Source organism: Gordonia sp. PvP123 (genome assembly GCF_040547295.1).
Lineage (GTDB): Bacteria > Actinomycetota > Actinomycetes > Mycobacteriales > Mycobacteriaceae > Gordonia > Gordonia terrae.
The window spans coordinates 288,358-345,676 of the sequence record NZ_JBEPPN010000006.1; the positions used below are offsets into that span (position 1 = coordinate 288,358).

53 protein-coding genes (1 of these 53 cut by a window edge) are annotated in these 57,319 nt (G+C 68.1%); 18 read left to right on the forward strand and 35 right to left on the reverse strand.

The window, feature by feature from the left end; translation table 11 throughout:
* Positions 1 to 606 precede the first annotated feature (606 nt).
* Positions 607 to 1,683, forward strand: coding sequence for a sigma-70 family RNA polymerase sigma factor (locus ABIC25_RS13835; RefSeq protein ID WP_354561896.1), 1,077 nt, complete (start codon positions 607 to 609; stop codon positions 1,681 to 1,683).
* A gap of 22 nt (positions 1,684 to 1,705) precedes the next feature.
* Here ABIC25_RS13835 and ABIC25_RS13840 read toward each other — a convergent pair whose 3' ends face one another.
* The gene (locus ABIC25_RS13840) at positions 1,706 to 2,122 is read right to left on the reverse strand and encodes a VOC family protein (protein WP_064570487.1); all 417 of its coding nucleotides are present in this window, start codon (positions 2,120 to 2,122) and stop codon (positions 1,706 to 1,708) included.
* Positions 2,123 to 2,207: 85 nt separating this feature from the next.
* On the opposite strand from ABIC25_RS13840, the gene ABIC25_RS13845 reads away from it, so the two are divergent.
* Complete coding sequence (locus ABIC25_RS13845) at positions 2,208 to 2,918, forward strand: histidine phosphatase family protein (protein WP_354561898.1); 711 nt, start codon at positions 2,208 to 2,210, stop codon at positions 2,916 to 2,918.
* 190 nt (positions 2,919 to 3,108) lie between these two features.
* On the opposite strand, the gene ABIC25_RS13850 is transcribed toward ABIC25_RS13845, so the two are convergent.
* From ABIC25_RS13850 to ABIC25_RS13870, 5 genes are all read right to left on the reverse strand, one after another.
* Positions 3,109 to 3,855, reverse strand: a complete 747-nt coding sequence (locus ABIC25_RS13850) for an SDR family NAD(P)-dependent oxidoreductase (protein ID WP_354561900.1) — start codon at positions 3,853 to 3,855, stop codon at positions 3,109 to 3,111.
* A gap of 60 nt (positions 3,856 to 3,915) precedes the next feature.
* Positions 3,916 to 4,932: a phosphotransferase family protein gene (locus ABIC25_RS13855; protein WP_239402339.1), complete on the reverse strand. Its 1,017-nt coding sequence runs from the start codon at positions 4,930 to 4,932 to the stop codon at positions 3,916 to 3,918.
* The gene (locus tag ABIC25_RS13860) at positions 4,929 to 6,161 is read right to left on the reverse strand and encodes an acyl-CoA dehydrogenase family protein (protein WP_354561902.1); all 1,233 of its coding nucleotides are present in this window, start codon (positions 6,159 to 6,161) and stop codon (positions 4,929 to 4,931) included. Before ABIC25_RS13860 ends, ABIC25_RS13855 begins: the two co-directional genes overlap by 4 nt.
* Positions 6,162 to 6,291: 130 nt before the next feature.
* The gene (locus ABIC25_RS13865) at positions 6,292 to 6,939 is read right to left on the reverse strand and encodes a TetR/AcrR family transcriptional regulator (RefSeq protein WP_004018986.1); all 648 of its coding nucleotides are present in this window, start codon (positions 6,937 to 6,939) and stop codon (positions 6,292 to 6,294) included.
* A 28-nt stretch (positions 6,940 to 6,967) separates the two neighbouring features.
* Complete coding sequence (locus tag ABIC25_RS13870; RefSeq protein ID WP_004018987.1) at positions 6,968 to 7,669, reverse strand: TetR/AcrR family transcriptional regulator; 702 nt, start codon at positions 7,667 to 7,669, stop codon at positions 6,968 to 6,970.
* Positions 7,670 to 7,755: 86 nt separating this feature from the next.
* Here ABIC25_RS13870 and ABIC25_RS13875 point away from each other — a divergent pair, with 86 nt between their 5' ends.
* Positions 7,756 to 8,709 carry an oxygenase MpaB family protein gene (locus ABIC25_RS13875; protein ID WP_248643936.1) on the forward strand — a complete coding sequence of 318 codons (954 nt, stop codon included), beginning with the start codon at positions 7,756 to 7,758 and terminating at the stop codon, positions 8,707 to 8,709.
* A gap of 169 nt (positions 8,710 to 8,878) precedes the next feature.
* On the opposite strand, the gene ABIC25_RS13880 is transcribed toward ABIC25_RS13875, so the two are convergent.
* Both ABIC25_RS13880 and ABIC25_RS13885 read right to left on the reverse strand, forming a co-directional pair.
* Positions 8,879 to 10,165, reverse strand: coding sequence for an alpha-hydroxy-acid oxidizing protein (locus ABIC25_RS13880; RefSeq protein WP_354561903.1), 1,287 nt, complete (start codon positions 10,163 to 10,165; stop codon positions 8,879 to 8,881).
* Between the two features lie 58 nt (positions 10,166 to 10,223).
* Positions 10,224 to 10,517, reverse strand: coding sequence for a hypothetical protein (locus ABIC25_RS13885; protein ID WP_180819344.1), 294 nt, complete (start codon positions 10,515 to 10,517; stop codon positions 10,224 to 10,226).
* Positions 10,518 to 10,746: 229 nt separating this feature from the next.
* Between ABIC25_RS13885 and ABIC25_RS13890 the strand changes: the two genes are divergently transcribed.
* From ABIC25_RS13890 to ABIC25_RS13915, 6 genes are all read left to right on the forward strand, one after another.
* Positions 10,747 to 12,765: an ArnT family glycosyltransferase gene (locus ABIC25_RS13890; protein WP_354561904.1), complete on the forward strand. Its 2,019-nt coding sequence runs from the start codon at positions 10,747 to 10,749 to the stop codon at positions 12,763 to 12,765.
* Positions 12,766 to 12,984: 219 nt separating this feature from the next.
* Entirely contained in the window at positions 12,985 to 14,127 is a 1,143-nt protein-coding gene (locus ABIC25_RS13895; protein WP_354561905.1) for a polyprenyl synthetase family protein, read from the forward strand.
* On the forward strand, positions 14,124 to 14,837 hold the full coding sequence (locus ABIC25_RS13900) for a monooxygenase (RefSeq protein ID WP_239402344.1): 714 nt from the start codon (positions 14,124 to 14,126) through the stop codon (positions 14,835 to 14,837). Before ABIC25_RS13895 ends, ABIC25_RS13900 begins: the two co-directional genes overlap by 4 nt.
* A complete protein-coding gene (locus ABIC25_RS13905; RefSeq protein ID WP_354561906.1) occupies positions 14,834 to 15,715 on the forward strand; it encodes a carotenoid biosynthesis protein in 882 nt (293 codons plus the stop codon). The genes ABIC25_RS13900 and ABIC25_RS13905 overlap by 4 nt, the downstream gene beginning before the upstream one ends.
* Positions 15,702 to 16,835, forward strand: a complete 1,134-nt coding sequence (locus ABIC25_RS13910; RefSeq protein ID WP_354561907.1) for a glycosyltransferase family 2 protein — start codon at positions 15,702 to 15,704, stop codon at positions 16,833 to 16,835. Before ABIC25_RS13905 ends, ABIC25_RS13910 begins: the two co-directional genes overlap by 14 nt.
* Positions 16,832 to 18,331, forward strand: a complete 1,500-nt coding sequence (locus tag ABIC25_RS13915; RefSeq protein ID WP_354561908.1) for a phytoene desaturase family protein — start codon at positions 16,832 to 16,834, stop codon at positions 18,329 to 18,331. Before ABIC25_RS13910 ends, ABIC25_RS13915 begins: the two co-directional genes overlap by 4 nt.
* Before the next feature lie 26 nt (positions 18,332 to 18,357).
* On the opposite strand, the gene ABIC25_RS13920 is transcribed toward ABIC25_RS13915, so the two are convergent.
* From ABIC25_RS13920 to ABIC25_RS13955, 8 genes are all read right to left on the reverse strand, one after another.
* Positions 18,358 to 18,810: a nitroreductase/quinone reductase family protein gene (locus ABIC25_RS13920; protein ID WP_354561909.1), complete on the reverse strand. Its 453-nt coding sequence runs from the start codon at positions 18,808 to 18,810 to the stop codon at positions 18,358 to 18,360.
* Positions 18,811 to 19,172: 362 nt separating this feature from the next.
* A complete protein-coding gene (crtI, locus tag ABIC25_RS13925; protein ID WP_354561911.1) occupies positions 19,173 to 20,780 on the reverse strand; it encodes a phytoene desaturase family protein in 1,608 nt (535 codons plus the stop codon).
* Positions 20,777 to 21,715: a phytoene/squalene synthase family protein gene (locus tag ABIC25_RS13930; protein WP_354561913.1), complete on the reverse strand. Its 939-nt coding sequence runs from the start codon at positions 21,713 to 21,715 to the stop codon at positions 20,777 to 20,779. The genes crtI and ABIC25_RS13930 overlap by 4 nt, the downstream gene beginning before the upstream one ends.
* Before the next feature lie 43 nt (positions 21,716 to 21,758).
* On the reverse strand, positions 21,759 to 22,328 hold the full coding sequence (gene idi / locus ABIC25_RS13935) for an isopentenyl-diphosphate Delta-isomerase (protein WP_354561914.1): 570 nt from the start codon (positions 22,326 to 22,328) through the stop codon (positions 21,759 to 21,761).
* A gap of 103 nt (positions 22,329 to 22,431) precedes the next feature.
* Positions 22,432 to 23,178, reverse strand: coding sequence for a CDP-alcohol phosphatidyltransferase family protein (locus ABIC25_RS13940; protein ID WP_004020353.1), 747 nt, complete (start codon positions 23,176 to 23,178; stop codon positions 22,432 to 22,434).
* Positions 23,162 to 24,025 (reverse strand): YhjD/YihY/BrkB family envelope integrity protein, encoded by an 864-nt coding sequence (locus tag ABIC25_RS13945; protein WP_354561916.1) that lies wholly within the window; start codon positions 24,023 to 24,025, stop codon positions 23,162 to 23,164. The genes ABIC25_RS13940 and ABIC25_RS13945 overlap by 17 nt, the downstream gene beginning before the upstream one ends.
* Positions 24,026 to 24,141: 116 nt before the next feature.
* A complete protein-coding gene (locus tag ABIC25_RS13950; RefSeq protein WP_354561918.1) occupies positions 24,142 to 24,777 on the reverse strand; it encodes a LysE/ArgO family amino acid transporter in 636 nt (211 codons plus the stop codon).
* Positions 24,778 to 24,834: 57 nt separating this feature from the next.
* The gene (locus tag ABIC25_RS13955; RefSeq protein ID WP_354561919.1) at positions 24,835 to 25,467 is read right to left on the reverse strand and encodes a TetR/AcrR family transcriptional regulator; all 633 of its coding nucleotides are present in this window, start codon (positions 25,465 to 25,467) and stop codon (positions 24,835 to 24,837) included.
* Between the two features lie 94 nt (positions 25,468 to 25,561).
* On the opposite strand from ABIC25_RS13955, the gene ABIC25_RS13960 reads away from it, so the two are divergent.
* From ABIC25_RS13960 to ABIC25_RS13970, 3 genes are all read left to right on the forward strand, one after another.
* The gene (locus tag ABIC25_RS13960; RefSeq protein WP_354561921.1) at positions 25,562 to 26,608 is read left to right on the forward strand and encodes an ABC transporter permease; all 1,047 of its coding nucleotides are present in this window, start codon (positions 25,562 to 25,564) and stop codon (positions 26,606 to 26,608) included.
* Positions 26,609 to 26,666: 58 nt separating this feature from the next.
* Positions 26,667 to 27,569: a LysR family transcriptional regulator ArgP gene (locus tag ABIC25_RS13965; protein WP_354561923.1), complete on the forward strand. Its 903-nt coding sequence runs from the start codon at positions 26,667 to 26,669 to the stop codon at positions 27,567 to 27,569.
* A 105-nt stretch (positions 27,570 to 27,674) separates the two neighbouring features.
* Positions 27,675 to 28,214: a DoxX family protein gene (locus tag ABIC25_RS13970; protein WP_101820030.1), complete on the forward strand. Its 540-nt coding sequence runs from the start codon at positions 27,675 to 27,677 to the stop codon at positions 28,212 to 28,214.
* A gap of 33 nt (positions 28,215 to 28,247) precedes the next feature.
* On the opposite strand, the gene ABIC25_RS13975 is transcribed toward ABIC25_RS13970, so the two are convergent.
* Both ABIC25_RS13975 and ku read right to left on the reverse strand, forming a co-directional pair.
* Positions 28,248 to 29,579 carry an MFS transporter gene (locus tag ABIC25_RS13975; protein ID WP_239402356.1) on the reverse strand — a complete coding sequence of 444 codons (1,332 nt, stop codon included), beginning with the start codon at positions 29,577 to 29,579 and terminating at the stop codon, positions 28,248 to 28,250.
* A 58-nt stretch (positions 29,580 to 29,637) separates the two neighbouring features.
* Positions 29,638 to 30,585, reverse strand: coding sequence for a non-homologous end joining protein Ku (gene ku, locus ABIC25_RS13980; protein WP_494337975.1), 948 nt, complete (start codon positions 30,583 to 30,585; stop codon positions 29,638 to 29,640).
* A gap of 82 nt (positions 30,586 to 30,667) precedes the next feature.
* On the opposite strand from ku, the gene ABIC25_RS13985 reads away from it, so the two are divergent.
* From ABIC25_RS13985 to ABIC25_RS13995, 3 genes are all read left to right on the forward strand, one after another.
* Entirely contained in the window at positions 30,668 to 33,049 is a 2,382-nt protein-coding gene (locus ABIC25_RS13985) for an ATP-dependent DNA ligase (protein ID WP_354561925.1), read from the forward strand.
* A gap of 46 nt (positions 33,050 to 33,095) precedes the next feature.
* Positions 33,096 to 33,860 carry a dienelactone hydrolase family protein gene (locus tag ABIC25_RS13990; protein WP_354561926.1) on the forward strand — a complete coding sequence of 255 codons (765 nt, stop codon included), beginning with the start codon at positions 33,096 to 33,098 and terminating at the stop codon, positions 33,858 to 33,860.
* 143 nt (positions 33,861 to 34,003) lie between these two features.
* Complete coding sequence (locus ABIC25_RS13995; RefSeq protein ID WP_248643950.1) at positions 34,004 to 34,696, forward strand: hemerythrin domain-containing protein; 693 nt, start codon at positions 34,004 to 34,006, stop codon at positions 34,694 to 34,696.
* Here ABIC25_RS13995 and ABIC25_RS14000 read toward each other — a convergent pair.
* From ABIC25_RS14000 to ABIC25_RS14015, 4 genes are all read right to left on the reverse strand, one after another.
* A complete protein-coding gene (locus ABIC25_RS14000) occupies positions 34,674 to 37,988 on the reverse strand; it encodes an ATP-binding protein (RefSeq protein WP_354561927.1) in 3,315 nt (1,104 codons plus the stop codon). The two genes, ABIC25_RS13995 and ABIC25_RS14000, sit on opposite strands and share 23 nt — an antisense overlap.
* A gap of 62 nt (positions 37,989 to 38,050) precedes the next feature.
* Positions 38,051 to 38,788, reverse strand: coding sequence for a DUF998 domain-containing protein (locus tag ABIC25_RS14005; RefSeq protein ID WP_354561929.1), 738 nt, complete (start codon positions 38,786 to 38,788; stop codon positions 38,051 to 38,053).
* Positions 38,785 to 40,503 carry an MDR family MFS transporter gene (locus ABIC25_RS14010; RefSeq protein ID WP_354561931.1) on the reverse strand — a complete coding sequence of 573 codons (1,719 nt, stop codon included), beginning with the start codon at positions 40,501 to 40,503 and terminating at the stop codon, positions 38,785 to 38,787. The genes ABIC25_RS14005 and ABIC25_RS14010 overlap by 4 nt, the downstream gene beginning before the upstream one ends.
* A 19-nt stretch (positions 40,504 to 40,522) precedes the next feature.
* A complete protein-coding gene (locus ABIC25_RS14015; protein WP_004020370.1) occupies positions 40,523 to 41,008 on the reverse strand; it encodes a MarR family winged helix-turn-helix transcriptional regulator in 486 nt (161 codons plus the stop codon).
* Positions 41,009 to 41,416: 408 nt separating this feature from the next.
* Between ABIC25_RS14015 and ABIC25_RS14020 the strand changes: the two genes are divergently transcribed.
* Positions 41,417 to 42,169 (forward strand): metallophosphoesterase, encoded by a 753-nt coding sequence (locus ABIC25_RS14020; RefSeq protein ID WP_004020371.1) that lies wholly within the window; start codon positions 41,417 to 41,419, stop codon positions 42,167 to 42,169.
* A gap of 31 nt (positions 42,170 to 42,200) precedes the next feature.
* Here the strand turns inward: ABIC25_RS14020 and ABIC25_RS14025 are convergent, their stop codons facing one another.
* Positions 42,201 to 43,025, reverse strand: a complete 825-nt coding sequence (locus ABIC25_RS14025) for an alpha/beta fold hydrolase (RefSeq protein WP_354561933.1) — start codon at positions 43,023 to 43,025, stop codon at positions 42,201 to 42,203.
* A 77-nt stretch (positions 43,026 to 43,102) separates the two neighbouring features.
* On the opposite strand from ABIC25_RS14025, the gene ABIC25_RS14030 reads away from it, so the two are divergent.
* Positions 43,103 to 43,684, forward strand: coding sequence for a TetR/AcrR family transcriptional regulator (locus ABIC25_RS14030; protein WP_354561934.1), 582 nt, complete (start codon positions 43,103 to 43,105; stop codon positions 43,682 to 43,684).
* Positions 43,685 to 43,703: 19 nt separating this feature from the next.
* Here ABIC25_RS14030 and ABIC25_RS14035 read toward each other — a convergent pair whose 3' ends face one another.
* The 8 genes from ABIC25_RS14035 to ABIC25_RS14070 form a co-directional block, all read right to left on the reverse strand.
* Entirely contained in the window at positions 43,704 to 44,747 is a 1,044-nt protein-coding gene (locus ABIC25_RS14035) for a YdcF family protein (protein WP_248645679.1), read from the reverse strand.
* A gap of 101 nt (positions 44,748 to 44,848) precedes the next feature.
* Entirely contained in the window at positions 44,849 to 45,307 is a 459-nt protein-coding gene (locus ABIC25_RS14040) for a DoxX family protein (protein ID WP_239402365.1), read from the reverse strand.
* A gap of 128 nt (positions 45,308 to 45,435) precedes the next feature.
* Positions 45,436 to 46,839 carry an HNH endonuclease gene (locus ABIC25_RS14045; protein ID WP_354561935.1) on the reverse strand — a complete coding sequence of 468 codons (1,404 nt, stop codon included), beginning with the start codon at positions 46,837 to 46,839 and terminating at the stop codon, positions 45,436 to 45,438.
* A gap of 221 nt (positions 46,840 to 47,060) precedes the next feature.
* A complete protein-coding gene (locus ABIC25_RS14050; protein WP_354561936.1) occupies positions 47,061 to 47,495 on the reverse strand; it encodes a nitroreductase family deazaflavin-dependent oxidoreductase in 435 nt (144 codons plus the stop codon).
* A 185-nt stretch (positions 47,496 to 47,680) separates the two neighbouring features.
* On the reverse strand, positions 47,681 to 49,207 hold the full coding sequence (locus tag ABIC25_RS14055; RefSeq protein ID WP_354561937.1) for an NAD(P)(+) transhydrogenase (Re/Si-specific) subunit beta: 1,527 nt from the start codon (positions 49,205 to 49,207) through the stop codon (positions 47,681 to 47,683).
* Between the two features lie 20 nt (positions 49,208 to 49,227).
* Positions 49,228 to 49,533 carry an NAD(P) transhydrogenase subunit alpha part 2 gene (locus ABIC25_RS14060; protein WP_004020381.1) on the reverse strand — a complete coding sequence of 102 codons (306 nt, stop codon included), beginning with the start codon at positions 49,531 to 49,533 and terminating at the stop codon, positions 49,228 to 49,230.
* Positions 49,533 to 50,663, reverse strand: a complete 1,131-nt coding sequence (locus ABIC25_RS14065; RefSeq protein ID WP_239402369.1) for a Re/Si-specific NAD(P)(+) transhydrogenase subunit alpha — start codon at positions 50,661 to 50,663, stop codon at positions 49,533 to 49,535. The genes ABIC25_RS14060 and ABIC25_RS14065 overlap by 1 nt, the downstream gene beginning before the upstream one ends.
* A gap of 491 nt (positions 50,664 to 51,154) precedes the next feature.
* A complete protein-coding gene (locus ABIC25_RS14070) occupies positions 51,155 to 52,753 on the reverse strand; it encodes a molybdopterin-dependent oxidoreductase (RefSeq protein ID WP_354561938.1) in 1,599 nt (532 codons plus the stop codon).
* A 140-nt stretch (positions 52,754 to 52,893) separates the two neighbouring features.
* Here ABIC25_RS14070 and ABIC25_RS14075 point away from each other — a divergent pair, with 140 nt between their 5' ends.
* Positions 52,894 to 54,366 carry an FAD-binding protein gene (locus tag ABIC25_RS14075; RefSeq protein ID WP_354561940.1) on the forward strand — a complete coding sequence of 491 codons (1,473 nt, stop codon included), beginning with the start codon at positions 52,894 to 52,896 and terminating at the stop codon, positions 54,364 to 54,366.
* Between the two features lie 80 nt (positions 54,367 to 54,446).
* Here the strand turns inward: ABIC25_RS14075 and ABIC25_RS14080 are convergent, their stop codons facing one another.
* The 4 genes in view from ABIC25_RS14080 to ABIC25_RS14095 are tightly spaced (at most 40 nt apart) and all read right to left on the reverse strand, a layout consistent with a single transcriptional unit that may run on beyond the window.
* Positions 54,447 to 56,741 carry a heavy metal translocating P-type ATPase gene (locus tag ABIC25_RS14080; RefSeq protein WP_354561941.1) on the reverse strand — a complete coding sequence of 765 codons (2,295 nt, stop codon included), beginning with the start codon at positions 56,739 to 56,741 and terminating at the stop codon, positions 54,447 to 54,449.
* Positions 56,738 to 56,923: a hypothetical protein gene (locus ABIC25_RS14085; protein ID WP_101820011.1), complete on the reverse strand. Its 186-nt coding sequence runs from the start codon at positions 56,921 to 56,923 to the stop codon at positions 56,738 to 56,740. The genes ABIC25_RS14080 and ABIC25_RS14085 overlap by 4 nt, the downstream gene beginning before the upstream one ends.
* A gap of 2 nt (positions 56,924 to 56,925) precedes the next feature.
* The gene (locus ABIC25_RS14090; protein WP_101820010.1) at positions 56,926 to 57,132 is read right to left on the reverse strand and encodes a heavy-metal-associated domain-containing protein; all 207 of its coding nucleotides are present in this window, start codon (positions 57,130 to 57,132) and stop codon (positions 56,926 to 56,928) included.
* A gap of 40 nt (positions 57,133 to 57,172) precedes the next feature.
* A protein-coding gene (locus ABIC25_RS14095) for a metal-sensitive transcriptional regulator (protein ID WP_004020389.1) crosses the window boundary here: on the reverse strand, positions 57,173 to 57,319 show its final stretch. Its footprint extends 147 nt past the window's final position; 147 of the gene's 294 nt are visible here — the last part of the coding sequence; the start codon falls outside the window, past its right edge — the gene reads right to left on this strand; it ends in the stop codon at positions 57,173 to 57,175.

Here is a 57,319-nt window from a genome sequence, read left to right on the forward strand (position 1 = left end):
TCAACGGTACGGGCTGGCGGGTGCCCAGAGGAGCGCGACGCACCGCGCGGGTGACCGGCTGACGCCGGACAGGAGAGGCGGGGGCGGTGCGCAGGGTGCGGGTGGAGAGTTCGGGCAGTGTGGCGGTCATGATCGTCCTCGTCGAAAGACTCCGCGGGTCGCGGGGCGGAAGCCGGAAGCTGGTGCTCTGAGAAGAGACTCGAGAAACGACGCCCCGGGGAGGAGATTGACTCGGCGGGGGTCGGTCAGCGCATTCGACGGCAACAACAGAGAACGCGTGCAAGCGGCAGACGACAACCCAGCGCGGTGGTCACATAGGTGACCTCCGTGAGGCTGTGGTCGGCACTTGTCATGCGGATCAAGCTAGCAACGCGACCCCGCACCGGCAAGCCCGTCCGGCCCTCGCTCATGGGCGTCGACGACCGGTCGCACACGCGTCCACCGGCGAGAATAGGCCCGTGGCGCGGCACGGACAGGGGTTGCACTCACCCTGATTCGAACCCGTTCGGCGTCCGGTGGTCCGACCTGCGGACCGAGGAGAAGCGGACCGTGGTCGGCTTGGCCACTCGGGTCGAGCCTGTCGGTGCACCCCGGTAGATTGTGAGCATGACCACAACCACTCCCGCGGCTGAGTCCGGCGCCGTGACCGACGCCGAGTTCCTCGAGGTCAGCGAGCCGTTCCGGCGCGAGATCATTGCGCACTGCTACCGGATGACCGGCTCCCATCACGACGCCGAGGACCTCGCCCAGGAGACCTTCCTCCGAGCATGGCGCGGCTACGCGAAGTTCGACCATCGGGCATCCGTGCGCACCTGGCTGCACAAGATCGCGACCAACACGTGCTTGACGGCTCTACAGAGTTCGCAGCGGCGGCCACTTCCCTCCGGCCTCGGCGGCGACGCCTTCGACCCCACGGACGACCTGTTGCAGAACCACGAGGTGCCCTGGCTCGAGCCGTACGCCGGCACCACCGACGAGATCGCGCCCGGCGACGACGCGGACCCCGCATACGTGGTCGGCGCCCGCGAATCGGTCCGACTCGCGTTCATCGCCGCACTGCAGCATCTGCCCGAGCGGCAACGGGCAGTCCTCATCCTGCGCGACGTGCTGCAGTGGCGCGCCGCCGAGGTCGCCGACACCATCGGTGTCACGACCGCCACCGTGAACAGCCTGCTGCAGCGGGCTCGTGAGCAGGTCAAGACCGCACGGCCGCAACAGGATTCGGCCGGAGACGGCGCCGCGGCGACACTCGACGACGATGCGAAGCGCGAACTCCTGGCACGCTATGTGTCGGCCTTCGAGCGCTACGACGTCGACGCCATGGTCGAACTGTTCACCGACAAAGCGATCTGGGAGATGCCGCCCTTCACCGGCTGGTACCAGGGCGCGGAGAACATCGGAACCCTCATCCGCCGCAATTGCCCGGCCGAGAAGGCCGGCGATCAGATCCTGTTGCCCACCACCGCCAACGGACAGCCCGCGTACGGGTTGTACATGCGCGAACCCGACGGCGTCCACCGTCCGTTCCAGCTCCAGGTGCTCGAGGTCGACGCCGCCACGCAGAAGGTCAGCCATGTCGTCGCCTTCTTCAGTGCCGACATGGAAGCCGACTTCGCGCGCTTCGGGCTCCCGGCGACTCCGTACGACGCACCGGCACGTTCCACGGCGAGCCCCTGGCACTGACCTCGGCCCGAGGGTCGTGCGGTCAGTCGACTGCGGTCTGCGGGATCTGCGACGGGTCCATCCACACGACCTCCCAGGCATGACCATCCGGGTCACAGAAGCTACGGCAGTACATGAAGCCCAGATCTTCCGCCGCTCGTAGTGCACTGCCGCCGCACCCGAGCGCCGCATCGGCGAGCCGGTCTGCGTGTGCTCGACTGTCCGCGGAGATCGCCAACAACGACTCGCGACCGGCCGCCGGATCGGCGACGGTCCCCGCCGCGTACCCCGCGAATCGTCGTCGCTGCATGAGCACGACCATCGCCGAGTCGTTGATCATCATGCAGGCACTCCCCGCGTCGCAGAAGATCTCGTCGAAGTGAAACCCGAGCGTGCCGAAGAACCGGCGCGACCGCGCAACGTCCACGACGGGCAGGTTGACGAACAGCATCGGCGTCACAGGCGCACTCCAGACATGTCGGGGGGTCAGGGATACTGACCGGCCCGGCGCCTCGAACTCATCGAAGCCGACATAGGGTGCAGGAATGGGTGTGATCTATCTGGTTCGTCATGGTCAGGCGAACGCATTGGCCTACGGCATCGCCGACGCCGCCGACGACCTCAGCAACGGACCCGGTGGTCTCACCACGGCAGGGGCGACGCAGGCCGCCCTGTCCGGTGGATTCCTCGCCGGACAGATCGACGCCTTCACCGCAGCCGCCAGCGGCGACCTCCCGAGACAGCAACAGACGCTGAGCGGCGTGCTCGGAGCGTTCGACACCGACCGACCCCAGCCACATGTCGACCCCGGCTGGAACGAATATTCGCTGCCCGCGCTGGTCGGTGAGGCCACGCCGGAGATGTACCGCGACGGCCGCAGCTACCAGGAACAGCTCGACAAGGGGCTCGCGGCGTGGATCGCGGCCGGCGAGCACGACGCAGCGCCCGCTCTCGACGGCGGTCCCGCCGAGAGCTACCCCCAGTTCAAGGCCCGGGTCTCCGATGCCGCCGCGCGTGCCACCGAACTCGCCGGATCGGGTCAGACGGTGCTCGTGGTGTCCTCGGCAGGCACCATCACGCAGTGGATCGCCCAACTATGGGGTATCCCCGACGACACCTGGCCGGCGATGGCCCGCACGATGGTCAACGCCTCGATCAGCAAACTGATCGTCGGCCGCAGCGGCGTCTCGGTGGTGTCGTTCAACGAGCACGGTCACCTGTCGGACCGCGACGGCGGGATCGCGACGTTCCGCTGACCCAATGCTCCCCAAACCAAGTGAGTGACAGAGCCACTGATCCCTGAGGTGCGAGCGAAGCGCCCCCTCTGCTCCCTGAGGTACGAGGAGCGATAGCCGCCGGGCCGAGCAAGCGACGAAGGAGCGCGTCGAGGTCGACGAGCCTCGAAGGGCCCGGTAACGCAGGGCTAGACCCTCGAGTCGGTGAAACCTACGCCCGGTGCAGGTTCTCTCCGGGGCGGGTGATGACGACATTCGGGAGCACCGCGAACCGCGACAGTTGCGTGATCGAGTGGGCGATCACCGCGATGTCACCGGCCGTGATCATCTCCTCGGCGGGAATGCGATCCTTGAGCCAGTCGGTCATGTCGGTGTTGACGTAACCCGGTGCGATCGTCGTGGCGCTGACACCTCCGCGCGACTCTTCCAGGTTGAACGTCTCGCACAACGAGATGAGCGCCGCCTTGGTCGCGCCGTAGGCGGACAGTTCCGGCTCCGGATAGACGCCCGTGATCGACGCCACGGCAATGACTTTCGCACTCCCATGAGCCTGTGCGGTCGCACGCAGCGCAGGCAGCGCCGACTGCAGCAGCACGTAGGGCGCGCGGACGTTGACCTCGTAGAGGCGGTCGAACCGCTTGACCGGGAGGTCCGCGATCATGCCCTTCGACCCCATGCCGGCATTGATGATCAACGCGTCGAACCGCCCGAACGCCCTCGCGTGGGCTGCACCCAGTGCGCTGATCGACTCCGCGTCGGTCATGTCCGCGGGCACGACCTCGACCCGCCCGGCGCCGCGCTCGAGAAGCTCGGCAGCCTTCTTCTCCAACGCCTCTCGGCCACGGGCACTGATGGTGAGGTCCCAGCCGTCGGCGGCGAACCGGTCGGCGATGGCCGCACCGATCCCCCTCGACGCCCCGGTCACCAGCGCGGACCGGTTCGTGCTCGACTCGCTCATGCGGTTACCCCCTCGACTGCGCGGACCCGCGCGATGTGTTCTGACGACGTCATGGCTCGATCAGCCGATGTGGCGCAATCCCTCGGCGATGAACGTCGCCGTGGACTCGCCCGCCTTCTCGGCGCCGTCCCCCGACGATGCACCCGAGAGCGCGCGGTAGGTGATGCCCTCGGCGATCACGCCGAGTTTCAGATTGGCCAAACCGAGGTAGAAATCCCAGTCACCGAGATCAGAACCGGTCGCCGTGGAGTATTTCTGAGCGATCTCATCCACCGATGCGTACCGGTCGCTGGTCCAGGCCGCGGAGAACCCGAGGACCTGATCGAAGGCGCCGATTCGGTACGCGCACATCAGCGCGACGTCGGTCAGCGGGTCGCCGAGGGTCGACATCTCCCAGTCGACGACCGCCGCGATGCGGGACGGGTCGTCGGCGTCCACGATCGTGTTGTCGATCCGGAAGTCGCCGTGCACCACGGACTCTCGTGCCTGTTCCGGTACGCGGTCGGTGAGCGCATCAACGAGTCGCTCGACATCGGGGAGCTCACGTGTCTTCACGTGTCCCCACTGGCGGGCCCACAATTTCACCTGACGCGCGGCGAAACCGGCCGGGCGCCCGAACTCTCCGAGACCGACCTCGCGGTAGTCCACGGCGTGCAGGTCGGCGAGGGTCTGCACGAGTGCATCGAGATTGCGGGCGACCTCGTCGTCGGAGTACGCATCAAGATCGTCAGCGGTCCGGACGACACGGCCGTCGACGAATTCCACGACGGTGCACGGCGCGCCGATCGTCGAACCGTCGGCATCGAACGCCACCGTGCGTGCAACCGGCACCGACGTCGACTGCAGCGCGCTGGTGACCGCCCACTCGCGCCCCATGTCGTGCGCAGACGGCGTGAGTCCACCGGTCGGTGGACGGCGAGCCACCCAGGTGGTCACACCGTCGGTGACCGTATACGTGAGATTGGACTTGCCGCCGCTGATGAGGTCGATCGAGAGTTCGCCCGCGGGTTCGACCCCGTTGTCGATCAGCAACCGGCGCAGTCGGTCCCGGTCCAGCGCAGCGTCCACGGCGGTCATCGGGCATCCGCCGATGCCTTGGCCTCCAGCGCCTGCTGGGCCTTCTTCGCGCGCCCGACGGCGCGACGGGCGATCGCCCACCGGTGGACCTCGGACGGGCCGTCGTAGATGCGGAACGGCCGGAGCTCCTGCGACAGACGCGCCAGGGGCAGGTCGGCAGAGACACCGAGTCCGCCGCACATCTGGATGCTGCGATCGGCGACTCGCGAATATGCTTCGGCGGCAAAAGTCTTGGCGATGGACGTCTCGTCGGAGGCGTGGTTGCCCAGATCGAGCTCGTGACATGCCTTGAGCAGCAGCGCGCGGGTCGCGGCCAGGTCGATCTCGTTGTCGGCGACCAGCTGCTGGATCATGCCCAGGTCTCCCAGACGCCCGCCGAATCCCTCACGGCGCGCCACATAATCGACGGCGACGTCCTGGCAGCGCTTTGCCGAACCGAGCCACCGCATCACGTGGGTCATGCGGGCAGGCCCGAGCCGGACCTGCGCGTACCGGTAACCCTCGTTCACCTCGCCGAGGATGTCCTCGTCGGGCACGAAGACGTCGGTGAAGCTCACCTCACAGTGACCGCCGATCATCGCCTTGTCGATGGTGTTGATGTGCCGGCCGACGGCCAGTCCGGGAGTGTCGGCGGGCGCGAGGAACATCGTCGCCCCGCCGCGGTCGCCGGGCGCACCCGAGGTCCGCGCCATGATGATGAAGAAGCCCGCGCCTTCGGCGCCGGTGATGAAGTGCTTCTCGCCGTTGATCTTCCAGCCACCGTCCACCCGCACGGCCTCGGTGCGGAGGGCATTCGGATCAGAGCCGGCACCGGGTGCGGGTTCGGTCATCGCGAAGGCCGAACGCACATCGCCCGCGGCGAGCGGCGCGAGGTACTTCTGCCGCTGCTCCTCGCTCGCGATGTGCGCGAGCATGTGCACGTTGCCTTCGTCCGGCGCTCCGATGTGCAGGGCGATCGGACCGAAGGTCGAGTACCCTGCCGCCTCGAACACCGGGGCGCGGTCGCACATGTTCAGACCCAGGCCGCCGAACTCGACCGGCGCATGTGGCCCGAAGATCCCGGCTTCCTTGGCCTTCGCGTTCATCTCGCGACGGATGTCGTCTCCACCGGCCGCCGTGATGTCACCGGCCGCCTCGTCCTCGATGGGCAGGACGTAGTCGCGGACGAAGGTCTCGGTTTTCGCGACCACATCGAGCACGTCATCGTCGTGACGCAGGTCTATGGGCATGGTGACTCCTTAACGCGTGGGCAGGTGGGGCTCCCCGAACGCCGACCGATCGCTCGCTCGGCGTCCCATACCTTGCCAGGCCATACGCGCCGGGTCAAGCTCGATCGACGACGGTGTCGGCCCAGCGCCCTCAGTCCGGTCGGTAGCCGACCAGCGCCCGGGCCAACTGGAGATTGCGCGCGATCAGTTCGTCCGGACCCAACAGCCCGTCGAGCTTGAACCAGGTGGACACCCCGACGCACATGGTGGCCACGGCACGCGCCGCGTCTTTCGGGTACTCGGTGGTGAATTCGCCCGCCTCGACGCCCGCGAAGACGATCTCGTCGACCATCCGCTGTTGCCGGTCCCGGTGTCCGATGTAGGTCGGCCGGTAGGTGTCGTCGAGACTGCGGATCTCGGTGGAACCGACGAAAGCCTGTTCCCGGCGGTACATGTGGAATCGCAGCAGCGACTCGACGACGGCGTCGAACTGCCGGATCGGCTCGGGACCGGCCTCGAGGATCGCCGCCTCCGACCGCGCGAGCAGGTCGGTCATGGTCCGTTCGAGCAGCCCCTGCAGCAGCGACTGCTTCGAGGGGTAGTGGTGATAGAGACCCGGCACCGACAGATTGGCGCGCGCCGCGATCTCCCGGACCGAGGTGCCGTGGTAACCCTGCTCGGCGAAAGCGGACAGCGCTGCCGCCAACGGGACCGGGAGTTCGGGCTCACCGTAGTCGCGCCAGCCGCCCAGTGGTTGCGTTGCCGGACGGAGGTCTGCTTCGCCGGTTCCGCCACTCATGGCATCAAACATATCCCCACACGCAGAACTACTCCGCATCGCCGGTGCGGCGCGACAAACTCTTCTCCAGCATCTCGGCGGGCGAGACCAGCAACGCGATGCTCAGATCGACCACGTCGGCCTTGCTCAGTTCGACGTCGCCCTCGAGCCAGGCGGCCAGCAGTCGACTGAGGCCACCGACCTGATAGTGCGCGACACCGACGGCAGCGGACGGGCCGACGTGCACGTCGAGGATCGCCGACGTGCTCTGCAGGGTGAGGCCCGCGAAAAGCGTGGTCGACTCCATCCGCTTGGCCGCGATGACCGGACTCAGCAGCGCCTGCGAGAACAGCAGCCGACCCTTCCGACGGTCCGCGTCGATGACATCGACGATCGCCGCCACCGCTCCGGCGACCTTCGCACGCATGCTCGAGCCCTCGGAGAACGCGGCGAGGCTGGCCTGCGCGATCTCCTCGATGACCTCGTCGTACATGACCCCGACGAGCTGATCGACCGATTCGAAGCTCTCGTAGAAATACCGGGCGGTGAGCCCGGCGCGCCGACACACCCCGCGTACCGTCACCGCGCCCACGTCACCGGCGCCGAGCAGGTCCAGACCGGCATCGATCAGCGCTGTGCGGCGACGCGCGACGCGGGTGTCACCACCCTCGCCGCCGTAGGCCCGCAGCGTGCCGGCCGAGTCCGACGCCGCGGCGGATCGGCCGTCCGGAGTCGATGGTGCTCGTCCCATGGTTCCTATCTTGACACCCCGGTAAGTTAGGTGTGTCATAAAACGGGAAACAGTCGTTTCCAGATTTCGAGCAGGAGGGGTGTTCGATGGCAACGGAGCCTATCACCAGTGGAAGTTCGGCCCTGTCACCACAGGCGTCGACGGACGTGACGGCCGAGGTGCAGGAGTTCCTCACCGCCGAGCGGCCGGACACCGAGTTCCTCCCCTCCACCGCCCGGATGAGCCGGGCCGAGCTCGACGCCCTGCCCACCAGCGACCTCGATCCGCTCGGCATCGGCGTGATCGCGGGCGCGGCGAACGTGATCATGCAGCTCAGCCTCCCCGCGGTCGGTTATGGCGTGTACGAGAGCCGCGTCGACTCGGGCAACCTGTTCAAGCATCCGATGAAGCGCGGTCGCACGACGCTGAGCTACCTCGCCGTCGCCGGACTCGGTAGTGCCAAGGACCGAAAGGCCTACCGCAAGGCCATCGGTAAGGCCCATGCGCAGGTTCGTTCGACCCCCGACAGCCCGGTGAAGTACAACGCCTTCGATCCGAAGCTGCAGCTCTGGGTCGCCGCCTGTCTCTACCGCGGCACCGAGGACGTCCACCGGATCTTCGGCGGGGTCACCGAGGTGACCGACGAGCGATACCAGGCCGGCGCGGTTCTCGGCACCACCCTCCAGGTCCCCCGCGAGATGTGGCCCGCCACCCGCGAGGACTTCGAGACCTACTGGAACGACACCGTCGAGACCCTCGAGATCGACGACACCATCCGCGAATACCTGATGTCGATCGCCCGCGGAGAATTCCTCGGCCCGGTAGTCTCCCGGTTGCTCGGCTGGCACCTCGAGATCATGGCCATCGGCTTCCTGCCGGAGAACTTCCGCCGCAAGATGCGCGTGCAGCTCTCGCCGTGGCAGGAGCTGTACTTCGACAAGCACAACGCGGTCCTGCGAGCCATCATCACGCGGGCCCCGAAGTGGGTCCGTGCGTTCCCGTTCAACGTGCTGCTCGCCGACGTCCGGTGGCGCATGCGCACCGGCCGCCCGCTGGTCTGAGCGCATCCTGCTCCCTGAGGTGGACCTCTTACTGCCCCCTGAGGTGTGAGGAGCGATAGCGACGAGCCTCGAAGGGCTGGCGAGCCACGTCACCATGCCCTTCGTGGCTCGCTTCGCTCGCACCTCAGGGAGCAGGAGGTGGCTCGCTTCGCTCGCACCTCAGGGAGCGTCAAGAAGGCAGCCGTCGTAGCGCCTCGCGGTCGAGGTCGGCGACGTCGGTGTGGCCGGACAACCCGAGGGTGAGGTCCAGTTCGGCGATGATGTCGGCGACCGCGTCGCGGGCACCGTCGGCGCCGGCGAGCGCGAGTCCGTACATGTGCGGTCGGCCGATGCAGGCGGCGTCGGCGCCGAGGGCGAGCGCCTTGAACACATCGGAACCGGTGTAGATCCCGGAGTCGATGAGGACCTTGATCCGGCCGTCGACCACCGGCGCGATGGTGTCGAGGGCGTCGATCGTGCTGATCGCGCCGTCGACCTGCCGGCCGCCGTGGTTCGAGACGATGATGCCGTCCACCCCGGCGTCGACCGCGCGGCGCGCGTCGTCGGGATGCAGCACACCTTTCAGCACGATCGGCAGCGCGGTGCGGTCGCGTAGGCCGGCGAGGTCGTCCCAGTTCAGCGACGGTCGCGAGTAGATGTCGAGGAACGTCTGCACCGCGGCCCGCGGCTGCGGCGAGCGCAGGTTCTGCAGGAACCGGCCCGGTGCGTTGCGGGTGATCGAGACGAGGGTCGCGATCGCGCCCAGGGAGATCTCCGGACGTTCGTCGGTCGCGGCGCGTAACCGGTCGGCGACGATGTCGACGAACCTGCGGTCCGCGGTGTACTGGGCGATGCCCTCACCACGCGCGAAGGGAAGCGAGCCCAGGTTCAGGTCCTGCGGCCGCCATCCCAGCATCGTCGTGTCCAGGGTGACGACGACTGCCTCGGCGCGGATCGCCGCGGCACGGTCCAGCAGACTGTCGACGAGATCGTCGTCGGTGGACCAGTACAGCTGGAACCAGCGTGGCGCGCCGCTGCTCACCTCGTCCATCGCCGCGGCGACGTCCTCCATCGAGACGCTCGCCTGATTCGAAAAGATATACGGAACACCGAGTTCCGCGGCGGCCCGTCCGATGAGGGCGTCGGCGTCGGGCGCGGCCAGCGAACCGGCGCCGACCGGCGCGAACAACACCGGCGCAGGTAACCGCCGGCCGAACAGGTCGATGCTCAGATTCCGCTGCGAGACGTCCCGCAGGATGCGCGGCACGATCGCCCACCGGTCGAGGGCCGCGCGGTTGGCCGCCATGGTGCGACCCTCGCCGGCGCCCCCGACTATGTAGGCCCGGGCACGCGCCGACATCGCGCGCTTGGCTCGACGCTCCAGTTCGGCGAAATCCGTTGGTATGCGCGGCTTTCGCCGATGCACACCGGCCGTGTAGATCTCGTTCTGCCGTGCACGCCCATATCCCGCGGTCATGGGTGGTGATGGTAGTGCCGACGATGCGCGTCCGGCCGGTATTGCCGGGGCGCGCCACTCAGCGGGTGGCGGCGGCGGTGACCCCTGCCGCGGCAACCGTCACGGCCGCCACCGACGGCCACGCGCCGATCTTCTTCGCCAAGGGGTGCGATCCGCCGAACGCTGCCAGGTAACCGGCCAGCAGGCCGCCCGCGACCGCGGGCCCCTTGTTCAGCGCCCACCGGCGGGTGCACCAGGCACCGGCCGTGCCGAGAACCACGCCGCCGAGTTCGCGCCGGCCGCTGTACCGCGCGACCGCGAAACCACCGACAAGACCGATCGCCACCACGGGCACCGTTGCATCCACAGCCATGCGTCTCAGGCTACCGCGGCGAGCGGCGCCAGCCCCACTGGATCATCTCTGCCGCATCGCATTACGCGTCATGGTCGGCTGAACGAGAGATCGGCAGTCGCCGCTTTCCGTCGTGACTAGCTACACCCCCTCGGGGATCACCGTCGCTCACATCAACTTGCCAGCCGGTTTCCAGGCTGACGGTGGCAGAGGCGTCGACTCTGGGACAGGAACGATCTGAGGAGGATCCATGACCGCAGTACTGGACACACCGTCGGCGCCATCGCCGTCCGATCGCGCCGCCCCGGCGCACCGACGACGCGTCGTCGCTCGGCCACGGTGGGGACGGCTCGGCCTCGTCGGACTCCTGGCCGCCACCGCCGTGCTCTACCTGTGGAACCTGTCTGCGAGCGGGTACGCCAACACCTTCTACGCCGCTGCGGCGCAGGCCGGATCACAGAGTTGGACGGCGTGGTTCTTCGGTGCACTCGACGCATCGAACTTCATCACCGTCGACAAGCCGCCGGCCTCACTGTGGGTGACCGGACTCAGCGTCCGCATCTTCGGGATGAACTCATGGGCCGTTCTCGCGCCCCAGGCGCTGATGGGCGTGGCCGCGGTCGGGCTCCTGTACGCGACGATGCGTCGGACGATCCGCGACCCGCGATCGGGTACCGCGGCCGGCCTGATCGCCGGCGCCGTGCTGGCGTTCACCCCCGCGGCCGCGCTGATGTTCCGTTTCAACAACCCGGACGCATTGCTGGTGTTGCTGATGGTCGCCGCGGCCTATGCGTTGACCCGGGCTGTCGCCGCCAACTCGGGTCGGTGGCTCGCCGTGGTCGGGATCGCCCTGGGATTCGCCTTCCTCACCAAAATGCTGCAGGGCCTGCTGATCCTGCCGTTCTTCGGGCTCGCCTACCTGCTGTTCGCGAAGACCGGATGGCTCAAGCGGATCGCGCACCTCGTCGGTGCGACCGCCGCATTGATCGTCTCTGCGTTGTGGTTCCCGGTGGTCACCATGATCGTGCCCGAATCGGCACGGCCCTACATCGGTGGTTCGACGGACAACACGTTCATGGACCTCGTCTTCGGCTACAACGGCGTGGGCCGCATCAGCGGTGACTCCGGGGGCGGCGGAGGCGGCGGCGGTCAAGCCGGCGGGTCCTTCGGTGGGTCCACCGGGCTGGACCGACTCTTCGGTTCCGAGATGGGCAACGAGATCTCCTGGTTGCTTCCGACCGCACTCGTCGCGCTGTTCTTCGCCGGCTACCTGGTGGTGTGCAGCTTCCCGGTCTTCCGCGTCGACCAGCCCGTGACACGCACCGAATCCGCGGCCGTGCTCTCGTGGGGCGGCTGGCTGCTGGTCACCGGGATGATCTTCTCCTTCATGAGCGGGACGATCCACCCCTACTACACGGTGGCACTGGCGCCGGCAATCGGCGCGGTCATCGGACTCGGCGGCGTGCTCGCGTGGCGTCGACGCACTCGCTGGTCGGCCAGGATCGCCCTGGCGGCGATGGTCGGTGGGGCGGCGGCGTGGTCGATCGTGCTGTTGAACCGCAACGACTTCGGCCCGACCTGGTGTCGATGGCTGATCGGCGTGGTCGCCTCGATCTCGGTGCTGGCCCTCCTCATCGGTGCAGCACGCGGTTGGCGACGTGCGGTCGCCGTGGCACTCATCGCGGGTTCGCTCGCCGGATTCGGCGGAACGGCAGCGTTCTCGATCGCAACCGCGGCGACCCCTCACAGCGGCTCGATCCCGACCGCGGTGTCGACCTCGATGGACGGCGGCGGCATGGCTGGCCCCGGCGGTGGCATGGGCAGTGCCCCCGCGGGTCGCGCAGACGGCGGACAGCCTGGCGCCCAGCAGGCCGGCGCCCGTCCGGACCAGCAGGGAAACCCGCCCACCGCCACGCAAGGCGGCGGCGGGATGACAGGCGGCCCGGGTGGCGACACCGCGTCGAACGCCGAACTCGTTGCCGCGCTGAAAGCAACCACCACAACATGGGCGGCCGCGACCAACGGGTCGCAATCCGCCGCCGGAATCGAGATCGCCACTGGCACCTCGGTCATGGCGATCGGTGGATGGAGCGGGGATCCGGCCCCCACGCTCGAGCAGTTCATCGCCTACGTCGAGGACGGCGAGATCGCCTACTACCTCGGTGACAGCGGCGGTGGTCCGGGCGGCAACTCGGAGATCTCCGAGTGGGTCGCCGCCAACTACACGGCCACGACCATCGGAGGGACGACGGTCTACCAGCTCTCCTGACGTCTCGACACAGTCCTGCCCGTTCCCGAGCATCGGGGGCGGGCAGGACCCATGATCGACCGATCGAGGGTGGCCCGAGCCTTTCCCGTGCGGCGAACCCACCGCGCGGACCCGCGTCGCGGCCGACGCCCCCACGTCGCCGTCACCCATCCATCCACTGTTGCCGCTCCGAAGACGGGGTAACCGAGCCTCACCCCCGGACTCTCGAAGGGCCCCGTCATGACACCGACCGCCGAGATGACCGACTCGTCGGCGCCGCCTGCACAGTCGATCTCCCCGGCCTGCGACCTGCACTCCATCGACTCCTCGACGACCGATCTCGAACTCGTCGAAGAAGTGCTGGCCGCTCACTTCCGTCGTCACGCCTCGACACTGCAGGAGGTGGGTGCGGAACTGACGCCCGCCATCGACGTCGTGTCGGCGAGGATCGGCGGCGGCAAGCGACTGCGTGCGTCGTTCTGCCTGTGGGGGGCACGTGGCGCAGCCGACGGCCGGACCGTTCCCGGCATCGTCGAGATGGCGGCGGCGATCGAGCTGTTCCATCTCGCCGCGCTGGTGCACGACGACGTGATGGACGACAGCGATGTCCGTCGCGGCCTCCCCACGGTGCACCGCCACTTCGCCGATGACCATGTGCGCGCGCAGCGACGTGGGGACGCCGAGCGCCACGGCACCGCCGTCGCGATCCTCGTCGGTGACATGTGCCTGTCCTGGTCCGACGACCTCGCCGCCGCGGCCGCCGACGACGCGGCCGCCGACATTCGACGAGCCGTACGGGACACCTGGTCGCAGATGCGCGACGAGGCGTATGCGGGTCAGTTCCTGGACATGCTGAGTCAGACCGAGGACACCACCGACGCCGACCGCACGGCGCGCATCCTGCGCTACAAGAGCGCGCGGTACACGATCGGTCAGCCGTTACGACTCGGCGGCACGCTCGCCGGCGCCTCGCCGGTGCTCCTCGAGGCCTACGATCGAATCGGCCTCACCGCCGGCGAGGCTTTTCAACTCCGCGATGACATCCTGGGCGTCTTCGGCGACGAGAAGGTCACCGGCAAGCCCGCCATCGACGACCTGCGGGAGGGCAAGCGCACGATGCTCATCGCGGTGGCCGAGGAGTCGGCGGGGCGGATGGAGCGCCGTGTGATGGCCGATTGTCTCGGCAACCCGGATCTCGACGCGGAGGGCGCAGCGCGGATGCGCGACGTCCTGACCTCCACCGGCGCCGTCGAGCGCGTCGAGCAGCGCATCGTCGACCTGGCCGAGGAGGCCCTCGGCATCGTCGCCGATGCCCCGATGGATCCACCGAGCCGGAGTGCGCTGACGTCGCTGATCGAGCGCTGCGTGTGGCGGCGCGCATGACAGCACCTGCCGGACCGACGGTCGAACTCCGCGTCTGGGGTGTCGATCGGGTCCTGCCCGCGCTCGGACGGATGTCGTCCGGCCGTCGGACCCTTCGTCGTACGCCCGGCCTGCGGTTCGCCAAACTCCTCGGGACCGGCACTGCGCGCACGTTCACGATGGAGAGCGCCGACCTGAAGCACTGGGCCGCCCTCACGGTGTGGCACGACGACGAGTCGGCGTCGGCAGCACGGGATTCGGTGGTCTTTCGACGCTGGCAGGACTCGAGCACCGAGGAGTTGCGAGTCACGATGCGACCGATCCGATCCAAGGGGCGATGGTCGCGCGTCGACCCGTTCGGGACAGTGAAGCCGGCCGAGCAGCGCGGCTCCGACACCGCATGGGCTGGACCGGTCGCGGCGCTGACCCGAGCTCGACTCCGGCCCACGACCATGGCGTCGTTCTGGCGTGCCGTTCCGCCGGTGGCGACCGAACTCGCCGGGGCACAGGGAAACCGGCTGGCGCTCGGCGTCGGCGAACTCCCGATCGGGGTCCAGGGCACGTTCTCGATCTGGGACTCGGCACAGCATCTGACCGACTTCGCCTACCGCTCCCCCGCACACCTGTCGGCGGTCCGGCGCACCGCACCGTCGCGCTGGTACGCCGAAGAGTTGTTCGCCCGGCTCGCCGTCACCGATGTCGTCGGCACGTACGAGGGGAGGTCGGCGTGAGTCTCCTCGACGGCACCGCTTCTCACCATTCCGAACCGTCGTCGCGCCCGGCGCGAGGCGCAGGCACCGTGTCCTGGAACCGAGGGCTGGTGACCCTGGCGTGGATGTTGCTCGCCGCCACGATCGGTGTCCAGATCGCGTTCCCGCTGACCGGTGGCGGCAACCTGCCGCTGACCGTCGCGAGTGTGCTCCTGCTGGCCTCGGCATCACTCGTCCACGTCGCCGCGACCCGCGGCGTCGCAGCCGCGCTCGCCCTCGCAGTCGTGGCCGGCGGTGGCGGCCTCATCGCCGAATCCGTCGGCGTGAGTACCGGATTCCCCTTCGGCACCTACGAGTACACCGATGGTCTGGGACTCAAGGTCCTCGGCGTCCCGGTGCTCGTCCCGCTGGCCTGGATCATGATGTCCTGGCCCGCGCTGGTCGTGACCCGACGCCTGATCCGGGCGGCGGGCGTGGCCGGGCGCTGGGTGCGGCCCGCGACCGCCGTGGTGGGAGCGTACGCCCTCACGGCGTGGGACGTGTTCCTCGACCCGCAGATGGTCGATCAGGGCAACTGGGCGTGGCGGTACCCGACACCGGCCCTGCCCGGGGTCGCCGACATCCCGCTGACCAATTTCGCCGGGTGGCTGCTGGTCTCGTTCCTCATCGTCGCGACGCTGGATCTGCTGATCCGCCGTGACGAGAACCCCGACACCGATCGCGCCGGAATGGACGCCGTGCCCGTGACGGCGTACCTGTGGACGTACTTCTCCTCGGTGATGGCTCACGCTGTCTTCTTCGGGCGCCCGTCGGTCGCTCTCACCGGCGGACTCCTGATGGGTGTCATTGCGATCCCGCTTCTGGTCGTCGAGATCCGGAGTCGCCGTGCGGGTTCCTGACCTGCTGCGTCCGTTGGTCGCCGCGGGGACCGCGCTGTCACTCGCGTCGCTGGGCCTGACACTCGACAACGCGCGCCGCGTTCGTCGACCCGAGCTGGCAGACATCCCTGCGCCGGAACCGCTGTCGGTGCTCATCCCGATGCGAAACGAGGCCGAGACCGCCGAACGCTGCCTGCGCGCGGTCCTCGAGGCGGCCGACCGCTGGCCCGGACCGATCCGGATTCTCGTGCTCGACGACGGCTCGGTGGACGGGACGGACGCCGTGCTGGCCCGGCTCGCTTCGCTGGACGACCGGTTGAATGTTCATCGCGGCACGGCACCACCGCGCGGCTGGCTCGGAAAGAACTGGGCCTGCGCCCAACTCGCGGACAAGGCGTTCCCCGACGGGGTCCAGATCTTCCTCGACGCCGACGTGGTGGTCGAGCCACATGCGTTCACCTCGTCGTTTGCCCTCCTCCGCAACACCGGACTCGACCTGGTGAGCCCCTACCCACGGCAGGTCGCGGTCGGCGCCGGCGAGCGACTTGTCCAACCGCTCCTGCAGTGGTCATGGCTGAGCACCTTGCCACTCGGCCTGGCCGAGCGGTCGCCACGCGAATCCCTCACGGCCGCAAACGGTCAGTTCCTGGTCGTCGACGCCGCGGCCTATCGCCGCGCCGGTGGTCACACGGCGGTGCGCGACGTCGTGCTCGAGGACATCGCGCTGTTGCGCGCGATCAAGGCGGCCGGTGGTCGCGGCGTGGTGGCCGAGGGAAGCGCGGTCGCCACCTGCCGGATGTACCACGGCTGGCGAGAGGTCCGGGCGGGCTATCGCAAGTCGCTGTGGTCCGCCTTCGGGTCGCCGGGCGGCACGTTGGGCGTCACCGGGCTGCTCTGCCTGATGTATGTACTCCCCGCGGCCGCAGCGCTGTTCGGCTCGCGGGTGGGGTTCGTCGGATATCTGGCCGGGGTGGCCTCACGGGCGGTCGCGGCCCGTACCACCGACGGCCGCGTGTGGCCCGATGCGTTCGGCCACCCGCTGTCGGTCCTCGTGTTCACCGGCCTCGCAGTCGATTCGACGCTGGCCCGGCACCGCGGAGAGCTGGAGTGGAAGGGTCGACCCATCGAGGTCCGCCGATGACCCGGGTGATCGTGATCGGCGCGGGCGTCGGCGGTCTGGCCGTCGCCATGCGTCTGGCCGCCACCGGTCACGACGTCACCGTCCTCGAACAGTTCGACGACGTGGGCGGCAAGCTCGGGGTCATCGAACACGACGGTTTCGTGTTCGACACCGGCCCTTCGCTCGTCACCATGCCGCACGTGTTCGACGAACTCTTCGCGGCGACGGGATCGTCGATTCACGACTCCCTGACCCTCGAACGACTCCCGGTTGCCGCTCGATACCGGTTCCCCGACGGCACCGTCCTGGACATGCCGGGAACCCTCGACGACATCCCAGCCGCCCTCGACGCTGCACTCGGACCCGGTCGAGGCGACCAGTGGTCGTCGTTTCTCCAACGGGCGCAACGTGTCTGGGACGTCACTCACGAACCCTTCCTGGAATCACCGATGAGCATTCGCACGATGATCGGCGGGATCGCCACCCCGTCGGACGTGCGCACCGTCGCACCGTGGAAGACCTTGCGCGGTATCGGGGAGCGCTACCTCGACGACCCGCGCCTACGGATGCTGCTGGACCGCTACGCCACCTACACCGGGTCCGACCCGCGTCGCGCACCGGCCGCGCTCGCCTCCGTGCCGTGGTCCGAGCAGGCGTTCGGATCATGGTACGTGCGAGGAGGATTGGGCCGCATCGCGGGCGCGATGCGCGACCGTCTCACCGAACTCGGCGGACGGGTCGAACTCGGCGTCGAGGTCGACCGGGTCTCGGTGGACCACAACGGCCGAGCCGACGGCGTGGTGCTGACCGACGGCAACCGACGCCAGGCCGATCTGGTCGTCGCGAATGCCGACGCCCGGCAGGTCTACGACCGCCTCGTGCCGCGTCGCGCCGCCCGCAGGCCCGCGGCGCTCCTGCGACGGACCACGCCGTCACTGTCCGGGTTCGTACTCCTCCTCGCCGTCGACGACCCACCCACCCAGCCGCATCACCAGGTTCTCTTCGCCGAGGACTACGACGAGGAGTTCGACGCGGTCTTCGGGTTCCGCGGGCCTCCTCGTCCCGTCGCGCGACCGACCGAGTACATCTCGGCCCCAGCCGATCCCGAGATCTCCCCCGGCCCGGGAACGGGTGCATGGTTCGTGCTGGTGAACGCACCGCGCCACGACCCCGAGCACGGCGTCGACTGGGACGCAGAGGGTTTGGCCGATTCCTACGCCGATCAGATCCTCGAGGTGATGGCCGATCGCGGTCTGGACCTGACCGGCCATGTGCGTCACCGCCTCATCGTCACGCCCGCCGACCTGGAGCGCCGGACCAAGACACCCGGCGGCTCGATCTACGGTTCGTCGTCGAACGGACCCCGCTCGGCGTTCCTCCGGCCGTCGAACACCTCACCGGTACCGGGCCTCTACCTCGTCGGCGGATCATCACATCCCGGCGGCGGCCTCCCCCTCGTCGTCATGTCGGCGAAGATCGTCGCGGAGTTGATCGGGCCGGCGTCGGAGCGTCGCTGACCGAGGGCTCCTTGTCGTCGGAGCCGTCAGCGCGGATCGATGCGAAACACGGCGCATCGTCCCGCCACGGCGGCAAAGGCATCCGGGGTCACGTCGTCGACCACTCCCGCGTTCTTCATCATCTTCGGTCCGTCGGTACCCGCCAGCTCCGGCCAGGCGCGAAGCACCGGAACGGCCTGCTCGGCGGAGAGTTCGACAAGGCGGACATCGCGCAGCTCGTCCCCGTCGGACAGCTGCGCGACCCCGTCGGCCGCGCGAACATTGCTTGCCCAGTCCGCACCGGGAAACCCTTCGAGCAGGTAGCGCTCGCCATTCAGGTCGATCACGGTCAACGGTGTCCGTCTCGGCTTGCCGGTGCGTCGTCCGGCGACGACGAGGACCGGCAACTCCTTCATCCCGCCGAATCTTTGCAGCAGCAAGAAGATCTTGTTCATCGGCTTGAGCCACCGTGGCGCGGGGGTGTGGTGGGGGTTCGGCATCGTCAGCTCGCTTCGGCGGTCACATCGTGCACAGCAGTCTACTTCGTACACTGTACGGCGATGTGGCGAGCGTCGTCACCGCGATCCGGACGTCTGCTCAGGTCACCTATCGCGATAGGTGTACGCATGTCCGCCCAGGGAGGCGGTCACAACAGCCACCGGCACACGACAGGCCTGCAGATTCCGTCGTTCTTCAGGGGTGAGGTCCCGGCGCGACCACGTCCACCGCGGGGCGCGCCACCAGGAACCCGTACGTGTCTTCTCCATGTCACCCGAACCTCTCGCGCTGTGAGCACTGTCACGCGCCAGTACCCGGGTGACCGGGATATCAAACCCCCAGAAACGTTACCCGTTCTCGCAGGTCAGCGCTTCACGACCGGCATCGGCCCGACCGACCGGTCGCCGCGGAGCTTCTTGCGGATGAGTTCGGCGCTGATCAGACACATCGGCAGACCGATGCCGGGACGCGTGCTCGACCCCGCGTAGAAAAGCCCGTCGACCTTGCGTGACCGGTTCGTCGAACGCAGGAACGCGCTCTGGCGCAGCGTGTGTGCCGGACCGAGAGCGCCGCCGCACCACGAGTTGACCGAATCCACGAAGTCGGCGGGGCCGATGGTGCGTCGGACGACGATACGCTCGGCGAGGTCGGGGACGCCCGCCCACTGTCCGATCATCGCGATGGCGCGGTCGGTCACCTTCTCGATGTCGGGGTCGCCGCCGCCGTCCACACCGCCGTGACCGAGTCCCGGATCGGGCGGGACCGGCACCAGGATGAAGAGATTCTCCGAATCCGACGGCGCGACCGAGGAATCGGTGGCCGACGGCTTGCACACGTACAGCGATGCCGGATCCGGGACGCGCGTGGGGCTCTCGAAGATGGCGTCGAAGTTCGTCTTCCAGTCATCGGTGAAGAACAGCGAATGATGCGCCAACTCGGGCACCTCACCGCGGACGCCGAGCAGTGCGAGCACCGCTCCCGGACCGGAAGTGGCTCGATCCCAGTAGCGTTCGGGGAAGGTCTGCAACTCGCGAGGCAGCAGCCGCGTCTCGAGGTGATGGAGATCGGTGGCACCGATCACGATGTCAGCGACCAGATCTCGCGAAGCACCGGCAGCGTCCTCGACGTGAACCGCGGCCACCTCGGCGCGACGGCGCCATCGGGCCAATCGCGTTCCCTGGCGCTGACGCGTCAGGACAGCAGTCGCAGCCGTTCCCGTCGAGATCCGAACGCCGCGTTCACGGGCGACTCGCTCCAGCGCGTCGACCAGGGTGGTGAAACCGCCGTTGGGGTATCGCACGCCGTCGGCCAGATCGAGCCAGCTCATCAGGTGGTACATCGCGGGGGTGCGCTCGGGCGAAGAGCCGAGGAACACCGCCGGGTAGCCGAGAACCTGGCGCAATCTGCGATCGGTGAACCGTGCGGCGATGTAGGACTGCAACGACGTCGTCAGCAAGGTGACGAGGGTCTTCGCGTGTCGCAACACCGGCAGGCCGAGGAAGGCGCGGGGGGAATCGAAGCTGGTGTACAGAAAACGTTCCACCGCAAGGTCATACGCCTGCCTGCCGGTCTGCAGGTACTCGTCGAGCGCAGCTCCCGCACCCGGTTCGATCTCCTCGAACAGTGCGCGGTTGCGTTCGCGGTCGCCGAAGACGTCGATCGGCTTCTCGTCGGAATCCGCACTGTCCCCGAAGAACACCCGGTATCCGGGGTCGAGGCGGACGAGATCGAGTTGCTCGGCCGTCGACGTCCCGAGCATCTCGAAGAAGTGATCGAAGACCTCGGGCATCAACCACCACGACGGCCCGGTGTCGAAGCGGAACCCGTCGCGATCCCAGGAGCCCGCGCGACCACCGAGTTCGTCGTTCTTCTCGACGAGTTCGACGTCGTGCCCGTCATGGGCGAGAAGGGCGGCGGTGGCCAATCCGGCGACTCCGCCACCGATGACGACGACGCGTCGGGACTCGCTCATACGTTGGTCTTTCTTCTGTACAGGCCGACGGCGTCGGCATGTGGGGTTCGCGGCATGCCGCGTCGGGCGACGGCGGCCGCCGCGATCTTCGCCTTGCCCGCGTTCGGGACCCGGACGCGGGTGCGGCGGGCCTCGGTGGCCGACGACTCGCGAAGACGAGCGGTCAGTTCGGCGAACAGGTCGTGCGCGGTACACACCGCGACGCGGCTACCCGCGGGCAGGTGTGGAATGGCGGCCGCGGCGGCGGTGAGGTCGAGGTCGATGTCGTCCAGCCAGAGCGCCCAGGCGGCGTCCGCCGGATCGTCGGGATCGAGGCCCACCAGATAGCGCCGGCCCAGTCCGTCGCTGTCCTCGCCGAAGTCGCGCAGGAAGTTGATCTTCTGGAAGGCCGCACCCAGTCGCTGGGCGCCGGGTGCCAGATGGTCGTACTGCGCAGCGGACTTGGGCTCGTCGGCGAGGAACGCCCGCAGGCACATCAGACCGACCACCTCGGCGGAGCCGTAGATGTAGGTGGCCAGTGAGTCGAAGTCGTGCTGGACCTGGGTCAGGTCGCTGCGCATCGAATCGAAGAACGGGCCCACCAGGTCGAGGTCGATGCCGACGCGGCGGGCCGTCTGGGCGAAGGCGTGCACGACGAGATTGCTGCTCGACCCGGTGACCAGCGCGACGCTGGTCTGCTCCTCGAGCTGGTCGAGCTCGTTGCTGCGGTCGACGAGACCCTGCTCGGGGCGCGGGGCGTCCACGATCTCGTCGGCGACGCGGACCAGCGCGTAGATGTTCTGGATGTCACGGCGTATCCGCGGCGGGAGCAATCGCGACGCCAGACCGAACGAACTGGAGTACGACCTGATCACCATCGCCGCGCAGGCCTCCGCGACCTCGTCGTATCGCCGGTGTGGTGGGACCACCTGCGTGTGACCGGGAAGGTGCATCATCCGACCGCTCCTCGACCTGGTGACTGGACTGGTTTGCCTGACGTCATGAATTCGACGCCCGGGACATCACCGGATGGGTCTCGTAGACCGAACCGTGGTCGCGCGCCGGCAACTGTCGCACCTGTTCGACGAACCACGGGCTGACCGCCCACGGCGTGCGCTCGACGAGCGCCCACACATCGGCGATCTCGGCCCAGACGTGTTCGGCGACCTCGTCCGGCTCCGGTCGCAACTCCCCCAGCGGTCGCGCGACGAACACCGGGCAGATCTCGTTCTCGACGATGCCGCTCGCGTCGACCGCCCGGTACCGGAAGTCGGGCAGGATGCAACGGACATCGGCGACGTCGGTACCGAGTTCGCGCCGGGCGTAGCGATGCACCGCGTCGACGACGTCCTCATCGGGACGTGGATGACCGCAGAACGAGTTGGTCCAGACCCCGGGCCAGCTGCGCTTGGACAGCGCCCGCCGCGTCATGAGGATCCGGCCGTCGACGACCAGGTGGCAGGAGAAGGCGAAGTGCAGCGGGGTGTCGAACCCGTGCACCCCCTCGCGGTCGGCGGTGCCGCACGGGCGGCCGTCGGCGTCGGCGAGAACCACCGAGTCGTTGGTCATCGAAGATTTCCTCATCGCATCGAGATCGGGCGGGGGGAGTTACTCGTCCCATTGTTCGTCACCGTGGCCCGATCCGGATGGGGAGCCGCGCGTAACCGGCGACTCACCCGAGACGTCGGGTCTGCCTCCGGACCGCGATTCCCAATTGGATCGTCCCCACCACCGCCAGCACTGCGCCGACGGCGGCGATGACGGCGGCCAGCGTCGCCGTGGTGTCGGATGCCAGAGCGGCCGCCCACCACCAGGTCGAACACAGCGCGGCGATGACCGCCAGTATCACCCGGGACGGCCGCTCCCACACGGTGACGGCACCCGGCCCGGTCATCCCGACCGCCTGTGCCGTGGCACGTGTCGTCTCGAGGATGAGGGTCAGCACGACGATCGAGATGCCGAGCCACGACGGCGCTCCCACCACGACGAGGATGCCGATCAGCATGACGTCGGAGCATCGGTCGGCGACGGCGTCGTTGATCCGGCCCCACCTCGACGCGGTGCGGGTCTGCGCCGCGATCGCGCCGTCGATCCCGTCGAGCAGGGCGGCGACGAGAATGACCAGCGCGGCCACGGCGGGCCACCATCCGCCGAGCATCGTCACGCACAGTGCGACCGCGGTGGCGACCACGCCGAGAACAGTGACCGTGTTGGCGGTGACGCCGAGGCGCACGAGCGGCCGTGCGCACCCGTGACTGATCAGCACCCAGCCGCGCACCCACGGGATCTGACGCGGATCCATACCGCCGTGGAGTCTCGACCAGGAGTCGAGCGCCTCGTCCCGGGCACTCGCCCGGTCCGTTTGCTCCGCTGCCCGCGCCGACGACGACGACGCAAGGTGCTCAGGCTCCGCGGACACGGTCCCTCCTCTGCTTCGAGATCGCCTGTCCGACCGCCCATCCGACGATGACGATGACATGCGCGACGTAGAGCCACAGCCCGACCGCCACCACCCCGCCGATCACGCGGAGCCCCCCGTACGGGATCCCGACATCGATCGGCAGCGACAGGAACAGCAGAAAGCCCTGGAAGAAGCCGGCGATGAACGACGCGGTCCCGAGCGCGGTCGCCGCCGCGACCCCCAACGTCGGCTCACCGGGCGTCACCCGCCAGTACACCCAGGTCAGTGCGACCGTGACCGTCAGCCAGACGACGATGAACTCCACCACGATCCGGACCACCAGATCGCCGAAGCCGCCCGTTCCGCCACCGTCGGGCGCCAGCGTGGTGAGCGTGCCCGCGACACCGATGACGATGTAGGTCAGCGGCGGCACGACGACCACGAGTCCCAGCACCCAGATCCGCGAGCGCCATCCCGTGAACCGGTCATCGCGCGGATACAGCATCATGCACGCGCGACGGAGACCCTCGCCGTAGAACGACGCCGGGAACAGGAGGACGACGGCGCTCATCAGCGACAGCCCGGAGCCGATCACGACGGCTTCGTCGAAGACACCGCGCCCGCCCATCGCCGGCGGGATGAGCACGCGCAGCTCCGACAGCGACTCGGCGGTGGGGCTGCCCAGCCAGGTCGTCGACCAGATCCCGAGCAGCGCCCAGGGGACGACCGCGATCGCGGCGAAGTAGGTCAGCGTCGCGGCGGCCGCGGCGAGATCCCCGCGACCCAGCGTCTGCCGCACATCCGACAGCAATGCACGCACGTCGAACGTCGTCGTGGGCTCGCGGAGCGTGGTCTCACGAGTCACAGTCGGGGCCGATCGGCGCGCTGTCACCCTTCCGGGATACCCGAAAACACCCCGCGTGCGCTGCAGCGGGGTGCCGTCGGAGTCCTCGGGACGGGTCCGGACGACCCCGATCCGTCTCAGATCGACGCGAAAAGGGCCACCGCCATCCCCAGCATGATGACCGCGACGACCGCGTCGAGCACCTTCCACGCCCGCGGGCTTGCGAAGAAGCCCGACAGCCTACGCGCCCCGCCGCCGAGCGCGGTGAACCACAGGACGCTCGCGATGCACGCTCCGAAAGCGAACGCCCACTTGCCGTTTCCGTGTCCGTTGGCGATGGCGCCCATGGTGATGACGGTGTCGAGGTAGACGTGCGGATTCAGCCAGGTCAGGGCCAGGGCCGTGCCCACCGCGACCCAACGCCCGGTGGATTCGCCACCCCCGTCGTCGGCCCGGGTGCCGTCCGCCGCGATGACCTCGTTGCTGCGCAGACAGCGCCTGGCGGCCAGCACACCCAGCGCCCCGACATAGAGTCCGCCGGCGACCTTGGCGAACGTGACCACGTCCGGATGCGAGGCGACCACCGCGCCGAGCCCGGCGACGCCCGCGACGATGAGGACGATGTCGGAGACGGCGCAGACCGCCACGATCGGCGCGGTGTGCCGGCGCGCGACGCCCTGGCGGAGCACGAAGACGTTCTGAGGTCCGATGGCGATGATCAGGCCGGCGCCGGTGAGCAATCCGGCCAGTGCGGGGACGAGATAGGCGGTCACCGGGACGACGTTAAGAGCGACTCAGGAATCAGTCCAACGAAAGAATTTGACGAATCATCAATCGAACTTCAGATTATGATCCGAGTCGCCCAGTCCGAGGCCACGGAGCACCGAACAGAACGCCTCGATGTAGTCCTCGACGTCGAGGTCACCGACAAGACCCTGCTGCACGACCACCCCCTGCATGACCGAGACCATGACCTGCGCGAGCACCACCGGTTCGGCGGGGAGTTCGTGCCCCGCGCCCTGCCACTCGGTCAGGACACGTTCGAAGACCCCGCGCAGACCACGGACGATGTCGCCCACCGTCTCGCGCAGGGGCGGATTGTTCGCCGCCTCGCCCCAGACCGTGAGGACCATCCGGAAACCGTCGGTCAGCGGGGCGATCTCGAGCAGGATGCGTTCGGCCAGCGTCCGGACCGCCGCCTCGGGCGACGCGGGATGGACCCCCGGTTCGTCGAAGCTGCTGATCCCCGCCTCGTAGGCCACGAACATCGACCGCGCCACTGCGGCGATCAGTTCTCCTTTCGACGAGTAGTACGAGTACACGGCCCCCGCGCTGAGCCCGGACTCCCGGATGACATCGGACATCGACGCGCGATGGAACCCCTTCTCCGCGAAGCAGCGGCGCGCGGCGTCGAGAATCTGCCGACTTCGTTCGAGCTTGCGGTCGTCGCTGATCTTCGGCATGCGAACAGTCTAAAACGAATACTCGTTCTTGATTCTGCGGTCCCCGCGGCGCATACTTTCGGAAAACGAAGGCTCGTTCTTTTTAGGAGGACCGATGAGTACCGATCTCACCACGACAGACACACGACCCGCCGCGAAGCCCGCCGGGCCGTCCGGTGCCGGCCACGCACCGGGGTGGCGGCTCGTGGCCGCGATGATCGTCGGAATCCCGACCCTCGTGGTCGCGATCGCCGCGATGTTCGTGTCGCTGGCCGTCGATCCCGAACCGCACCAGGCTCCGCTGGGTCTCGTCGCACCACCGCCCGCCGCGACGGCGATCGAGTCGGCACTCGCCGAACGGGCCGGCGCCGACGCCTTCGTCGTCGAACGGTTCACCGACGCCGACGACGCCCGAGCGGCGATCGAACGACGCGACCTCGTGGGCGCGATCGCGGTGGGACCCGACGGGGTCACGGTCCTCACCGCCGAGGCGGGGTCGCCCGTGCTTGCCCAGGTCGTCGCCGGGGTCGGGAACGGCATCGCCACCGCCCAGGGCCTGCCGGTCACCGTCGATTCGGTGGTCCCCACTCCCGAGACCGACGCGCGCGGAACGGGTTTCGCCGCCGGCCTGCTGCCGTTGCTGATCGCCGGCATGGCGCTCGGCGGAGCGGCTGCGGTCGGGTTGCGGGGACGGGTCGCGATGCAGGTGACGTTGGCCGTCCTGGGCCCGCTCGTGGCCGGGTTCGGTTTCGCGGCGACGTGGTCGTGGCTGGGTGTCATCGACGGCGGAATCAGTACCGTCGGTCTCGCCGCGGCCCTGATGATCGGGGCGATCACGTGGTTCACCGTCGGCGCGGGGAGTCTGCTCGGCACCGCGGGGGTCGGGGTGTCCGCGCTGGTGATGGTGCTGATCTCGAACCCGTTGTCCGGGCTGGCGTCGTCTCCGTACCTGCTGCCCGCCCCGTGGGGGACGATCGGCCAGTGGTTGCCGCCCGGCGCCGGTGGCACGCTGCTCCGTTCGGTCGCGTACTTCCCGGCGGCCGGCATCGCCGGGACGGTCGCCGTCCTCGCCGGGTGGGTTGCCGTCGGCGCCGGACTGCTCGCACTCGGTACGGTTCGGGCCCGGCGCGCCGACGCCCCGGGTGGCGCGGTAGCCGCCTGATCCGGTGGCCGGTGGTGTGTCTCGCCTGTTCGGCGAGACACACCACTACCCTCGGCTCGTGGACATCAGCCAGGAGGGCCTGCGCACGCTGGCCGAGGTGCTCCGCGAGGGCACGTTCGACGCGGCCGCCACCGCGCTGCACATCACCCCGTCGGCGGTGAGCCAGCGGATCAAGGCGCTCGAGTCCGCCGTCGGCCGGGTCCTGCTCCGGCGGACCAAGCCGGCAACGGCCACACCGGACGGCGAGGTCCTGGTCCGACTCGCCAAGCAGTGGGAACTGCTGCTCGCCGAGACGCGGGCCGAGTTCGTCGGCGCCCCTGACGACGACCTGCCGCTGGTCGACCGCCCACGCATCCACCTGCCCATCGCCACCAACGCCGACTCGCTCGCCACCTGGCTGCTGCCGGTCCTGGCGCACTTCCACCGCGAGCACGCGGTGGCGGTCGAGGTCTTCCGCGACGACGAGACCCGCAGCAGCACCCTGCTCCGCACCGGCGATGTACTCGCTGCCGTGACCTCGGAACCCCTAGCGATCCGTGGGTGCGCACTGCAGTCTCTCGGCACGATGCGCTACCTGCCGGTGGCCACTCCGGAGTTCATCGACCTCTGGCTGCCCGACGGACCCGACGCCGACGCGCTGGCCCGCGCCCCGATGGTCCAGTTCGACCGCAATGACCACATCCAGCGGAACATCTCGGCGGCCCTCGCCGGCCGGCCCGTCGACCCGCCCGCGGTCTACATCCCGGCGTCGACCGAGTACCACCGGGCCGTCACCCTCGGGATCGGATGGGGCGCGGTCCCGGTCGTCCAGATCGCCGACGCCCTCGACGGCGGCCGTGTCCGCCTCATCGCCGACCACCACATCGACGTCCCGCTGTACTGGCAGTACTGGAAGCTGAGCTCCCCGCTGCTGCAAGCACTGACGGCGAGTGTCGTCGAGGGCGCGGCGCGCGTCCTCTAGGTCGGTCCGGTGCCGATGCTCGTTTGACACCTCGGCCGTCTGACCCTTGACTGTAAACGGACCGCGGTACGATTTCGCCGCATCCGACGACGAGAGGACCCCCCGATGACACGACGACGGACTTCCGGCAAGGCGCTCGATGCCGGGTTGCTGACCCTACGCGTGGCGGTCGGTGCCACGCTGTTCGCCCATGGCGCCCAGAAACTGACGGGATGGTTCGGCGGACCGGGCCTCGAGCAGACCGCAGCCGGGATGCAGCAGATGGGCTTCACGCCCGCGAAGCTGTCCGCGGTCACCGCCGGCGTCAGTGAGGCTGCCGGTGGGCTGATCGCCGTCGGCGCCGGCACGCGCGTCGCGTCGGCCGCCGGTGCGGCGGCCATGCTGGCCGCGTCCGACGTCCACCGTCCCAATGGCTTTTTCGCGCAGAACGGCGGACTCGAACTCCCCGCGGTGCTCGGAGTCGCATCGGCCGCGCTGACGCTGACCGGCCCCGGCCGCTATTCGATCGACGAAGCGATCGGCCACCGCTACGACCACGAGCGATACGGTGTCGCGGCACTCGCTGCGGCGCTGGTGACCGCCGCCGTCGTTCTCGGGCGCAGGCGCGCGGCGACGCAGGCAGCGGGCGACACGGCGCAGGCGTAGTCAGAGACCTATCGGTCACACCGGCACACTCCACTACGAGTGTGCCGGTGTGACCAGCTTCGGATGCGCATCGTCGACGAGCGGGTTCTCGATCTCGTCGCGCCACATGCGGGCCGCAACGTAGAACGCCCACGCGATCGGGACCGGGAGCAACCCGGCCAGCACGAATGTCGCGGTCAGGCCGATCGCCGACGACACCGGCGCGGCGATCGCCATCGACACCGGCATCAGCGCGACCGATACGAAGAAGTCGAGACTGGCGATGCGACCCAGCAGTGCCGGCGGCACCCGACGCTGTAACAGCGTCCCCCACAACACCATCGGTCCGTCGAACAGGATGCCCATGGTCACACCGGCGGCGATGAACATCCACGTCGAATCGGCGAGACCCATCAGAACGAGCGGGAGGCTGGAGAACGCCCAGAGCGAGAACATGACGGTCAGGTACCGCCGCGGCATCGGGATCGAGGCGAAGACGAGTGACGCCGCGGCCGCGCCGAGCCCGAATCCGGCGAGTACCCAGGCGTGCTGGGTGGCGCCGCCGTCGACGCGCTCACGCAAGGCGAACGGGACGAGCACCTCGATCGGACCGAGCGTCGCCAGCACCAGAACACATGCGAAGAGCAGCGTGCCCCACAGCCACGGTGTCCGGGCCATGTAGACGAACCCCTCGGCCAGATCGCCGACGATCCGTCGGGCACCCGCACCTTCGATCACCTCCGGTTCGTCCTCGGCCGTCTCGCCGAAGCGGCGCGCGGTGACCGGAGCCATCGCCAGATAGCAGACACTCGACAGGATCGCGGCGACCGCCGCCATCAGCACCGCGGGTCCCGGCGCCCACGCGCCGATGACCGCGCCGGCGACCATGGGCCCGACCGCCTGGAAGACGACCGGGCGGAAGAAGCCCTCGATCCCGTTGGCGGCCTGCAGCTCCGCCGGCGCCACGATCCCGGGGAGCAGCGCAGAATAGGCGGGGTAATACATCCCGGTGGTGATGCCGCCCAGCAGCGAGGCCAGCACCACGTGCCAGAGCTGCAGCACGCCCGCAATCGACGCCAGCCCGATCGCGCCGAACGCGACCATCTTCGCGACCTCGAGTCCGATCATGATGTGGCGCTGCGAGATCCGATCGGCGAGCACCCCACCGGCCAGTGTGGAGAACAGCATTCCCACCGCGGCCACGCCGGTGGCGAGCGAGACCTGCCCCGGCCCGCCGCCGAGCGCGATGACCTGCCAGATCACCGCGATCGTCCACACGCCGTCGGCGAACATGGCGAGGATCAGTCCGGACGCGAGCAACCGATACTGCCGGCGCGCGAACGGCAGCAGCGCGCGGGGCAGACGGGAGTCAGCGGCGGATTTCACCCTTCGAGCTTGCCCGAACCCGGCGTCGAGACGCCACCGATTTCTCCGGCGCCGGAGGTCAGCTCGCCTTGCGCGACGACTTCTTGGCGGGCGCCTTCTTGGCAGTCGACTTGGTTGCCGTTTTCTTGGCCGCCGCCTTCTTCGCCGGCGCCTTCTTGGCAGCGGCCTTCTTGGCCGGGGCCTTCTTCGCCGTTGTCTTCTCGGCCGGCTTGTCCTCGGAGTCCGAGTCCCCGCGGTCCTTCACCGACGCCCGCAGCGCGGCGAGGAGATCGGCGACGTCGGAGTCCTCGGTGTCGTTGTCTTCGTCGTCGGTCTCGGGGAACGCCTCGCCGCCCTCGGACTTCGCCTCGATGAGCTTGGTCAGCTCGTTCTGATAGGTGTCCTCGAATTCCGACGGGTCGTAGTCCGAGGCCATCGACTCGATCAGAGACGCTGCCATCTGCAGTTCCTGGTCGCGGATCTCGGTGTCGTCGTCCAGAAACCCGAAGTCGGGTTTGCGGACCTCGTCGGGCCACAGCAGCGTCTGCAACGTCATCACACCGTCGACCACCCGCAGCGCGGCCACGCGTGTCCGGTTGCGCAGGGTGAACGAGGCGATCGCGAGCCGATCCGTCTCCTCCAGCGCCTTGGCCAGGAGGACGTACGCCTTCGGCGACTTCGACGACGGCTCGAGGTAGTAGGGCTTGTCGAAGTAGATCGGGTCGACCTGCTCGGCGGGTACGAACTCCAGGATCGAGATCTCCGGGCTCTTCTGCACCGGCAGCGAGGCGAGGTCGTCCTTGGTCAAAATCACCGTCTCGCCGGATTCGGATTCGTAGGCGTTGGCGATGTCGCCGTAGTCGACCTCGGTGTCGGTGCCCTCGCGCACACGGCGGTACCGGATGCGGGTGCCGTCCGACGAATCGACCTGGTAGGACTTGCGGTCGTGACTCTCGGTCGCGGAATAGACCTTGACCGGCACGTTGACCAGGCCAAAGCTGAGGTCGCCCTTCCAGATCGAGCGCATGGGGGCCATTCTGCCAGGGATTCGGGTCAGATGGCGGCAAGCAGCGAGACGTTCTCGGCCGACCTTGTGGACAATGGACGGCATGGCAGGCGGCGAGACACTGGAGGTCGACGGTCGGCGGATCTCGATCACCAATCTCTCGAAGGTGCTCTATCCGGCGGCGGGGACCCGAAAGTTCGAGGTCATCGACTACTACTCGCGCATCGCCGACGTCCTCCTCCCCCACGTGCGAGGCCGCCTCATCACCCGCAAACGGTGGCCCAACGGCGTCGAGTCGACCCCGTTCTTCGAGAAGAACGTGCCCGACAGCGCACCGGACTGGATACGGCGCCACGGCATCCAGCACAGCGAGCGGGTCATCTCCTACGCGATGGCCGACGATCGCGCCACGCTCGTCTGGCTCGCTCAGATGGCGGTGCTGGAGATCCACACTCCGCAGTGGCGGCTTCCGATGGGACCCGACGGCGCTCCCATGGCGAACCGCATCGTCTTCGACCTCGACCCCGGCCCGCGGGTGCCGCTGCACCGGACCGCGGAGGTGGCGTGCGAGATCCGCAACTGGCTCGGCGGGGCGACGACGTACCCGGTGACCAGCGGCGGCAAGGGTATCCACCTCTACGCGCGGCTCCCGAAACCCGTGACGTCGGACGCGGCGCGCAAGGTGGCACAGGAGGTCGCCAACGAGTTCGCGCGTCAGCACGGTGATTTCATCACCGCCAAGATGTCGAAATCGCTGCGCGACGACAAGGTCTTCATCGACTGGAGCCAGAACACCGCCGCCAAGACCACCCTCGCTCCGTACTCGATGCGCGGACGCGAGCAGCCCTGGGTGGCCGCGCCGCGCACCTGGGAGGAGATGGAGGATCCCGGGCTCTCCCAACTGCTCTACACCGAGGTGCTGGAGCGCGTGGAAGAATTCGGTGATCTCCTCGACGGCCTCGACGACCCCTACGGTGGCACCGACGGGGATGAGCCGGAATCCGCCGTCGAGCCGGCAGCGGGTCAGGTCATCAACCTGAAGGAGTACCGGCGCAAGCGCGACCAGTCGAAGACGCCCGAGCCCTTCGGGGACGACGTGCATCGGCAGCGCATTCAATCCGAGAATGCATCGGAGGAGCCGGAATCCGCCGGCACCGCAACGGACCGGGCACCGATCTTCGTGATCCAGGAACACCATGCCCGGCGGTTGCACTACGACTTCCGGCTCGAACACGACGGGGTCCTGGTGTCGTGGGCCGTGCCCAAGAACCTGCCCACCGACCCCGACCAGAACCGGCTCGCGGTGCAGACCGAGGACCACCCCATGGACTACGCCGACTTCGAGGGCGACATCCCGGCGGGCGAGTACGGCGGTGGTCACGTATCGATCTGGGACAAGGGCACATTCGAGCTCGAGAAGTGGCGCGACAAAGAGGTCATCGTCCGCCTCCATGGCGAGCGCGTCCAGGGTCGCTACGCCCTGATCCGGACCGGCGAGAAGAACTGGCTCGCCCATCTCATGAGCGACGAGCCCCGGCCGATCGTCCCCGACAGCCTCACCGATCCCCGCCCGATGCTGGCGACCGACGAGTCCATCGACGGGCTCAACGGCCGCGACTGGGCCTTCGAGGGCAAGTGGGACGGGTACCGCCTCCTCATCCGTTCCGTCGGCGGCGAGTTCCGGCTCACCTCGCGATCGGGTATCGACATGACCGCCGACTTTCCCGAACTCGCCGGCCTCGCCGACGATCTCGGCCTCATGGACGTCGTGCTCGACGGGGAGGTCGTCGCCATCGACTCCTCCGGGCGCACCAACTTCACCTTGCTGACCTCGCGCCGGCACACCGACGAGCCGTACTCGCTCCGGTTGCACCTGTTCGACATCCTGTTCCTCAACGGCTCGTCGTTACTGCGCAAACCGTGGTCGGTCCGCCGTGAACTGCTCGAGGAACTGGCACCCGCGTTCCGCAACTCAGCCTTCGTCGAGGTTCCGCCGCTGCTTCCCGGTCCGGGTTCGGCCGCCGTCGAGTACAGCCGCGAACACAATCTGGAAGGCGTTGTCGCCAAACGTCGCAACTCCGTGTACCAGCAGGGGCGACGGTCGACGACGTGGCTGAAACACAAGAACTGGAGCGACATCGAGGTCGTCGTCGGCGGGTACCGACCGGGGCGCGGCAACCGCTCCCACACCATCGGCTCGTTGCTGATCGGTCTGCCCGAGGAGACCGGATTACGCTACGTCGGCCGCGTCGGCACCGGCTTCACCGACGCGCAGCTGCGTTCGCTCGCCGAGGAACTCGGCCCGCTGGAGATCTCGCGGTCGCCGTTCCTCGACAAGCTCGACCGGCCCGTCGAATCGAGCGCGGTATGGGTGCTGCCCAAGATCGTCGGCGAGGTCCGGTTCATGGACTGGACGACGGCCGGGCATCTGCGGCATCCCAGCTGGCGGGGGATCCGGCGGGACAAGTTGCCCGGCGATCTCTGAGCGCCGACGAGCGGCCGCAACCGAATCGAGAACAGGAGCGACACCCATGACCGGTGAGACGATCACCATCGCCGCCGCCGAGAGCGACACCGAAGCCTATGTGACACGGCCGGATTCGCGGCCATCCGATTCTCCACTGCCGGGTGTCCTGTTCTTCACCGACATGATCGGGCTGCGGCCACGGATCGAGGCCATGGCCGACCGCATCGCGTCGTGGGGATACGTCGTCCTGGTTCCGCACCTGTTCCATCGGTACGGTTCCGCCACGAAATGGGCACCGACCGAGGATCTCCTGCTGCCCGAAGCGCGGGCCGCGTTCTTTCGATCCGCGATGCCGCGGGCCAGGACACTCACGCCTGACGCGGTACGCCCCGATCTCGTCGCCTATCTCGATGCGCTACAGGCCCTGCCGAATGTCGCGCCCGGCCCGGTGGGTGTCACCGGGTACTGCATGGGCGGTCGGTTCGCGCTCACCATCGCCGCCGCCCGGCCCGACGACGTGGCCGCGGTCGGCATGTTCCACACCGGCGGGCTCGTCACCGACGACCACGACAGCCCGCATCTGCATCTCCTCGGCATCGATGCCTTCGTCCTCGCGATCCACGCCGACAAGGACCGATCGCTACCCGCCACGGCGGTGGCCCAGTTCGAGCACGCGCTGACCGCCGGGGGTATTGCCCACTCGGCGACCGTCTATCCCGATGCACCACACGGTTATACGATGTCCGACCTGGCGGCGTATCACCACGAGGCCGCCGAACATCACTTCGCCGAACTCGAAGGCCTGTTCCGGCGGACGCTGTCGGGGTGAGTCGGTCCCGCTCCGGGTGGTGGCGGTCCGACCGTGTCCTCGTGGGGATCGGCGCGATGCCCGCAAGGCGACTACAAGTCGGGTGTAAGTCGGGCGGCGCACAGTGGCCGTAGTCAGCCACCGCGAGCCTTCAGGAGCCACCCGTGACCAGCCGCCCCACCTCCCGCACCGACATCACCGCGTCCAGCACACCCGATCTCACCGGCATGAAGATCGCCCACCGGGGCATGCTCCACGACACACGCCGCTTCGCCGAGATCCTCGGCCGGATCGGCGGTGGTGAGCCGTGTGATGGTCGTCGTCGCGACGCCATCGCGGGCTATCTCGATCAGCTGTGCGCGTCCATCCATCATCACCACACCATCGAGGACGAGGTGGTGTGGCCCATCCTCACCGCATCCGCCGGTGCCGCCGTCGACGTCCATGACCTGGAAGACGATCACACCCAACTCGAGGCGTTGCTCGCGACACTGCAGGCGCGCATCGCCGCGTTCTCAGCCGCGAAACCCGACCGCCTCGGCGTGGCGGCGACCGACCTGGCGGCGACACTCGACGACGTTCACCAGCTGCTCGGCGAGCACATCGCCGACGAGGAGCGAGTCGTGTTCCCGATCGTCGATCGCTATGTGAGCGTGGCCGATTGGGATCGGGTGGAGAAAGCGGCCCGGGCCGGCGCGAGCATGAGATTCGAGGTCCCGAGGATGATGCGGCATGCAGATGAGCGGGAGCTGGCGAAGATGAAGAGCGAGGCGGGTCCGGTCATCCGGGCCATGCTCGCCCTGCTCGTTCGCAGCTTCGACAAGCGGGAGGCCCTCATCGCCGGCCCAGCTCGATGAGGCCGGCTCGTACGGTGGCCTGCACCTCCTCGGCCGTACGACGGTGGGCAGCCGCCGCGTCCGTGTCGCCGAGGAGATCGGCGAGTTCGGCGAGCACCACGTCCATAGGGCCGAATGCGACAGATCCCGAGTTCAGGCCGGCAACGGTCCCCGACCACGGCCGCAGTTCGGTGTACAACACGCGAGCGGCCTCGGTCATCTCGAGCCGGACGAGGGCGCGCGCGTGGAAGACCGACATCGCGGTCCAGTAGAAATCGCGGCTGATCGGCGGCGCGGCGCGAGCGACGCGACGCGCCTGATCGGGCTGACCGGCGTCCAGCAGTGCGACGACGTACACCCAGGAGATCATCTTCGGAGCCACCTCGTCGATCGCGGCGAGAGGTCCGGTGAGATGCGCTAGCGAGCCGCGGAACCAGCCGATCACCATCTCGCCGACCAGACCGATTTCCGCCGAGTTCACCGCGCCGGCGGCCTGCAGCCGGGCGGTGAGGTCGCGGTACTCACGCTCCGCCTGGTCGATGTCGCCACCCAGCACCTCCAGTACCGCCGAGAAGGCTGACAACACGACGACGAGTTCACCGGCACGCCCACTCGAGGCCGACCGCAGGCCCTGTTGTACCTGCGCGACGGCGCCGGGGAGATCCACCCGCGCCGCACGCGCGAGAAACGAGAAGAAGTGCGCGGCAGCCTGATAGGCGAGCACTCCGGATTCACCTGCCACACGGTCGAACTCGTCGGCGAATTCCGGGAGCTGCGCGCTGAGGTCAGGACCCAGCGCGGTGTACACACGCGCATTCCAGGCCGCGCAACGGACCTCGGGGTCCTCGTGGTCGGCCGCGGCTGCCACGGCCTGCGCGGCGAGTTCGATGGCGCGACGGTCATCGATGCCTTCGATTTCGAAGCCCAGTGACACCAACAGGTACACGCGGTCCGCACCCGTGGCGCGACCCAGCGCGTCCGTCATCGCCGCGATCAAGTCCGTGTCGGCGATCCGTTGGCGGCGCGTCGTCCAGATGACCGGCGCCCGCCAGCACGTGAGCGCGGACATCACCAGGTCGTCGTCATCCAGCTCTCGCGCGACCGCGAGGGCCTGACCGCGGCGTGCACGGGCCTCAGCGGTGTCGTCGCCGCGGAACGCCAGTGCCGTCACCAGGTGCGTCAACGCGAGGACGAACGCAGAGCGCCCGGCCTCGTCGGCGGCCGATGCGGCGTGTCCGGCCATCTCGTGCAGACGTACTGCGGAGCGCCACAGGTCTGCCGAGTCCGCCGTGAATTCGGTGGCGAACCTCGCCGAGGCCGCGACGGTCACCAACTCGAGCGCGCGCTCGATCGTGTCCGGGACGGCGCCGAGCGCCGCGTGGTGCGCCAGCTCGTCCGGGTCGACGCCACGGGTCTGTTCGAGATACTTCACGATCTGCCAGTGCGATCGACGCTTTCGCAGCGTGGGGATGCTGTCGTACACGGCGTCTCGCACGAGAACGTGGTTGAAGTGGACCGTGTCGACGTCAGCGGTCAACAGTCCGGCGGCGACGGCCGTGTCGATCGCGTCGAGGACGAGTTCCTCGGCGGATTCGTCGGTGTTCCTGTTCCACAACGTGAGTACGCCGTCGATGGGTGCGCTGCGCCCGAAGAGCGCGGCGAGACGCAAGACGGTCGCCACCTCGGCGGGAAGCCGTTCGATCCGCTGCATCAGCACGCTGGTGACGCCACGGGGGATCGCGGCGGCAGCAGCCGAGAACCCGCGGGATGCGACCAGCTTGGCGAGTTCGCGCACGAACAGCGGGTTGCCGTCGGTCCTCGTGCGCAACAGCTCGAGCAGTGGGGTGTCCAGGGATTCCAGTCCCACCGACGCCGCGAGCTCGCGGATACCGTTGTCCGACAGACCCTTCAACTCGATGTGGTCGGCAGTCACCGCGGCGAGGGATGCCGTGGTCGCCAGCAGGTCGACACCGGCTTCCGACGCCCGGTACGTGACCAGCACGAGTACCGGGGACCGGGCCATCCAGGTCACCAGTTGTCGAAGTACCTGGAGCGTGGCGCCGTCGGCGCGGTGTGCGTCGTCGAGGACCAGGACGATGCCTCGCGCCCCGGCTTGTGAACCGCAGGCTTCCATCACCCGCCGGGCGATGTCGAACGAACTGTCCAGCGTCTCGACCGGTGTCGGTTCCCCGCGAGTTCCGATCTGCTGCAGAATTTCTCGCCATGCCCAGGCGGTCGGGGCACCGTCGACCTCGGGGCAGTGTCCGATCGCCCCGCCCCACCCGGTGGCGCCGAGACGGGCGACGAGAGAGTCCGCACACGTGCTCTTGCCGCCGCCGGCCTCCGCGCTGAGCCACACCACTCGCAGACCGGATGCGCTCACCGCGTTCTCGGCATGACCGAGGAGGGTCGCGAGTTCGTGCTCCCGTCCGGCGGGTTCGCGACGACCCACCGCCACGGCGACGGGCAGCACGCTCGGCGGTTTCGGCGGTTCCGGCACGGCCGGCGCCACCGGTGCCGTCAGAGTGGGCGCCTGCTGGAGGATGTCGCGTTCGAGTTGCTGGATCGGCGGTCCGGGATCCACTCCGAGTTCGTCGGCGAGATATGACCGCAGCCGACGCAGCGTCGCCAGGGCGTCCGCCTGCCGTCCCAGTCGGTACTGAGCCAGCGAGAGCAGTCGGAAGTACTCTTCGCGGGCCGGTTGGTCGTCGCACTCCGCTGCCAGCACCTGCGCGACCTCCGCCGCACGTCCGTGGTCGACCGCCAGTGATGCCCATTGCTCGACCGCCGACCGGCGCACGTCCTGCAGGCGGGCGACTTCGGGCTGTGCCCAACTCTCGGCCGAACATGCGCCATAGGGATCTCCGCGCCACATCCGCAACGCGCCGTCCAGTTCGTCGAGTCTCGACGCGGGATCCTCGGCGTCGCCGACGGTGACGAGGGCCTCGAACTCCCAGACGTCGACACCCGATCGTGGGAGCCGTAGTGCGTATCCCGGCTGTTCGCTGACCAGCACGGTGGCCGGAGCGCGGGGTGGGCGGGACGGTTCGATGACGCGTCGCAGGTTGGACACCTGCACCTGGAGGCCCGCCAGGGCCTTGGGCGGTGGTTCGCCGTTCCAGAGGTCGTCGATCAACCGATCCGTGGACACCACCCGTCCGCGACCGGCCACGAGCCGGGCCAGGACGGCACGTTGTCGACGCGGGCCGAGATCGACCACTTCGGAATCGAGTTCGCAGGAGATGGGGCCCAGCACCGAGATGCGCAGCGCCGAAGCGGCATCACCGGCCGGATGCCCGTCCCGAACCGCCATACACCACCCGATTCTCTCGCCGTCGACGACAGACTATCGCCGCGACCGATATCGCGTGTCGCTCACCGGCCCCCACTTCCATCCGCTGGAACGGCTCGGTGGGCAATCGGCGTGTGGCGATCCGTCGATCGTCCCCCGTCGCGCGAGCTGAGCACCGCCCACCCCCAGAGCATCAACCACACGCTCATACCGCCGACCTGGATGCGCTGGGCGAGTCCGAGCCGGAAGTCGCCGGACAGGTTGTCGGCGACCAGCATCCACACCGTGGCGAGCGCGACGACGACGAACACCGCATTCCCGATCCGCCGGAGGACCGGCCAGACGGTGCCCCCGGAGGAGGTGGTGCGCAGCGCCGAGACGCCGGCGGCGACCATCACCGTGAAGATGGCGAACACCGCGACCGTACTGGTCAGCGCATGGATGTGGTGCAGTTGCGGGAGCAGCCCGCTCGGCTCGCGCGGGCACCCGGCGTCGACTCCCGGAATGCACTCGATCGGGAGCAGGGCGTCGGCGATGGTCGCCGCGCCGAAAACCGCCAGGGCGAGAACGGCGGTGGTCGCCGTCCGACCCCGAAAGGTCCGGTGCGGGACGAGCAACAGCAGTGCCGCGACCAATGCGCAGATCCCGGTGGTGACGTCCCCGACCACGTAGATGTCCCGGTGGGGACGGTTGGCGGCGTCGAGCTCGCTGAGGAAGCTGCGCATCGGGTCCAGCGAATCCGCCCACCCGAACTCCATCACCCACGACGAATAGCAGAGGCCCGCAACGACGATCAGGATGCCGGCGACCGATCTCCTCACGAGGCAGGCGTCGACTCCGGTGCACCGATCGGCCGTCCCTGGCGCAGCGGGAGCTCCTTCCAGGTGACCGTGCCGATGATGGCCAGCAACGAGATGATCGACACCGCCAGGAACACCCGGTCCATGGAATCGGCGAAGCCCTCCTTGATGGGCTGTGCGAGCTCGGTCGGCAGCTTCTCGATGATCGAGGTGTCGCTCATGACGCTGTCCGACGATCCCGTTGCGGCGCCGGGGTTCTGAGCGGCCTCGATGAGCGACTGTCCGAATGCGCTGACCTGCGGGTCGGAACTCTGCGCGGCCTCCACGACCGCCGCCCGGTACTCGGGCTGCGCGGCCGCCGACACCATCTCGTCCTTGATGTTCGGCCCCATGAACGAGAACAGCAGTGAGAAGAAGACCGCGACACCGAGCGTTCCGCCGATCTGGCGGAAGAAGGTGGCGGTGCCGGTCGAGAGCCCCATGTCCTTGGGCGGCAGGATGTTCTGCATCGCAAGAGTGATCGGCTGCATCAGATTGCCGAGGCCGAAGCCGAGCAACGCCGCCATCAGCATGACGAGATAGACCGGGGTCTCGGTACCGACCAGGTGTAGCAGGAAGGTGCCGGTGGTGATCAGCACCGCGCCGATGATCGTGAAGATCTTGTACCGACCGGTGCGGGAGATCAGCTGGCCCGACAGGATCGAACCGGTCATGAGTCCGAGCACCATGGGCAGCATCTGGAGACCGGCGATCATCGGGCTCGATCCGCGGAGGACCTGGAAGTACTGCGGCAGCATGGAGATTCCGCCGAACATGACGGCACCGATGATGACCGAGACGACGATGCCCTGACTGAAGACCACGTTCTTGAACACCCGCAACGGGATCAGCGCGTCGTCGCCCATCGTGTGCTCGATCCAGATGAACGCCGCGATACCGACGACGCCGATGCCGTAGCACAGAATCGCCAGCCCGGAGCTCCAGCCCCACTCGCGGCCCTGTTCGGCGACGATGAGCAGCGGCGCCACCGCGACGGCCAGCGCTGTCGCGCCCCAGTAGTCGGTGCGCCCACCGACGCCCTTCTGCTGGTCGTAGTTGAGCACCTTGTAGACGACGAACAGTGCGACGAGCCCGATCGGCACGTTCACGAGGAACACCCAGCGCCAGCCCGACACCCAGAGGATGGTCTCCTGACCGGCGAACAGACCGCCGAGGACCGGGCCGAGGACACTCGAGGTGCCGAACACGGCAAGAAAGTAACCCTGGTACTTGGCGCGTTCGCGGGGCGGCACGATGTCGCCGATCGTGGTCAGCGCGAGGGTCATCAGACCGCCCGCACCGAGTCCCTGGAATGCGCGGAACGCGGCCAGCTCGTACATCGACGTGGCGATCGTGCACAGCAACGAACCGACGATGAAGATCGAGATCGCCAGCAGGAAGAACGGTTTGCGACCGTAGAGGTCGGACAGCTTGCCGTACAGGGGCGTCACGATCGTCGCGGTGACGAGGTAGGCCGTGGTCACCCACGCCTGCATGTCGTAACCCTGCAGGTCGTCGGCGATGGTCCGGATCGCGGTCGACACGATGGTCTGGTCGAGAGCAGCCAGGAACATGCCCATCATGAGTCCGGCCAGGATGGTCAGGATCTGGCGATGGGTCAGTCCGGCCCCGGCGACCTCTTCGTGGGCCACCGTTTCGGGGACGACCGTTTCGGGGGTCGCCGAGGAGTCTGTCATTGTCGTCCTTTCACGGGTTTCACGCGTCCGCGTCCGGCTTGCGGGCTGAGCACGCCGGGTTGAGGGCCGAGTCGGCAGCGTCGACGAACCGACCGAGAAGCCCTACCAGGGTGTGGAGTTCATCGTCGGTCCAGTCCGCCATGACGCCGGCCATCGCGGATCGCCGCATCTCGCGCATCGCCAGGACGCGGTCCCGGCCCGCATCGGTGATGACGAGGAGAGTGGCACGTCCGTCGTCGGGGTCCGCCTCTCGACGGATCAGTTCGTGGTCCACCAGTAGAGCCACATGGCGACTCACCGTCGACGGATCGGCGTTCATCGCCTCGGCGAGTTCGCGGGATCGCATCGACCGTCGGGCCAGAGGGAACAGCGCCTTGAACGCCGCCGCCTCGAACTCGCCGTCTCGTGTTCGGAAGGTGGTGTGGACCGCCCGTTCACGGATGCGTACGAACCGCAGCAAGGTCTCGAACAGGTCGTCGATCGCCTGCTGATCGAGAACCGGCATCGTCGCCACCTCCGGATTCCCTCTTTACTTTCCCTTTGCAATTAGTTGCGCTGTGCAACTAGTTGTCGTGCGCAAGTGTGCGCGCGACGAAGGAAGAATGCAACCGGCTCGGGATACCACCTGGTAGAGGCGCGGGGATCAACGGACGCGGCGCCCACCGCACCGGACTTCGTCACCTGCCGGAGAGAGTGAATCGCCGACCTGCCGGGTCGGGGGTTGGCAGGTCGGCGACTCACTTTCGATGTCGTTCCCGGATCGCCGTACGTTACCCGCGTCGACGAGTGGGAGCGGGCTGAACCACAGCGACGGCACGGAAGTGCGTTGCGCCTCCCGGCCCCGAGGCGATGCGTCGTCGGACTGTGCGTGCGGTTAGCCTCGTGGGAGTCAGAACCGTGACAGGAGCTCTTCGTGTTCGTTGTCGCCCACATCAGCGACCTGCATTTCAACGGGACGCGGTTCAATCGGGCCCGCATCCAGGCGGCACTGGGCTACATCAATGCTCGTGCCGCCGGCATCGACGTCCTGCTGGTCACCGGTGACATCGCCGACGAGGGTGCGGCCAGCGAGTACCGCGAGGCCCACGGGGTACTCGAGAGTCCGCTGCCGATGCTCATCACCGCCGGCAACCACGACGTCCGCGAGCCGTTCAGCGCGGCTCTCATCGGCACCGAGACCTCTGGCCCGATCAATCACGCGCGGACGGTGCGCGGACGCGACGGCTCCGACGTGCTCTTCCTGATGTGCGACAGTTCGATACCGGGACGCAACGACGGCCGTCTCGACGACGCGACGATCGCCTGGCTGTCGGAGCGACTCGACGCCACGACCGCGGACACCCCGGTGTTCATCGCTTTTCACCATCCGCCGGTCGACCTGCTCATGCCCTTCATGGACTCCATCCGGCAGCGTGACGAGGGCCGCCTCGCCGACCTGGTCGGAGAACACCCGAACATCGTCGCGTTCCTGTGCGGACACGCGCACACCCCGGCGGTGACCACATTCGCCGACCGTCCGCTCTGCGTCGCACCGGGCGTGTCGTCGACACTGAACCTCCCTTTCGAAGGACGCGAAGTGGTGAATCGCGGTCAGCCGCCGGGTATCGCGTTCCACCTCTATGACGAGGAGCGGTTCGTCACCCACTTCCGGTCGGTGATGTTCTGACCCCCGGCGGCCGCGACGTGCCGGCGCGTCATCACCCCGCGAACCCGCGCACCAGATCGGCCATCGTCTCCGGCTGATCCTCGGGGATCAGCGTCCACGAGTCGTCGACGACGACCTTCGACGCATCGGGAAACAGGTCGACGAGCCGATCGGCATGCTCCAGCGGCATCATCCGGTCTTCCCTGGCCCAGACCACGAGTACCGGCCGGTCGAATCGTGCGAGCGTGTCCGACAATTCGAGCAGGCGGCGGCGAGAGGGGGCGCCGACCGCGAACTTCACCAGATCGCGCCGGATCGCCGCGTTCTCCACGGCCGGCCGGAACCACTCGTCGAAGAGCGAATCCGATATGCCCGACTTCGTCAGAGCCCCGTATGCGCGCGTGCTGTGCCGGAAGAACCGCGTGCCCAGCATCCTGGTGAGAATCCATCCGCCGCCCGGTACCCGGCACAACAGCGCCGCCGGACGCGCGGGCGCAGGCGGATAGTTGTCGAAGGCGGTGCACGAGACCAGCATCAGTTTGCCGATGCGCTTGTCCCGACCTTGGGCGATCGCGAACTGTCCGCCGCCCCAATCGTTCAGCACGAGCGTCACGTCGTCGAGGCCGAGCGCGTCGAGGAAGTCGGCGAGGATGCCCGCCATTCCCGTCTCGGTGAGGTCGGCGTCATCGTTCATCGGCTGCGTGTGCGCACCCATCGGAAGCGTCGGAGTGATGCACCGGAAGCCGGCCAGGAGCGGAATCACCTTGCGCCACTGCCTGCCGTCCATCAGCAGACCATGGCCGAACACCACGACCGGTCCGTCACCCCCGGTGTCCTCGTAGGCGATGGGCCCGGACGGAACGTCGACGATAGGCACGTTCCACCTCCTAGATAGATCGTTCTACTTAGAGGGAAGATAAGCTGTCACGGCACGATGCGCAAGGAGGAGACGTCATGGCAGCAGACCCCACGACTCGCGACCGGATCCTGGAGGCCACCGCGGAGTTGTATCGCCGTCAGGGAATGCCGGCCACCGGACTCAAACAGATCTCGGCGGCGGCGCAGGCGCCTTTCGGATCGATCTACCATCACTTCCCCGGCGGCAAGGAGGCGATCAGCGTCGAGGTCATCCGGCGCGAGGGGCTCCGGTACGGCGGGTTCGTCGGCGAGCAACTGGCCGCCACCGACCCTCTCTCCGGTATCCCGTCACTGTTCGAGAACGCGGGAAAGTTGCTCGACGCCCAGGATTACGGCGAGGCGTGTTCCATCGAGACCATCGCGCTGGAAGTCGCGAGCACCAACGAGCGCCTCCGCCTCGAGGCCGCCGACGTCTTCGAGAGCTGGCTGGCCGGTCTCGCCGCCTGGTTCGGTCAGCTCGACATCACGGAGTCGGAGGCTCGTCGGCTGGCGCTGATCACTCTCACCGCCCTCGAAGGCGCCTTCGTACTGTGCCGCACGCTGCGGTCGGTCGAACCGATCACGAGCGCCGGGCACGGCGTGCAGGCCGCCGTTCACGCCGCGGTCCGTTCCGGGTGACACCCGGCGCGATCAGGCGTCAGGCCGACGAACCGGCCTTCAGGAGCTCCTGGAGGATCTTGCCGCCGATCTCCGGGATGAGGCCGGGGCCGGTCTCCGGGAGGTTCTGCGGCAGCAGCCCCGGCTCGTGGGTGGCCGGGATACGGGCGGTCCGGGTCGCCTCCAGCCTGATGCCGGTCTGCTGCGCCTTTGCCAGCGGGGTCTGGTACTTCTCGAGTTCCGTTGCGGTGGTGAGCGACCCGACGACACGCAGCCCCATGGCCCCGAAGTCCGCCGCCCCGCGCCGGATGTGGTTGGGCGACGTGATCAGCACGATGTCGCGAATGCCCTGCGCCCGCAGGATCTCGGCGGTGTTCTGTGCATTGGCCACGGTCGACCCCGACTTGTCCTCGGTGAGAATGCGGCTCGCGCTGACACCGTTGTCCACGAGCCACGTTCGCATCGCGGCCGCTTCGGTGACACCCTTCTTCGGCACCCCGCCGGTCACCACGACCGGAGCACCGGTCGTCAGCTCCGATTGCGCCTTGGCCGCCGACACCCGGTTCACGAGCTCCGGCGCCATCTTCCCGTTCGCATTCAACCCGTACCCGAGGACGACGATGGCCACGCGGCCGGACACCGGTCGGGGCGTGGTACTCGGCACGATCTGCGCCGCGGTCGCGACACCGGAGATGATGTTGCGTGCTGTCGTCGCCAGTGCCGGATTCATCATCGACAGTCGGTTGAGTGCCGACTGGACCTGGCCCGCTCGCTGCGCTCCCGGCGCCGAGCGGCCGGCCACGACATCCTCGACCTGATCCGACCAGATCGCTTGCAGTGCCAGCGCATCGGAGTCGGCCGGCGCCACCGCCAGTACCTGCTGGAGGAGCTCCAGGCCGCCGGTGACGTCACCTCCGGCGAACTTCGACTGCGCGTCGTTGTACAGGCCGGCCGGGTCGATCGCGGACGCGGTCGTCACCACCGACGCATCCTGCGCCGGCAACGTCCCGACCGCCACGCCACCGAGCGCGGCGACCGCGATCGTCGCAGCAGCCGCCAGCTTCCTGCGCTTCACTCTGGTCACACCAGTCACTCGCGTAACAGTACGAGAGATGCACAACGACCCCGCACCCGTCCGATCCCAGATCGGTAACGGGTGCGGAGTCTCTTGCGGCCGGGCGTAGCTCAGCGCTTCAGGCCGGCCACCTTGAGCAGCTCCGGGCGTCGCAGGACCAACCCGATCCACATGAATACGCCGAGGTAGACCGCGAACAGGATCGTGTCGAACAGCGGTGCCTCGATCCGCATGTTCGCCGTGACCGCGCCACCGAGGTAGGCCGTGATCCCCACCGCGCCGAGCACGGCGGTGCGCGGGATCGCGTAGACGACCAGGCACACGAGCAACACGACCCCCATCACGATGGCCTGGTCGGCGGGAAAGCCGAGCTCCCGCGTTCCGTCGATCACCGCCTGCGGACGGGCCAGCTTGCCTGCGACGTCGAACGCGAGGAATGCGCCGACCAGAACGCTGATCACGATTCCCGTTGTGCGGCGCCAGTTCCGGCGGGCCGGCGGCGCCTCGTCGGATGCGGGGTTCGCGGTCGTCGGGGCGGCGGTGTCCTCGGTGATGCTGTTCCTGTTCATGATGTTCTCCTGGCGGCTCGTGCGAGTGTGTTGTGCAGGGATAGACACGCCTGCTCGCCGGAACTCATCGCCGAACCGGCCTGCACATCCTCGAGGGCGCATTCTCGTGAGTGTCCGACGATCGACGCCTACGCCGCCGATCTGTCGAGATCGACGCGAGAAGAGTTGCGTTCCTTCCATTCCCACACGGCGTAGAGCACCTCGGTGGTGTACCCCAAGTCCATCCGCCCGCCACCGACCGGCACCGTCGCGTCTGCACCGATCCGGGAATCGGGCACCCAGCCCACCGGCTTCGAGGTCGGCGAGGCTGCCACGATCTCGACACCGTCCGGACCGTGAAAACTGAACCGTTGCGAACCGTGCGCGGTGATCGAGAACTCACCCCGATGCAACGACCGATGACACGACCCACACAACAAGATCAGATTGTCCGGATCCGTCCGCCCACCCGCCGACCAGAACCGCACATGATGAGCATGCAGATGACGCGTCCGACCACACCCCGGCATCTGACAACACCGATCCCGCACGAACAACGCCCGCACCAACGCCTTGTTCGGCGCCCGCTTCCGACGACCCACACCCAACAACGCCAACTTCCCCGGCTGCCCGGGCACCCCGCGGCTCACCACATCCCGCGTCGACGCACCGCACCGAGCTTCGACCACCTCGACCTCCGACAACCCGGGACCGTCATCGAGATGAGCGTGCTCCATCCCTGCACCGGCATGAACGAGGATCTCCGCACCAGGTGCGAGTTCAGGCATCGCGATCCCGTCATGCACCATGTCCGCCATCGCCACCACCGCCGGCGCCACATTCGACGGCACCTGCCGCCACAAATCCCGACGCCGCGACGGAACCACCTCCGACTCCACCACCGAATCCTCGACAACCGAACCCGATTCAGTGTTCCGCGGAACACTCTGCACGGTCGGTAGATCCGGGTCATCGCAGGTGCGGGTGCGTTCATACTCCGCCCGCACCGTCCCAGCCAGGAACCGCGCCCCATCCAACGGACTCAACCGCAACGACACCGACAACGACCCGTCACTGTTCCACTTCCACCGACCCGTCGACTCCACCGGCGGCCGGCTTTCGTCTTCGACGCCACGGTCACGGTCGATCTGGCCCATCGCCCGTACCGCCCGATCCAACTGACTCGCCATGCACGACAACGCCAGATTCACCAACTCCTGCTCACGTTCAGGCGTGGCCACCCGCGTCAGGGCGCGGACCTTCGAATACGAGAGCCGACCTTCGCCAAAAGCGTTGCCGATCAACGGCAATCCTCGGATCGCCTTCGCGACCCTAACATGCTCATGCGCCGTTCGCGGAGCAATCCCGGCCTTCCACGACAACCAGTGCGCCAGCGAATGAATCCCCGGCCCCCGCCACGACTCCCGCCCATCCAACTCCGCCACCAGTTCAAGGAAATCCGCTGTTAACGCCGTGATCTGCGCCGCATACCCCAGCACCCTACCCTCGAGCACCTCATCAGACAGCGACTCCGGATGCGCTCCGTCGAACATCGATGCAACATCCCCACCCGAACGAAAAGCACTGGCCCCCACCGCAACCCCCTGAAACAAACGAGAAGTACAGCAACAAGATATCGCCCGGCACCGACAATCCCGCGGGCCTCAACCCGAGGTCAAGAGTGTTCCGCGGAACACGAAGTGGCGGGGCACGCTACTCACCCGCGTCATCATTCTCGATGCTCCGGGCGGCCTCGATCTAGGCCCGGAGATCACTACTGGGAGGCAACCAGCCTCACAAGCGGATACTCGCGCGTTGCCTTCTTCTGATACTTGGCGTATCGCGGCTGAGCCTCGACCACCCGATCCCACGCTGCTGCGCGCTCGGCGGCGTCGAGAACGACCGGCCGCACGGCCACCGGCTCCTCCCCGTGGCGCTCGACCGACACGCCATCGGGATTGGCCGTCAGGTTGGCGAACCAGTCCGGGTTCCGGTCGCCACCACCCGATGCGACGACCAGCCAGCCGTCACCGTCGGCGAACCAGCTCAGGGGTGTCTCACGCACGAGACCAGAGCGCCTACCGGTCGTGCGCAGGATGAGCATCTCCATCCCCCACATCGATCCGGACTTCTTCCGGATGCGGGCGACGGTGCGCTCGTTGGCCTTTCGCTGGTACCAGAGCGAGAGTGACCGCAGGGACAAGGACATGACTTCCTCCGATGAGATCAGGTGATGCGCTGACAGTACGGCGCCGGCCGGCCCCACGGCTTCTCGATTCCTGCTCGATCACGACCGGACACCGCGACCACTGGTCCCCCGAGGCGCGAGGAGCGCAAACGACGAGGCCCCGGCAACCAGGACGGTTGCCGGGGCCTCGGGAGGACGCGAAGACGCTAGAGGGCCTTGAGTTCCTCGATCACGCTCTCGACGCTCTTCTTGGCGTCGCCGAAGAGCATGCTGGTGCCGTCGGCGAAGAACAGCGGGTTCTCGATGCCGGCGTAACCTGAACTCATCGACCGCTTGAGCACGATGGTCGATCGCGCCTCGTCGACGTTGAGGATCGGCATGCCGTGGATCGGCGAGCTCGGATCATTGCGGGCCGCGGGGTTGGTGACGTCGTTGGCCCCGATGACGATGGCGACGTCGGTCCGGCTGAATTCGCCGTTGATGTCGTCCATCTCCTTCATCGAGTCGTATTCGACGTCGGCCTCCGCGAGCAGCACGTTCATGTGACCGGGCATGCGACCGGCGACCGGGTGGATGGCGTACTTGACCTCGACGCCCTTGGCCTCCAGCAGCTTTGCCATCTCCTTGACCGCATGCTGGGCCTGCGCCACGGCCAGACCGTACCCGGGGACGACGATGACCTGGTTGGCATACGCCATCTGGATCGCGGCGTCGGCGGCCGAGGTCGCCTTGACCGTGCCGCCTTCGGCACCGGGGCCGCCCACGGCAGCGGCATCGCCGCCGCCGAACGAGCCGAACACGATGGCCGGGATCGACCGGTTCATGGCCTTGGCCATCAGGTTGGTCAGGATCGAACCCGAGGCGCCGACGATCATGCCGGCGACGATCAGCGCGGTGTTGTCCAGCGCGATACCCGCGGCCGCAGCCGACAGACCCGTCATCGCGTTGAGCAGCGAGATGACCACCGGCATGTCCGCGCCACCGATGGGGAACACCACGAACAGACCCATCACACCGGCAGCCACCAGCACGGCGACCATCCACCAGACACTCGCGCCGCCGCCGTTGGAAGCATCGACGCCGAGGTAGATCGCCAATCCCAGTGCGACGATGAGCAACACGATGTTGGCGGCCTGGAACAGCTTGGCATTGGAGACGAAGGTCTTCTCCAACCCCTTCGGCATGATCTCCTGCAGCTTCGCGAACGCCACCAGCGATCCCCAGAACGAGACCGAACCGATGATCGCGGCGATCAGCGAGCCGATCACCAGCGGCGAGGCCGGTTCGACGTTGTGGAAGGTCGAGAACCCGGAGGTCTCGATGAACTCGGCCCAGGCGATGAGCGCCACGGTGCCACCACCGACGCCGTTGAACAGCGCGACCAGCTGCGGCATGGCCGTCATCTTGGTCTTCAGGGCAGGCGGGATACCCAGAGCCACACCGAGAACCAGACCGACGACGATGAGCACCCAGTTGATCGTGGGCACGCCCTCGGTCGAGTGCCCATCGGAACCGACAGCCCCTTCGTTCCAGACGTAGAGCAGCGTCGCGGCGACGGCCAGACCCATACCCACCGCGGCGATCCAGTTGCCGCGCACCGCGGTCTTGGGTCCGGTCAGACCCATCAGGCCGTAGATGAACAGGGAGAACGAGACGATGTAGAGCGCGGTCACCAGGTAGGCGACGCCCTCGCTCGGGGTGTGCGCACCCGCCGCGAGTACCAGCTGTGACATAGATGTTTCTGGGGAGCCGTTCATTTGGCCGCCTCCTTCTTACCCTTGAACATGCCCAGCATGCGGTCGGTGACCGCGAAGCCACCGATCACGTTGAGCGTGCCGAACACCAGCGCGACGAAGGCGATGATGCGCACACCCCACCCGGCGTCGGCGGGCAACTTGCCCAGGACCACCAGCGCGCCGAGCACGACGATGCCGTGAATGGCGTTGGTGCCCGACATCAACGGGGTGTGCAGGGTGTTGGGGACCTTGGAGATGACGGCGAAGCCGACGAACCCGGCGAGCACCAGGATCGCGAGGTTCGCGAGAAGTCCGGCATACATCAGGCCTTCACCTCCTGCTGGCCGTCTTTCGGCCCGCTCACTTCGTTCCCGGCGCCGGGCTTGTCACGGGTGACGCACGCGGCCGCAATGACCTCGTCGTCGAAATCCGGTGTGATGGAACCGTTGTCGTCGAGCATCAGCTCGATGAGCGCCAGCAGGTTCTTCGAGTACAGCTCGCTGGCGTGCTCGGGCATCGTCGCCGGCAGATTCAGCGGGGCGGCGATCGTCACGTCGTGCTTGACGACGGTCTGACCCGGCTCGGTCAACTCGCAGTTGCCGCCGGTCTCCCCGGCGAGGTCGATGACCACGCTGCCCGGCTTCATGCCCTCGACCGCAGCGGCGGTCACGAGCCGCGGCGCCGGACGCCCCGGCACGAGCGCGGTGGTGATCACCACGTCGAAACCCTTGATCGCGTCTTCGAGCGCCTGTTGCTGCTGCGCGCGCTCGGACTCGGTCAGCTCACGGGCGTACCCGCCCTCACCGGCCGCGTCGATACCCAGGTCGAGCCATTGGGCGCCGACCGATCGGACCTGCTCGGCGACCTCGGGACGCACGTCGTAGCCGGTGGTCCGCGCACCGAGCCGCTTGGCCGTGGCCAACGCCTGCAGTCCCGCGACACCCACACCCAGGACCAGCACCGTGGCCGGCTTCACCGTTCCGGCGGCGGTCGTCAGCATCGGGAAGAAGCGCGTCGAGACATCCGCCGCCACCACGACCGACTTGTAGCCCGCGACGTTGGCCTGCGAGCTCAACGCATCCATCACCTGGGCGCGGGAGATACGCGGGATGGCCTCCACCGCGTAAGCCTCCACGCCGGCATCGCGCAGGGTGCCGATCTGATTGTCGGCATTGCGCGGCGCGAGGAAGCCGATCAGCTTCTGTCCGCTCCGCAGCTTGCCGATCTCCGAATCCGACGGCGGCGACACCCGCAGAACCACATCCGATCCGTACGGATCGCCGATCGTTGCACCGGCTTCGGTGTACGCCTCGTCGGGGATCAGGGCGCCGAGACCGGCCCCCGACTCCACCACGACGGGCACACCCTTGCCCACCAGCGCGGCGACGACCTTCGGGACCAGCGCCACCCGGCGCTCCCCCTCGGCCGTCTCGCGCACGACACCCACTGTCATCTATCTCACCCTGTCTGGTCGGCGCCGCTCGTCGCAGCACCGTTGGTTGGCGCCTGTGCTCGGCGCGTCTTGTCAACGAGGTGACCTGCTTCCAGATCGTGCAGCTCCGCCATGTGTGTCGGCGGAACGGACGACCTGACGCAGGTCACGAGGTGCACGGGTTCGACAAGGGATGACTGTCTCCCGGCTCACATAAAGGTGCGTTGAACATAACATGCGTTCTCAGCGGCAGCTCAGGTGAGTCGGATACCTCACTCAACCCTTGACGCTGCGCTTTTGGTCGTTTCTGGACAGTTGTCTGTACAGGTGTCGTCCTCGCGGGGGTGCGGCACGAACACTGTCTCGGGGCGTCACCAGACACTGTCGCCCGTTCCGGCGAGAAGCGCGTTCGTCAACCGCGGAGTTCGGCAGTCTTCCGTCCGCTCACGGAATCGCGCTCGAGTTCTTCGCACCGCCCGCGTGACGCGGTCGCGCGGCCTCGGCGCGTTGCCTCAGACGATGGTGTAGGTGCGGTCGTCCAATCCGCTGGCGCCATCCGGTGCCGGCGCCTGATAACGCTCGATCTGGGGCATCCCCTTCTGATCGATCGCCCGGCATTCGAGGGTGTGATTGCCCTTCGTCGCCTGCCAGACGAACTTCCACTGTCGCCAGGTGTCGATGCTGTACTTCGTGGTCAGCTCGGCGGGTTGCCACGGCCCCTGATCGACACGGACCTCCACGCGTTCGATGCCCGTGTGCTGGGCCCATGCGGTGCCGGCGACCACGACCTCGCCGGCCGGATGCTCGGTGCCGTCGGCCGGACGGTCGAACCGCGACGCCATCTTGATCGGGCCGAGGGCCGACCATCCGCGCGTCGTCCAGTACGCCTTGGCCTCCGAGAAGCGCGTGATCTCCCAGTCGACAACCCATTTCGTCGCCGAGACGTACCCGTACAACCCCGGCACCACCTGGCGGACCGGGTAGCCGTGTTCGAGGGGAAGCGGCGAACCGTTCATCCCGACGGCGAGGAGCGCGTCACGCCCGTCGGTGAGCGCCGAGATCGGAGTGCCACAGGTCCATCCGTCGACGCTGGTGGACAGCAGCATGTCCGAGCCCGGCCGGACGCCGGCGAGGTCGAGGACCTCACGCATCGGCACCCCCAGCCATGTCGCATTGCCGACGAGGTTGCCACCGACCTCGTTCGACACGCACGCGAGCGTCACGATCCGTTCGGTCATCGGCATGGCGAGCAGGTCGTCCCAGGACAGCGTCACCTCGCGATCCACGTCGCCGTGGATCCGCAGTCGCCATTCACCGGTGGTGAGGGTAGGGACCTGCAGCGCCGTGTCGATTCGATAGAAGTCGGCGTTGCTGGTCATGAAAGGTGTTGCGCCCGAGACCTCGAGCTCGGCACCGGCCGGGATCGGCGGCGCCTGGCTTGCGGCACGCGGCAGCAGCACCCGGGCGCGGTCGGCGACGACGCCCGCGGTGTCGGCGAGCACCCGCCGGGCCACGACCCCGACAACGACCGCGGCAGCCGCGATGCCGCCGGCGGTGAGCACGAAGCGGCGCGTGAAGTCGGACCGCGCAGCCGCTTTCGGCTCGTCGTCGGCCGAGTGTCCGTCCACCTCATCGGTATCGACCGACGCGGGACCCAACTGGGTGATCAGCACGCGGAGCACGACGACGCCGACGACCCCCGCGACGATCGACGGCAGCGCGTTCGTCCAGCCGGCATCCGGGCGGTTCAACGCCGCCAGCACGCCGACCAACCCGAAGGCTCCGATGATCACCGAGCCGAGCGGGGGTCGTCGTCGTTCGAGGTATCCGCACGCTGCGGCGAGTACCGCGATGAGGATGCCCATGCCGATGAACAGGGCGAGCTTGTCGGCGACACCGAACGTCTCGATGGCCCACTTGCGGACCGCCTCGGGTGAATGGTCGACGACCGACGAGCCCACGGCGAAATACGGCGACGCGTCCGGCGAGACCGGAACCGCGGCCAGCTCGCCCGCAGCCAGCGCCGCCCCTACCGCGACCACACCCGCCAGCGCGGGAGCCGGCGAGGAGGCGCGGCGCAAGGGGCTACGGCGCACGGTGGTGGAGGTCATATTTCTTGATAGCGGATGAACCTGTGAAAACGCCGTGAGCCACCCGTTCCGAGACCCGCCGGTGACTCGGCGATCTGTCCGCACCATCAATCGTTACCAAGACTAGAACAGGTTCTAGTTTGTCGGCTAATCTGAGCGGCATGGCTACCAGCACCGAGATCCCGGAGACCGTCGCACTCGATTCGGTGAGCGAGTTCTCCGACGAGGTCGACGTCGTCGTGATCGGGTTCGGCATCGCCGGCGGATGCGCCGCGGCGGAGGCCGCCGCGAACGGGGCGCGGGTGCTCCTGCTCGAGCGCGCCGCGGCTCCGGGCGGCACCACATCGCTGTCCGGCGGGTTCTTCTACCTCGGCGGCGGCACCGCAGTACAGAAGGCCACCGGCCAAGAGGACTCCGTCGAAGAGATGGAGAAGTACCTCACCGCCGTGTCGATCGATCCCGAAGCCGACAAGATCCACGCCTACTGCGTCGACAGCGTCGACCACTTCAACTGGCTCGAAGGACTCGGCTTCACCTTCGAGCGCAGCTTCTATCCGGAGAAAGCCGTGATCCAGCCGGGCACCGAGGGACTGATGTTCACCGGCAACGAGAAGGTCTGGCCGTTCAAGGACCAGGCCGTTCCGGCACCGCGCGGGCACAAGGTACCGGTACCCGGGGAGACCGGAGGCGCGAAGCTGGTCATCGATCTGCTCGTCACCCGCCTCGACGAGTTGGGTGCCGAGGTCCGGTATGAGACCGGTGCCCGCCAGCTGGTCGTCGACGAGCAGGGTGCGGTCGTCGGCGTGACGTGGAAGACGCCCGACGCCGAAGGTGTCATCCGCGCGGACTCGGTGATCATCGCCGCCGGCGGCTTCGTGATGAATCCCGACATGGTGGCCGAACACACCCCTCATCTCGCCGAGAAGCCGTTCGTGCTCGGCAACACCTACGACGACGGCCTCGGCCTGCGCATGGGCCGATCCGTGGGCGCCGCACTGAAGTACATGGACAAGGCGTTCATCACCGCGCCCATCTACCCACCCGCGAGCATGGTCATGGGCGTCATCGTCAACAAGTACGGCGAGCGGTTCGTGACCGAGGACTCCTACCACGCGCGGACATCGGGATTCGTTCTCGAGCAACCCGATTCGGTGGCCTACCTCATCGTGAACGAGTCGCACATGAACGAGAAGCAGAACTATCTGGTGCCGCTCATCGACGGCTGGGAGACCATCGAGGAGATGGAGCGAGACCTCGGCATCCCCGAGGGCAAGCTGCAGGCGACCATGGCCCGCTACAACGAGAACGCCGCAAAGAAGGAAGACCCCGACTTCCACAAGGCCGCCGAATTCCTCGAGCCACAGGACACGGGACCGTGGGCGGCCTACGACCTGTCACTCGGCAAGGCGATGTACGCCGGCTTCACCATGGGCGGCATGGCGACGTCGTTGGACGGCGAGGTACTCGACGAATCGGGCACCGTCATCACCGGCCTCTACGCGGCCGGCGCGAGTGCGACCAACATCGCCCAGGACTGCAAGGGCTATTGCAGTGGAACGCAATTGGGCGAGGGGTCGTACTTCGGCCGACGCGCCGGGCGCCGTGCCGCGGCACGGGTGACCACGAGCGCGTGACGTAACCGGCTGACAACCGCCCTCCGGCAACCCGCGGGCGACGGAGAGTCGTCGGTGGCGCCGAGGAGGGCGGATTCCGCTCAGCGTTTCGGCGTGAACCCGCGCAGACGCAGGCTGTTGCCGACGACGAAGACCGACGAGAGCGCCATCGCCGCGCCGGCGATCATCGGGTTCAGCAGCCCGGCGGCGGCCAGCGGAATGGCCGCGACGTTGTACCCGAACGCCCAGAACAGGTTTCCCTTGATGGTGCCGAGGGTTCGACGCGCCAGGGCGATGGCGTCGGCCACCGCGCGTAGGTCGCCGCTCACGACGGTCAGATCGCTGGCGGCCATCGCGACATCGGTGCCGGTGCCCATCGCGAGGCCGAGATCGGCCTGCGCGAGTGCGGCGGCGTCGTTGATCCCGTCGCCGACCATCGCCACCACATGCCCCTGCTCCTGCAGTTCGGCGATCACCTCCAGCTTGCGGCGCGGGCTGACGCCGGCGGTGACGTCGTCGATCCCGACGATCGACGCCACGGCGCGGGCGGCGCCCTCGTTGTCGCCGGTGAGCAGCTTCGGCGTCAGCCCCAGCCGCCGGAACTCGGCGATCGCCGCGGCCGACGACGGTTTGACCCGATCGGCCACCACGAGAACTCCCACGGGAACCGGTTGTCCGGCAGCATCTTCGGCGTCGGACTCGGCGACCAGCACGACGACCGCGGTCGCGCCGTCGGATTCGGCGGCAGCGACCGCGTCGTCGAGTGCAGTTGGCAACGCCACGCCCACCTTGCTCGGTGACACGACGGTCACCAGTCGGTCACCGACGATCCCCGCGACGCCCGCGCCCTGCGTGGAGACGAAATCGCGGACCCGCGAGTCGATGTGGTCACGCCCGGCATCGACGATGGCCGCCGCGATCGGGTGTTCCGATCCCGACTCCACCGATGCCGCCCAGCCCAGGACCTGCTCGGTCTCGTAACCGTCGACGACGGTGATTGCGGCGAAAGTCATCTCGCCGGTGGTGACGGTGCCCGTCTTGTCCAGCACGATGGTGTCGACACGTCGCGTCGACTCCAGCACTTCGGGTCCCTTCAGCAGAATCCCGAGTTGCGCACCGCGCCCGGTGCCGACCATCAGAGCAGTCGGTGTGGCGAGCCCCAGCGCACACGGGCACGCGATGATGAGGACGGCAACGGCGGCGGTGAACGCGAAGGTCACATCGCCACCGGCGAAGTCGGTCGTCGACGCCACGCCGAGCCAGAAGCCCAGGGCGGCAATCGATATCGCGATCACGATCGGTACGAACACCGACGAGATCCGGTCGGCCAGTCGCTGGACGTCGGCCTTGCCCTCCTGCGCCGCCGTGACCATGCGCGCCATCTGGGCGAGCGCAGTGTCGGAACCGACGGCGGTCGCCCGGACGACTAGGAGTCCGCTGGTGTTGACCGTCGCGCCGACCACCGCGTCACCGGTGGTGACCTCGACGGGCACCGACTCGCCCGACACCATCGACGCGTCGACCGCCGACGCGCCCTCGACGACCACGCCGTCGGTGGCGATCTTCTCGCCGGGCCGGACGACGAACTCGTCCCCGACTGTCAACTGTCCGATGGGTATCCGGGACTCGGCACCATCGGGACGTCGAACCACGACGTCCTTGGCACCGAGATCCATCAGGGCGGCGAGCGCGTCCCCCGCACGGCGCTTGGCGCGCTTCTCGAAGTAGCGGCCCGCGAGCAAGAAGGTCGTGACGCCGGCCGCGGCCTCGAGGTAGATGTGCGATGAGCCGTCGGTCCGCTGCGGCAGCAGGTCGAAGCCGTGGGTGAGGCCGGGAGTGCCCGCAGTCCCGAGGAACAGCGCGTAGAGCGACCATCCGAACGCCGCCAGGGTCCCGACGGAGACCAGGGTGTCCATCGTCGTCGCACCATGACGCAGGTTGATCCAGGCCGCCCGGTGGAACGGGTACGCACCCCACACGACGACCGGAGCGGCGAGCGTCAGGGACAGCCACTGCCAGTAGGTGAACTGGAGTGCCGGGACCATCGCGAGAGCGATCACCGGCACCGAGAGGATCGCGGACACGATCAACCGTTGGCGCAAGGCGTCCAGTTCGGGGTCGCGGGAGTCGGCGTCCGCCGTGTCCGTGTCGGCGGTGGACGCAGGCGCGTCCGCCACGATCGGCGACGCGTCGTAACCGGCGGCGCGGACCACCTCGACCAGGTCGCCGGCCGCCAGACCCGTAGGCACCTCGACGTGGGCGCGTTCGGTCGCGTAGTTCACCGTCGCGGTCACGCCGTCGAGCTTGTTGAGCTTGCGCTCGATGCGGTTGGCGCAGGATGCGCACGTCATTCCGGAGATGTCCAGGTCGACCAGTTGCCCGGTGCTCGCGGTCATGGGTGATCACCTCCGTGTGGGTTCGATGACGGTTCGTCGGTGACCACGACGCCATGCGAGGGGGCATCGTGCGTCACCGGCTCGACGTCGGGACCCCATGCGCGGCCGACGCCGAACGCGAGAGCGAAGACCGCGATCAGCGCGACGACGTAGGCCAGGGGCCCGGTGGCGGCGGATCTCATGGTCAGACCAGCACGTAGCCGGCTTCGGTGACGGCCATCGCGACCTCGTCTCGGCCGAGTTCACGATCGGCCGACACGCGCACCGAGCCGTCGTCGACGGTCACCTCGACGCTCGTCACGCCGGGCAGGGCCTCGATCTCCTCACGGACCGACGCTGCGCAGTGGCCGCAGGTCATGCCGGTGACGGTGTAAGTGCTGGTGGTGCTCATGCGCGTGCTCCTCGGATTGTCGAAGTATGTGAGTGGTCGGTCAGGACTTGACCAGGCGCGTGATCGCGGCCATGGCCTCGTCGACCTTGGCCTTGCCGGCCTCGTCGCTCTCCTGCGCGGCATGCACCACGCAGTGGGCCATGTGCTCCTCCAGCAGACCGAGGCTCACCGCCTGCAGCGCCTTGGT

Coding starts and splice junctions, on each gene's coding strand:
- ABIC25_RS13835 (WP_354561896.1), top strand. CDS start 607: ATGACCACAACCACTCCCGCGGCTGAGTCCGGCGCCGTGACCGACGCC.
- ABIC25_RS13845 (WP_354561898.1), top strand. CDS start 2,208: ATGGGTGTGATCTATCTGGTTCGTCATGGTCAGGCGAACGCATTGGCC.
- ABIC25_RS13850 (WP_354561900.1), bottom strand. CDS start 3,855: ATGAGCGAGTCGAGCACGAACCGGTCCGCGCTGGTGACCGGGGCGTCG.
- ABIC25_RS13855 (WP_239402339.1), bottom strand. CDS start 4,932: ATGACCGCCGTGGACGCTGCGCTGGACCGGGACCGACTGCGCCGGTTG.
- ABIC25_RS13860 (WP_354561902.1), bottom strand. CDS start 6,161: ATGCCCATAGACCTGCGTCACGACGATGACGTGCTCGATGTGGTCGCG.
- ABIC25_RS13865 (WP_004018986.1), bottom strand. CDS start 6,939: ATGAGTGGCGGAACCGGCGAAGCAGACCTCCGTCCGGCAACGCAACCA.
- ABIC25_RS13870 (WP_004018987.1), bottom strand. CDS start 7,669: ATGGGACGAGCACCATCGACTCCGGACGGCCGATCCGCCGCGGCGTCG.
- ABIC25_RS13875 (WP_248643936.1), top strand. CDS start 7,756: ATGGCAACGGAGCCTATCACCAGTGGAAGTTCGGCCCTGTCACCACAG.
- ABIC25_RS13880 (WP_354561903.1), bottom strand. CDS start 10,165: ATGACCGCGGGATATGGGCGTGCACGGCAGAACGAGATCTACACGGCC.
- ABIC25_RS13885 (WP_180819344.1), bottom strand. CDS start 10,517: ATGGCTGTGGATGCAACGGTGCCCGTGGTGGCGATCGGTCTTGTCGGT.
- ABIC25_RS13890 (WP_354561904.1), top strand. CDS start 10,747: ATGACCGCAGTACTGGACACACCGTCGGCGCCATCGCCGTCCGATCGC.
- ABIC25_RS13895 (WP_354561905.1), top strand. CDS start 12,985: ATGACACCGACCGCCGAGATGACCGACTCGTCGGCGCCGCCTGCACAG.
- ABIC25_RS13900 (WP_239402344.1), top strand. CDS start 14,124: ATGACAGCACCTGCCGGACCGACGGTCGAACTCCGCGTCTGGGGTGTC.
- ABIC25_RS13915 (WP_354561908.1), top strand. CDS start 16,832: ATGACCCGGGTGATCGTGATCGGCGCGGGCGTCGGCGGTCTGGCCGTC.
- ABIC25_RS13920 (WP_354561909.1), bottom strand. CDS start 18,810: ATGCCGAACCCCCACCACACCCCCGCGCCACGGTGGCTCAAGCCGATG.
- crtI (WP_354561911.1), bottom strand. CDS start 20,780: ATGAGCGAGTCCCGACGCGTCGTCGTCATCGGTGGCGGAGTCGCCGGA.
- ABIC25_RS13930 (WP_354561913.1), bottom strand. CDS start 21,715: ATGATGCACCTTCCCGGTCACACGCAGGTGGTCCCACCACACCGGCGA.
- idi (WP_354561914.1), bottom strand. CDS start 22,328: ATGACCAACGACTCGGTGGTTCTCGCCGACGCCGACGGCCGCCCGTGC.
- ABIC25_RS13955 (WP_354561919.1), bottom strand. CDS start 25,467: ATGCCGAAGATCAGCGACGACCGCAAGCTCGAACGAAGTCGGCAGATT.
- ABIC25_RS13960 (WP_354561921.1), top strand. CDS start 25,562: ATGAGTACCGATCTCACCACGACAGACACACGACCCGCCGCGAAGCCC.
- ABIC25_RS13970 (WP_101820030.1), top strand. CDS start 27,675: ATGACACGACGACGGACTTCCGGCAAGGCGCTCGATGCCGGGTTGCTG.
- ku (WP_494337975.1), bottom strand. CDS start 30,585: ATGCGCTCGATCTGGAAGGGCGACCTCAGCTTTGGCCTGGTCAACGTG.
- ABIC25_RS13985 (WP_354561925.1), top strand. CDS start 30,668: ATGGCAGGCGGCGAGACACTGGAGGTCGACGGTCGGCGGATCTCGATC.
- ABIC25_RS13990 (WP_354561926.1), top strand. CDS start 33,096: ATGACCGGTGAGACGATCACCATCGCCGCCGCCGAGAGCGACACCGAA.
- ABIC25_RS14000 (WP_354561927.1), bottom strand. CDS start 37,988: ATGGCGGTTCGGGACGGGCATCCGGCCGGTGATGCCGCTTCGGCGCTG.
- ABIC25_RS14010 (WP_354561931.1), bottom strand. CDS start 40,503: ATGACAGACTCCTCGGCGACCCCCGAAACGGTCGTCCCCGAAACGGTG.
- ABIC25_RS14015 (WP_004020370.1), bottom strand. CDS start 41,008: ATGCCGGTTCTCGATCAGCAGGCGATCGACGACCTGTTCGAGACCTTG.
- ABIC25_RS14030 (WP_354561934.1), top strand. CDS start 43,103: ATGGCAGCAGACCCCACGACTCGCGACCGGATCCTGGAGGCCACCGCG.
- ABIC25_RS14040 (WP_239402365.1), bottom strand. CDS start 45,307: ATGAACAGGAACAGCATCACCGAGGACACCGCCGCCCCGACGACCGCG.
- ABIC25_RS14045 (WP_354561935.1), bottom strand. CDS start 46,839: ATGTTCGACGGAGCGCATCCGGAGTCGCTGTCTGATGAGGTGCTCGAG.
- ABIC25_RS14050 (WP_354561936.1), bottom strand. CDS start 47,495: ATGTCCTTGTCCCTGCGGTCACTCTCGCTCTGGTACCAGCGAAAGGCC.
- ABIC25_RS14055 (WP_354561937.1), bottom strand. CDS start 49,207: ATGTCACAGCTGGTACTCGCGGCGGGTGCGCACACCCCGAGCGAGGGC.
- ABIC25_RS14060 (WP_004020381.1), bottom strand. CDS start 49,533: ATGTATGCCGGACTTCTCGCGAACCTCGCGATCCTGGTGCTCGCCGGG.
- ABIC25_RS14065 (WP_239402369.1), bottom strand. CDS start 50,663: ATGACAGTGGGTGTCGTGCGCGAGACGGCCGAGGGGGAGCGCCGGGTG.
- ABIC25_RS14070 (WP_354561938.1), bottom strand. CDS start 52,753: ATGACCTCCACCACCGTGCGCCGTAGCCCCTTGCGCCGCGCCTCCTCG.
- ABIC25_RS14075 (WP_354561940.1), top strand. CDS start 52,894: ATGGCTACCAGCACCGAGATCCCGGAGACCGTCGCACTCGATTCGGTG.
- ABIC25_RS14080 (WP_354561941.1), bottom strand. CDS start 56,741: ATGACCGCGAGCACCGGGCAACTGGTCGACCTGGACATCTCCGGAATG.
- ABIC25_RS14085 (WP_101820011.1), bottom strand. CDS start 56,923: ATGAGATCCGCCGCCACCGGGCCCCTGGCCTACGTCGTCGCGCTGATC.
- ABIC25_RS14090 (WP_101820010.1), bottom strand. CDS start 57,132: ATGAGCACCACCAGCACTTACACCGTCACCGGCATGACCTGCGGCCAC.